Source organism: Protofrankia sp. Cas3 (genome assembly GCF_963555955.1).
Lineage (GTDB): Bacteria > Actinomycetota > Actinomycetes > Frankiales > Frankiaceae > Protofrankia.
The window spans coordinates 1-46,846 of the sequence record NZ_CAUVXP010000027.1 but is presented as its reverse complement, the minus strand read 5'-3'; the positions used below and the strand labels follow the sequence as shown (position 1 = coordinate 46,846).

Below are 46,846 nucleotides of genomic sequence, written 5' to 3'. Positions count from 1 at the left end.
CATCCATTCGGACTAGACAACGGAAACATAGTAACAAACTCTCGATCTCCCTTCGTAATCAGGAGATCGTCGCCTTTACGATAAAAGAAGTAGTCATTCCCTCCCCCTCCTTTCGGATTCCACGCTCCTCGGCGGATCTCATCATACGAGAAACGTACGTCATCCATTCGCATGCGGAACCATTTGCGAGCCTCCGCGTCACCAAAATTGAGGCCGTAGTCCTGGGCGTGCTTCCCCCATTTTCTTCCAAACTGCTCCTCGTTGACAGAGAACTCAGAACCCTCTCTCGGTTGTCGTCGGGGTTGGCGGGTGAGTCGGGGAAGGCGGGGGGCTTACCATCACCGGGTGGGCGGCCCTTGCCACCCGCAGCCGGATCAGGCCCGGGCTCGTCCGGCAGACAGGTGGTCGCCAGCGGCGACGGACCCCCCGCCGAGGCGCAGCTACCATCCGTGCCCTGCCCGGACGCCCCATCCCCCGACGGCAACGAATCCGCACAGACACCCGGCGCACACTCTTCAAGCTCCAACGGCTTCCCCGCCACCGACCAACCATCCGGCGGCGTAATATTCGGCGACCCCGACCACACCGGCCCCGCCGGCGCATGCTGCTTCAACTGCGGCAGCGGCATCGGTGGAATCCGGGGCTTCGGCAGCGGTATGGGCTTCAGCTGCGTACGAGGGTGCACCTGTACAGCACGCCCACCAGAAGTAAACCGGGGCTTCAACGTCGGCTTGACATCAATAGTGCGATCATTTTGCGTAGCCGGCGAATCCTGCGGCCACTCATCATTCGAATCGTCATAATCCACCCAGTGCGATCGCTCAACAGCCGGTACAGGAGCCGGCGACGTCCTCGCCTGGGAATTCCCATAACGATCAAATGCATAGCCGGCGGCTACACCCAAAGCGCCACCAACGACGACCGCCCCCACAATCGGCACCCACCCAGGCGCCGACGCAACCACAGCCGCACCCGCAACCACCTCACCCGCAACCACCTCACCGGCGACCTCCACGACCGGCACCGCTACCTCTTCCACCACCGTGGCCACCGCACCAACCCCGCGGGCACCCACCTTGAGGTCCCGCACACCCTCCCGGAAAAAATCCCCGGGCGAAAAATGCCCCGACGGATCGTTGAACGCCAGCGGATTCGCGTTGCCATACACATACCGGTTCGCCGAGATCCCCGACGTCAACGGCAGACCCACACTGTCCCGAGAGACAAACCCGCCCGTCCCCGGGGTGTACCAGCGCGCCTCCGCCGAAACCTTGGCGGTAGTCGGATCCGGGCTCTCCGCACTTGCCCAGAGATCGTGTTTGATAGCTGACCATCCGTGACCTGTTGTTGTGGCGGAGCGTGACAGGTCTGGGGTCGTGAAAAGGACGTACCCGCCCATCCGGGAAGGTCGCGACTTGTCTAAGGTCCGTGATCGCCAGAAGAACGGGTGCGTCGTTGTTCGAGGGTACGGCTGGTCGTGCGGTGGCGGCGGTGCTGGGGTTGCCGGGGTTCGTGGCCGAGGTGTTGGAGTTCGAGGCGGATGGTTCGGTGGTGCTGCATGTGGTGACGGCGCCGGAGACGGAGTGTCGCTGTCCTGACTGCGGGGCCGTGGCGGTGCGCGTGAAGGAGCGGGTCGGCCACACGGCGCGGCACTTCGTGATGGTGCCGCTGCGGGTGACGCTGTCCGCGCTCGACACGCTCGGGCATCTGGTCGGTGACGGCGTGCTGTCCGTCGACGTGGCCGCGCGGTGGGCGCGGGTGGCCTGGCACACGGCGCACGGCGCGTTCGTCGGGCTCACCGAACGGGCGGGCATCACGGTCAGTGAGCAGGAGGTGGCCAGTGACCTGCTCGCCCCGGTCCTCGCCGACGAGCCGGCCGTCGGCCCGGCCGCGCGCGAGGAGGCTGACGAGGTGCCGGTGCTGGTCACGCACCGGTGCGGCCGGTGCGTCGCCGTTGGTGGACGAGCCCGGGACCGAGCCGCAGGACGAGCAGGAGAACCGGCGCTGGTTGCGGTCAGTGTTCGGCCCGCTGCCCGCGACGGGCGTTCTCGGGCTCGACGACCAGCGCCGCGGGAAACCGCGCTACCGCCGCGGCGACGAGGGCGGGTGGGAACCCGAGGCCGACCGCTGGCAGACCGTGGTGACCGACTCCGCGGGCGGGCACGGCCTGCTCGGCGTGGTCGAGACCCGAACGAAGGCCCCCGTGAGCGCCTGGATCCGTGCCCAGCCGGCGGCCTGGCGCGACGGGATCTGGGCGGTCACGATCGACCTGTCGACCTCCTACCGGGCCGTCGCCCGCGAGGCGCTCCCGCACGCGATCGTCGCAGCTGATCATTTTCACGTGGCCCGGCACATGGGCACGATGTGCGATGACGTGCGACGACGCATCAGCCACCAGCTCCACGGCCGGCGCGGCCGCGCCACCGACATCGAGTACCAGCTCACGAACGCGCTGCGCTACGGGCCCGGCCGGCTCTCGGACCGCGGCCGACGGAAGATCCTCGACGGGCTCGGCGAACTTGTCATGATCGACGGCGACGGCGCCTACGACCTGCGCGTGTCCTGGACCGCGAAGAACCTGCTGCTCAGGGTGCTCGCGCTCTCCCCGTCACGGACCGGCCGGCCGATCACCCGTACCGAGATCGCGCACGCGCTGTTCCGGTTCTTCGACCACGTCGCGACCTTCGGTACCGGCATCCCCGAGCTCGTCACCGCGACCGAGACCATCGACAACTGGCTCGAGGAGATCACGAACGCGGTCTAGCACGGGATCTCCAACGCGGCCGCCGAGGGCGTCAACCGCCTCACGAAGCTGATCTACCGGGTGGCGTTCGGGATGACCAACGTCGCCAACCAGCGACTCCGGGCCCGGTACACCGCCTCCCGTGCCGCCCGCCCGCCGTGGCGACCGACCGTAACCGCATACGCGACCGCCACGTAATCAGACGACTACGACCTCTGGCCAACTGCGAAGAGCCGAATAAGGGGGCGGCGGACTGGCGACCACCGCGACACGGTGCACAGCACCCCGACAACCTGCCCACCAAGCCCCGCCCGGTACCCACCCGGCGGGGCTTCTAGCGCAACCGCGGTAGCGATCAGCGCACACGGGACAGCGAACGCCCGATCACCCAGCTGAACAGCGACCCGACGAGCTGGTCAGTGCGTTCCGCGGAACACAGGAACGCCCCCCATGCCGATCACTGTCGCGTCGAACCCTATTGCGTGAGCGGGGACGGGCCATTCAGTAGTGGTAGCGAACCTGAATAAGGATCAGATCGTCCCCGCGCACATGGTAGACCAGACGGTGTTCGTCCGTGAGTCGTCGCGACCAGTACCCGGATAGATTCTGCGACAGCTGCTCCGGTTTACCGATTCCGGTGGCCGGGTCGCGCGCCGACTCCTCGATCAGGCGGTTTATCCGGCGCAGCGTCGTGCGGTCGTCGGCCCAGGACGTGTAGTCGGCCCAGGCCCGCGACGTGAAAACAACCCTCACGGGCCCAGCAGCTCGTGTTCCTCCACGGCGCCTGCGTCCGCCTCGGCGATGCTGGCCGCCAGGTGTGCGGCATTGGCGGGGGAACGTAGCAGGTAAGCCGTCTCCTGCATGGACCGGAACTGGGCCTCTGACACCAGGTAGGCCGTGCCGCGCTTGGAGAGGATCTCAATCGGTTCCTGGTCGGCGTTGACCTGTTCGATCAGCGGGAACAGGCGCTTGCGTGCTTCGCTGGCGGTGACAGCCACAGCTACCTCACCTCCAAAGTGGTACACGATATCGTACCACCGCGCTGCGCGTGCGGTGAACCCTGGGGCGACCGGGGTCGGTGCTCTCGGTCATAACATGCGAATATGACGCGGCCGGTGCCGCGCGGGGTGACCCGCGCGGGTGGCCGCATGTACGCGGCCGCATGTACCCGGCGGCATGTACGGGGAGCCTGACCCACGGGGGAGCTTTGAGCGAGCGGTTGACCGACCAGGAGATCCGGGCGCTGGCGGGTGCGTTCGCGACGTCGTTGAGCGCCGTCCAGTTACTGGAACGCGCCGGACTGGACCGACTCGGCCAGCCGTCCTGGGCGCCGGCGCAGACGCCGCTGGCGTTCTGGGCGGAGGTGAACAACTTTCTTGACAGCGGAGGGTTACCGGATGGTCGGCAGCGGATCCTCGCCGCCGCCGCGGAGCGCTACCCGGCGAATCCGGTGTTCGCGCAGGCGCGGGCCTCCGCAGACACGTCGGGCTGGTTCACCGCACCCGACGATCTTCCGATGCCCTACACCGTGCTCGCTCTGGACGCCGTGCGGTTCAGCCGGCACGGCACCCTGGTCCAGCTTGCCTGGCGCCGGGGTCTGCGCGAGGTCGTCGATGAGGCCCTTGAGCGGACCGGCATCCCCGCCGACGCCGTCCGGTTGCAGGACCGGGGTGACGGCTTTCTCGGCGTGGTCGCCGCCGGCATCCCCAAGGCGAGGATCGCCGCGGACTTCGTCCGCGAGCTGCGAATTGCGCTACGGGCCTACAACCGGACCCGTAACGACACCGGTCGGGTCCGGTTGCGGGTGGCGTTGCACCACGGCGACGTGATCGTCGATGACACCGGGTTCGCCGGTCAGCCGACCGTTGTGGCGGCCCGGCTGGTGGACGCGCCACCGGTGCGTCAGGTGCTCCAGGACATACCGTCCGAGGAGCTCGCGCTCATCGTCTCCGACGAGCTGTACGCCTCGACTGTTGCCGAGCGGCTTCGTGGGCTCGACCCAGGGGAGTTCCACAAGGTCGATGTCGTGGTTCCGAAGTTCTCCGGTACGGCCTGGCTGCAGGTGCCGGCCGCGGCTCTGAGCGCCGAGACCGAACGAGCCGGCGCGGTCACCGACGACACGCCGTCCGACGCGGCCGGCTGGGACTTCCTCATCTCCGCCGCCGAGCCGGACGAGAGCTGGGCTACCTGGATCGCCTGGGAGCTGGAGGCACATAAGTACCGGGTCCACATCGAAACCTGGGATGTACTGCCCGGTAGTCATGTTGTGGGGCGACTCGACGACGCGATCAAGCATTCCAAGCGGACGCTGGTGGTGCTGTCGGCGAACTATCTGCAGGCGGAGTGGGTGCAGGCCGAATGGCAGGCCGCCTGGCAGGCCGACCCCAACGGGATGCGACGGAAACTGATTCCGGTACGGGTGGCGGAATGCGAGCCCGACGGGCTGCTGCGCGGTATCGTTCATATTGACCTTGTCGGCCTCCCGCAGGAGGCCGCGGCAACCAGACTCGTCGAGCAGCTAAAAAGATCGGTCGCCGGTGGCTACCGGCCATCCGACCCGCCCCGGTTCCCCGGCCCGCAAGGGTGAGCCGGGAGAGGTGACAGGCCTTCGGGCCGGTCGCGGGAAGGCCATGGCCGGGTGGGTCTTTGTGCTGCTCGGCGATGGGCCTGCGACTCTGCCGAACGTCCCACCGGCTTCGGATACTGGATGCCATGCGTGTTCTGGTGTTCGGTGGTGGAGTGATCGGTACCCTACACGCCTGGGCGCTGTCAAGGGCCGGGCACGAGGTCAGCGTGCTGGTCCGCCCGCAGCAGGTGGACCGATGGGTCGACGGGCTCGACCTGAGCATCCTTGACGTCCGGGGCAGACGCCGCAGGGAGGTCACCGAGCGGTTCCGTCCCCGTATCGTCACCGAGCTTCGTCCGATGGACGGTGTCGAGCTGGTTGTGCTTGCCGTCCGGCACACCCAGACCCCGGACGTCCTGCCCGCGCTCGCGCGGAACCTGGGCTCGGCCACCGTGTTGTTCCTGAACCACAACTGGCGCGGCCTGGACTTCATCGATGCCTGTCTGGGTAAGGATCAGTATGTGCTGGGTGCTCCCCGGGCCGGTGGCAGCATCATCGACAACGTGTTGAACGGTGCCCTCGAAGGGGGGATCGTGCTCGGGGCGAGCACGGGTAATACGGCGATCGGTGGAACGATGACGGACCTCGCCGAGCAGAATGTGGGCCGTCTCGCCGCGCTTTTCGCCGAGGCCGGCTTTCGTCCGGAGATCCATCCCAACATGGAACACTGGTTGTGGGTGTATTTTGCCAGTACCACGGCCTGGATATGCGGCGGCGCCCGTGCTCGGGGCTTCGAGCGTTTCACGCGCAGCAACCGTGCCGTTTACGACGCACTGCACGCCGGGCGGGAGGCCATGCAGATCTGCGTCGCACGCGGGGCGGAGGTGCGTTTTGCGCAGGACGCCCGACCGTTCGTGCTTCCACCGTCGACGGTGACGCCTGCCGTCCGGCTCATGCTCCGCGGGGAGCTGCCTCAGCGGATCTCGGTCAATCACGGGCGCTATGCGCCCGCGGAACGGTACGAGATCTATGACGACGTCATCCGGACGGGTGAACGGCTCGACATCCCCATGCCCTGTCTGCTGTCCTACCGCAACGACGTGGAACGGATGGTGGAACTGGCCCCCAGCCTGTGAGCGTATTCACGATAGAATTCACCACAGATTCTCACTCCCGGGACCGGTTGGCGATGACGGCCGCGACCGGCGGGATGATCGCAGCAATGAGCATCATTGCCAGGGCTGCGGGCACCGAGAAGAAGCGGACCACGCTGCCGGCGAGTACGAACAACGCCAGGCAGCAGGCCATCATCGCCAGGTAACGGCGACGGCTCCGCCGCTGCGTATCGCCGGTTGCGGGTTGCGGCGTCGCGGCACCGGTGGTCCGGCCTGGCGGGCCCGGCTGGCGCGGAACGGTCGGCCAGATCGGGCCGGTGGCTGCGGCGGGGCCGGTAGGTGCTGCGGGTCCGGTGGGTCCGCCAGCTGATCGGGAGCGCAGCCGGCGATCGTAGGCGCGGCGCCGCTCGGGATCGCTCAGCACCTGGTATGCGGTGTTGACCAGACGGAACGCGCTCTCGGAGCCGCCTGCGTCGGGATGGGTGCGCCGGGCGGCCTGCCGATAGGCGGTGACGATCTGGGCGGGCGAGGCGCTCGGTTGCACACCCAGCACGTCATAGAGCGATGGTCGGACCACAAATCACCTCCTACCCACCGGCCTAAAGGGCCAAAGGGCCAAAGGCGATGCGATCGTGGTTCTGGCGTATCGCCGGCGGCCGATGTCCCCGGATCGCCGGCGGGTTCACCTGGAGACGTTCATCTGGAGACGATGAGGACGACCGCGACGATCAGTCCGAGGGTCACCACCGTGCCCCGCAGCGCGGCCGCGGGCAGTACCCGGGCGAGGCGTGCGCCAAGGACACCACCCGCGTAGGACGTGACCAGCAGGATCGCCGCGAAGGCCCAGGAGACCTGGGCGCTCACCACGAACACGGTGACGCCGATCGCGTTGATCCCGAACGAGAGCAGCGTCTTCGCGGCATTGGTGCGCTGGATGTCGTCGGGTAGCAGGATTCCCAGTACACCGAGGAGCAGCACCCCCAGTCCGGCACCGAAGTAGGAGCCGTAGACCCCCGCCAGGAACACCCCCGCGCGGGTCGGCCAGGTGACACCGCTGTTGGTGACACCGCTGGTGGTGGGCCTGGCAGCGGACGCGGCGGCACGCCGGCCGGCGACCAGCCGGGCCAGCCACGGCTGGGCGCCGAGCAGCCCGCAGGCCACCACGACCAGGTAGCCGACCACCGCCCGGAAGGCGCCCGCGGGTGTGACCACCAGCACCACCGCCCCGGTCAGCCCGCCGAGCAGCGCGGGGATGGCGAGCGCGCGCAGCCGGGTGGCCTGGCCCGCCAGTTCCCGTCGGTAGCCGAGCGCACCGCCCGCGTATCCGGTCACCAGCCCGACCGAGGATGTGATGTTCGCGGTGAGTGCCGGCATCCCGGTGGTGAGCAGCGCGGGGAAGGCGATCAGGGTGCCGCCGCCGGCAACCGCGTTCACCGCTCCGGCCAGCAGACCGGCGGCCGCCACGAGTCCCCCGTCGGCTGGTCCCACATCGCCCTCCGCGTCCGGTAGAAGTGCAGGTACAGGTCAGTACACCCGCTCCCGGGGAAAAGCGCTGGACCGACCTTGATGTGCCTTGTGGCACAATTTCTTATAAACAGATTACTTATTCTGTTGGATATCCTGCTTGCCGGCGATATTGATTACCGCTACATTCCGTATGATAGCGGCGGGTCCCGGAGTTTCCGGGCGGAGATGGGCGGCTCATGGACGTCGGATTCGGTATGCCGCGCGACGCTCACCGTGTGACCGGGCTTTTGTGACCAACCTGCTCGGATACGCGCCGCTCAGTCTCGGCACCGGCGCGTTGTACGCATTGGTGGCGGCGGGAGTGGTGGTCATCGCCCGCGGCGCCGGTGTGATCAACTTCGCCCACGGTGCGCTGGTGATGTGGGCGGCGTATTTCTTTAGTGCGGCCCAGGAGAACTGGGGCCTGCCGGTCGCGCCGGCGGGTGCCCTGACGGTCGTGGTCACCGCGGCGATCGGCCTCGCCTTCGCGGTCCTGGCGATGGGGCCGCTGCGGGGCTCCTCGCCGTTGACCCGCGCCATGGCGACGCTCGGTTTGCTGATCATCCTGCAGGCGCTGGCAGGTCTGTTCTTCGGGTCCCAGGTGCGGTCGTCCCCGTCGGTGCTGCCGGCCGGAGAGCTGACCATGTTCGGCCGGGTGGTCGGTGTCGACCTGTTCGTCCGGCTCGCCGCGGTGGCGGTCGTCGTCGCCGTTGTGTGGGCGTTCTTTCGCTTCACCACCTTCGGCCTGGCCGCGACGGCTGTGATCGACAACCCGCGGGCGGCGGCCACCGCCGGATGGTCGCCGGACGCGGTCGCGGGCGCGGCCTGGTGTGTGGGCTCGGCCCTCGCCGGTCTCGCCGGAGTGCTGCTGGCGCCGCTGGGCAATCCGCTGTCGTCGACAAGTCTGATCATGCTCGTGGTGCCCGCGCTCGCTGTCGCGCTCATGGCGCGGTTCCACTCGCTGCCGGGGGTGTTGGCCGGGGGTCTCGCGCTCGGACTCGTCGAGCTCCTCACGCAGGTCGGCCTGGTCACCGCGCATCCCGCGTGGACCGGAGCCGATCGCGCCATCCCACTCATCGTGATTGTCTTCTATCTGGTGGTGCGCGGGCGCGGCATTCCCGACCGCGGACACATAGTGGCCCGCCACCCGGAGCTCGGCGGTGGCCGGATCCATCCGCTGGCCCTGGGCATGCTGCTGGCGGTTGCCCTGGCGCTCATCTGGTTCGTGCTACCGAGCGACTGGGTGACTGCCGTCGGCGCCAATGCGCTCTGGGCACTGCTCATGGTGTCGCTGGTGGTCCTGGTCGGGTTCGCCGGCCAGATCTGCCTGGGCCAGCTCGTTCCGGCCGGCGTTGCCGCGCTCATCACCGGCCGCATTGTCGCGATCTGGCACTGGCCGCTGCCCGCGGCGCTGGTCGTGGGTGTCAGCGGCGCTGTCGCGGTGGGGCTGCTGTTCGCACTGCCCGCCCTGCGCACCCGGGGTTTGCAGCTCGCGATCGTCACACTGGGTATGGGTGCTGCCGCCGACGCGATCCTGTTCCAGCGGGGTTATCACTCGCCACCGCCGGCGGGTACGGCCGCGACCATCTTCGGCGGGCTGGGTTCACCCGAGGGCACTGTGGTGGGTACGCAGTCGGTCTTCGGTGTCGAACTTGACAAGATTGACAATCCGGACGGCTTCGCCACGCTCGTGCTGGTCGTGTTCACGCTCGTGGCGCTCGCCGTGGCCAACCTGCGCCGGGGCCGCGCCGGGCGACGGCTGATCGCGATCAGGGCCAACGAACGTGCCGCCGCCGCGCTCGGTATCAGCGTCGTCGGCGCGAAGCTGTACGCGTTCGCGCTGTCAGCCGCGATCGCGGGGCTCGGCGGGGTGCTCTACGTCTTCTACCAGTACGGTGAGGTCGGGAACATCAACTACGGCGCGGGGACGTTCGCGCCGTTCGGTTCGATCATGCTGATCGCCTTCGCCGTGGTCGGCGGGATCGGCTGGGTGAGCGGATCGGTCGCGGGCGCGACGCTGGTGGTCGGCACCCTCGGTACGCGCATCGCGATGGCGGTCGGCGAACGTCTCGGCGGGCCGGGCTGGCTGGTCCATCTCGACCGGTACCTGCCGCTTGCCAGCGGCATCGCGCTGATTATGATCATGAATGGTTCCGGTGGGGGGATGGCGGCGGACAACGTCCGCACCATCCGCCGCGCGCTCGACCGGCTTGGATCGGGCTGGCCGGACCGGCCGGTGCGCGCCGCCGCCCGGCGCCACCGTCGTCTCGCCCGTCTGCTGGCAGCCGGCCGTGGTGCCGGCGGGCAACCCATGCCGGTGGAACCCGTGCCGGTGCGGCCCGCACGCCTCGCGGTTGCCGGCCTGACGGTCACATTCGGCGCGCTGACCGCGGTACGCGGCATCGACCTCGCAGTGGAGCCGGGCGAGGTGGTCGGGCTGATCGGGCCGAACGGGGCCGGGAAGACGAGCCTCATCGACGCCATCAGCGGCCACACTTGTGCGGCAGCCGGGGTGGTGACCCTCGGTGGGACACCGTTGGACCAGCTCGGGGCATCCCGGCGTGCACGCGCCGGGATCGGCCGCTCCTTCCAGCACCTCGAGCTGTTCGATGATCTCACCGTGCTGGAGAACATCCAGGCGGGCAGCGACCCACGGGACTCCAGGGCCTACCTCACCAACCTGCTGGCGGCGCGGGAGCGACCGTTGCCGCCCATAGCCGTGTTCGCGATCGGCGTCTTCAGGCTGCGTGACGATCTGTTCCGCACCGTCTCGGAGCTGCCCTACGGTCGCCGGCGGCTGGTCTCGGTCGCCCGCGCCGTGGCCGCGGCGCCGTCCGTGCTGCTGCTCGACGAACCGTGTGCCGGGCTTGACCAGACCGAGTCCGCGCAGCTGGCCCGGCTGCTGCGTCGCCTCACCGACGACTGGGGACTCGCCATCGTCATCAATGACCACGACATGAGCGTCATCCGGGGTGTCTGCGACCGGGTGGTCGTCGTCGACGTCGGCAGGAAGATCGCCGAGGGTTGGCCGGCCGAGGTGTGCCGCGATCCCCGGGTGCAGGCGGCCTATCTGGGCCGACCGGTCGGTGAATTCGAACGGAAGGGGCTCGCGGGTGCGTAGGGCGCGACTTCGGATGATCGCGGCTGGTCTGGGTGGCGCGCTGGCTCTGGCCGGCATGTCGGCGTGCGCGCACGGTGGCGACGGCGCCGGTTCACCACGACCGGCGGGCAGCTCTGGCGCACCGGTCACGTTGATGATCATCGCGCCGACGGGGACCACCGGCGGGAACTACCCGGAGATGGTGGCGGCTGCCAGGGCCGCAGTCCGGGGCGTCAACGCCCGGGGCGGGATCAAGGGGCATCCGGTCGAACTGGTCCACTGCAACGAGAACAACGACGGGTCCGCAGCGGCGGCCTGCGCGAAACAGGCGGCCGACACCGGCGTCCTCGCGGTCGTGTCGGAGACCAGCGGCACGGGCGGCATCATGGCGACCCTCGCGAAGGCCGGGATCGCCTCGGTCGGTTCGGCCGGAGTGTCCGCGGACGGCTCCGAGCTGCACTCCCCGATCAGTTTTGTGCTCAGCCCGCTGGTCATGTTCCCCGCGGTCTGCCCGTCGCTGCTGAAGAAGATCGGTGCCAGGCATCTCGGTATGGTCGGTTATGATCTTTCCGCCAGCGATCGTCTTCTCACCCTCGGCCAGGTCGGTGCCAGGGCCGTCCAGCTTCCGGCCAGTCCGGTGGTACGGGTGCCCATCACCACGAGCGACTTCACGCCGACCGTGACCCAGCTGACCGCGGCGGGCGCCGACGGCGCGGTCATGGTGGTCACCGAACAGGCCGCTGTCGCGGTGATGCGCGACGGCGGCGAACGGCTCTCCTACTGCCACGCGACCGGCGCGATCTCGGACGTCAGCCTGGAGCAGCTGGGGCCGGTCGCGGGCCGGCTGGTCGAGGCCACCGCCTACCCCGAGCTCGACGAGGCCGACCAGTTCAGCGAACTGCGGCGGATGCGCGCGGAGCTCGACGCCGAGTACAGTACCGGTGACAGGGACGCGTCTGCCGCACTGTGGAAGTCGAGCACGTCGCTGAACGGATGGCTGTCGGTGCAGGTCGTGGAGAAGATCGGTAACCAGGTGTCGGGCGCGCTCACCTCGGCGGCGCTGCTGGCCCAGCTGGGTCGGACCACCAGCCTTGACCTGCAGCTCGTCCCGAGGCTGGATTTCACCAGACCCAATCCCATTCCAGGGGTCGAACGGGTGTTCAATACAACTCTGCGCGGGGCCCGGTGGGACAGCGGTGAACGCCGACATGTCTCGCTCGGCAACGAGACCTACCAGGCCCTCGACATCCTGGCGGCTGGCTCCCGCCCGCTGCGGTGAGGTTTCTCACCGGCCTGCCGCGAGTCGCGGGTGGCACTGCGTGAGCCGGTGGCGTTCGATCGCACCATGGTGAGAACGGGGCATCGGGAGCGACACCGTGGCGAGCGGTCGGGTTGGCTGCGAGCCGCGGTGCTGGGTGCCGACGACGGCCTGGTGTCGACCGCGAGCCTGATGCTGGGTGTCGCCGCGTCGTCGGCGTCGCGGGCCGCCGTGCTGACCGCGGGCCTGGCCGGGCTCGTAGCCGGGGCGACGTCGATGGCCGCCGGCGAATTCGTCTCGGTCAGTTCTCAGCGTGACGTTGAGCTGCGGGACCTCTCGGTGGAGGCGGCGGAGCTCGCGGCCGATCCCGCCGCCGAACTGGAAGAGCTGACCGGCATCTACGTGCGGCGCGGGCTGAACCCGCGACTTGCCCGGGAGGTCGCGGTGGAGTTCAGCCAGGCCGATCCGCTGGCCGCGCACGCCCGCGACGAACTCGGCCAGCTGCCGGCGAACGCTGCGCGTCCGGTACAGGCCGCTGGGGCCTCCGCGCTGAGTTTCGCCGCCGGTGCGCTGCTCCCGTTGCTGGCCACGGTCGTCGCCGGCAGTACCGCCAGGATCGTGCTGCTGATCGGCGTGACGTTGGTGGGGCTGGCCCTGCTCGGCACGGTCGGCGCCGCGCTCGGCGGCGCGAACCGGCGACGGGCGGCCGCCCGTGTCGTCATCGGCGGGTGCCTCGCCATGGCTGTGACGGCCGCTGTCGGCGCCGTGGCCGGGACCGCCATCCACTGATCCTGTCGATTGATCCCGTCGATCATCCGTAAAGCTAACATCCATGTTACTAACATTGATGTCAGTAACATGGATGTTAGCCTGGACCTCATGGGGCAGACACCGTTCGCGGTGGGCCGCACGACGTGTACCGCGACCGGCGTGGCCTTCTATGATCCGCAGCGGCTTATGTCTGCCTGGTAACCGTGCTTCCGACCGCACGGCCAACGTTTTCAGCCGCCCGCAGGACGATTTGCACCGCTCGGCCGCTGTTGTCGACGACCCCCTGCGCCGTCTTGACCACGTCCTGGGGAATCCTCCGGAAAAAGCTTGGCATGGGCCAGGGCGTCGGGTCGCCTGCCGGTAGTATCAGCTGGTCGTCACCGAACTCGCTGATGAGCGTGCCGGGTGGGGTCAGCCTTTCGACGTAGTGCTGCGGAAAGTGATCGGAAAGCAAGGAGCCGACGGGTACCCGGCGCAGGATCGGATTCTGTTCGGCCACAAATGCGAGGGCCGCCTGGCCGAGACCCAGGATGTCCCTCATCTGCCGCGCCGGATCGGCGCTGGTCTCCTTCCATTCTTTGCCGTCGTGGTGCCATTCCCGGCCGAAGTGCGCGAAGCCACCGGTCTGACGCGGCGGTAGATGGGGCACCGGGTCCCTGCGGTAGACGTAGCGGAGGACCGGGGCGCTGTTCTCGATTTTCTCGTACGCGTCGGCGAGCGCCTGCGGCCCGATCATCGGCTGGCCGAAGGTGTAAACAGCCCGCAGGTTGTTACCGATACTGTCCTTGTACTGGGGGTCGGTCATCAGCATGATCCCCATGATGGCGGCCATCGCACCACCCAGGCTGTGCCCGGTGATGTAAAGGGCGGGAGTAATGTGCCGACTCCCGTTCAGATCGCCCTCGCCGGGCCCGCTCTCGGCCGCCAGGATGGACTGCCCGGCCATCGCACGCTTCAGGGCGCGCAGCACCTCGTAGCGCGTCGCCCGGACGTTCCGGTAAAAACCCGCATGCAGATCGACGGCACCGCTGTCACCCGTCCGTGGGTTCGACACACGAAACTTCGCCGCATCACGTGAGTAGATCTCGACATCGGTCAGCCAGCTCATGATATTCGACGGTTCCGTGCCCCGGTAGGCCAGGATGACGACCTTTTTGTCGCTGCTCTGCACGATGGCGGCGGTGGACGAGATGAGCATCGCGTCGACAGACTCCGAGACAATGCGGCAGTTGTTCTCCTCGAGCCCCATACGGGCCATCATGGTGGCGAGCGTGTCGGTGCTCTCCGTCCCGGGCGGGTCGACCTTCGCGTACGCATATGCCGCGCAGGTCGCCAGCACATGGCGCACCACGTCATCGGGATGGTCCTTTGCATCCGCGAGGTAGCTGCTCAGCCCCTCGTAGACGGGAAACCCGGGGAATTTTCCGAGATTCCCCGGGGCGTCCGGATTCTTGAAAGGTCGTAGGGTCTCATAGCTCGGGGCCTTGGTATCACGGACCAGCATCGAGTCGCCTCCCGGTCGTCGCCGCGCGGTGCTGACTCCCATTCAACGCCTCTGGTTCCCACCGCGCAGCACGAGTTGTCGGTGCTGATTTCTCGATGCGCCTATGGTTGGATCCAGAACAGTCTCGGCTTTTCCGTCAGGGCCAGTCGATGCCGTCTATCAGCGCCGTCGCCGTGATGCCCAGCAGGTCGCTGTGCCCGGTTTCGTCGTATTTGCCGTCCACGAGTTGCCAGATCCGTACCGTCCGGCGTGCCGGATCAGCGACGATCAGTTCATCCACCTCGTGCGCGGCATAAAAATCAATCTTCGCGTAGGTCTCGTCGTCCGGTGACACGACCTCGATGACCACGGCGGCGGTGGGCAGATACACGCCGCTGGGGCGTCCGCGGTGCAACCCACCGTCGGGTACCCGGTAGTCGTCGCGGCGGCCGAGGTTGAACGGGCCGGTGCCCACGAGCCCGGCGGCCCGCGCACGCGGTAGCAACAGCGCGCTGAGCTCATAGTCAACACGGCCGTGTTCTGCTGATGGACCCGGCGCCATATGGTATTCCCCGTTCCAGATCTCGTCGAAGGTGTCCTGCCCGAGCGATTCGCGTCGGGCAATGAACTCCTCGAGAACCCGGGGACGCTCGCCGAGAACTACGGTGCGCATGCCGAACCGCCTCCCTGCGACCTCGTGGTCACACCAGATTATAGATCGATACCTGGCTATTCGGGTCCGACTGTGGTCCGGCGGCGGTAGGCCGGGTCGGTCAGGGACGGTGGTTCGTAGCCCCCGTCCGCGGTGTTGATGGTCGTGCCCGGTGGCACGATTTCGTCGATCCGGTCGAGCACGTCCGGCGAGAGCGTCACCTTGGCCGCGTCGAGCTGGGACTCGAGCTGCTCCATGGTCCGCGGGCCGATGATCGCCGAGGTGACGGCGGGGTGCTCAAGGACGAACGCGATGGCCAGGTGGACCAGGGAGAGCCCGGCCTCCTCGGCCAGGAGGGCCAGCTGCTCGACCGCTTCGAGCTTGGCGACGTTTGCCGGGAGGGTCAGGTCGAAGCGTCCAGGCGTGCGCTGGCTGCGGCCGGAGACGGGCAGCTCGACTCCCTTGCGGTACCGCCCGGTCAACCACCCGCCGGCCAGCGGGCTCCACGGGATCACGGCCAGTCCGTAACGCTGCGCGACCGGCAGGACTTCCCGCTCGATGCCGCGGGCGAGGAGGGAATACGGCGGCTGCTCGGAGACGACGCGTTCACGGCCACGACGCTGCGCGATCCACTGGCCTTCCACGATGGCCGACGGTTCAAAGGTCGACGTCCCGATATAGCGGATTTTGCCCTGGTGGACGAGGTCGCTCAGCGCCCCGAGGGTGTCGTCGAAGTCGGTGCCGGGCTCGGGCCGGTGTACCTGGTAGAGGTCGATCCAGTCGGTCCGCAGCCGTAGCAGGCTGTTCTCGACCTCACGGATGATCCACCGGCGGGAGTTGCCGCGGTGGTTGAGGTTGTCGTCCATGGGCGCGTGGAACTTCGTCGCGAGCACCACCTCGTCCCGCAGGCCCCCGGCGAGCGCTTTGCCGACGATCTCCTCGGACTCGCCCCGCGAGTACATGTCCGCGGTATCGATGATGTTGATGCCCGCATCCAGGGCGCGGTGAATGATCCGGATGCTGTCGTCATGGTCGGGATTTCCCCAGGCGCCGAACATCATCGCCCCGAGCGTCAGCGGACTGACCCTGACTCCGGTCCGTCCGAAAGCGCGAAGTGTCACTGCCCCTGGTCTCCTTTGATCGCTGTGATCGGTTCGGTCGCTGTGATCGGTTCGGTCAGAGCGTGAGCTGGTCCATCGCCCGGAAGATCCGTTCCATCGAGACCGGGTACGGCGTCCGCAGGGTCTGCGCGAAGTAACTGACCCGAAGCTCTTCTATCATCCAGCGGATTCGCGTCAGCTCCTCGCCCGGTGAGCTACCCGGCGCGAGCCTGGCGACCAGTTCGTCGTACTCCCGCGTCACCTGCTCGACCTGCCGGGTGCGTTCCCGGTCGCGGTTGGGGTCGCCCGGCAGTTTCTCCAGGCGCAGCGCGATCGCGGCGAGGTAGCGGGCGACGTCGGGTAGTCGCGCCCAGCCGGCGTTGCTGACGAAACCCCGGTACACCAGGCCCGAGAGCTGGGAGCGCACGTCGCGCAGCGCCGGCACCAACGCGAGGCTCGTCGTCGCCTTGAGCTGCCGTTCAATGGTGTGCGCGGTTGCCAGGACACGCTCCACCTTTGTCACCACGTCGATCGCGGTCGCGGTCAGGTCGGCCTGGACGATTTCCGCCAGCTTGGTGAAACCGTCGGAGTCCCAGGCCGGACCGCCGCATTCCGCGATCAGTTTGTCTACGGCGCAGGCAATGCAGTCATCGAGCAGTTCGGTGACGGTGCGATATGGATGATGGCTGAGCGTCAGTTTAGCCTGATTTGTCAGCTGTGCGTTGATGGCGCGAATCGGTGACGGCGCGTTGAGCAACAGCAGGCGTCGGGTGCCCGCCCACATGGCCTGGCGGGCCTCGGCCTCGGTGGCGAACACCGCGATGGCCACGCTGTCGGTCTCGTCGACCAGCGCGGGATAGGCCCGGACCGGCTGACCGGCACGGCGTTGTTCGACCAGCTGCGGGATCGGGCCGAAGTCCCAGGTCCGCAGGCCCCGGCGCTCGACGCCGTCCGCCGCGGCGTTGACCGCAGCCCGCAACGTCGGCGCCAGTGCCCGGGTGAGCGCGGCGAGGTCCTTGCCCTCGGCGAGGGTGCGCTGAGCCTCGTCCACCACTCGAAATGTGATCTTCAGATGGTCGGGTACGCGGTCGAGTTGCCAGGCGTGCCGGGGCACATCCACGCCGCTGAGGTGACCGAGTTCGCGTTCCACAACGGCGAGCAGCGGCCCGTCGGCCGGTGTCACCGACGCCAGTACCCGTCTGGCGTAGTCCGGCGCCGGGACGAAGGTGCGTCGTATCTGTTTGGGCAGCGATCGCAGCAGCGCTGTCACCAGTTCCTCGCGCAGGCCCGGTACCTGCCAGTCGAAGCCGTCGGCGCCCACCTGGTTGAGCACGGGCAGCGGGATGCGCACGGTCACGCCGTCCGCCTCCGTGCCAGGTTCGAACTGGTAGGACAGCGCCAGGCTGAGGTCGTCATACTGCCAGGTATCGGGGTAGTCGCGCTCGTCGACTCCGGCCGCGTCAGCCTTGATCAGCATGGCCGTGGAGAAGGCGAGCAGGTCGGGTTCGGCCTGCCGGGCCTTCTTCCACCAGCTGTCGAAGTGGCGGCCGGAGACCACATCGGCGGGGATCCGCTGGTCGTAGAAGTCGAACAGCGCCTCGTCGTCGACCAGGATGTCGCGGCGCCGCGCCCGGTGTTCCAGCTCCTCGACGTCGTCGAGCAGTTCCCGGTTGGCGTGGAAGAACCCGTGGTGGGTCTGCCAGTCGCCCTCGACCAGGGCATGGCGGATGAACAGGTCCCGGCACAGCGCCGGGTCGACCGCGCTGTAGGTCACCGGGCGGGACGCGACCAGGGGCACCCCGTAGAGCGTCACCTTCTCGAACGCCATCACCGCGCCCCGGCTCTTCTCCCAGTGCGGTTCGCTGTAGGTGCGGGTGACCAGGTGGGGCGCGAGCGCCTCCGCCCACTCCGGCTCGATGCGTGCGAGCGTGCGTCCCCACAGCCGGGACGTCTCGACGAGCTCGGCGGCCATCACCCAGCGCGGTGGCTTCTTGAACAACGCCGAACCGGGGAAGACGGCGAACCGGGCGCCACGCGCACCCTGATAGTCCGGCTTCTCGGGGTCGGCGAGACCGATGTGTGACAGCAGGCCGGCCAGCAGCGAGAGGTGGATCTGCCGGGGGTCGGCCGGTGCGGTGCTCACCGACATTCCGAGGCTTTTTGTGACCTGACGTAGCTGAGCGTATATATCCTGCCATTCACGGACCCGCAGGTAGTTCAGGAACTCGGCCCGGCACAGCCGGCGGAACTGGTTTCCGGACAGTTCCTCCTGCTGTTCCCGCAGGTACTCCCACAGGTTGAGATAGGCGATGAAGTCCGACTGCTTGTCGGTGAAGCGGGCGTGTTTCTCCGCCGCCGCCTGCTGGGCGTCGACGGGACGTTCACGCGGATCCTGGATGGACAGCGCGGCGGCGATGACCATGACTTCCCGCACACAACCGTTGTCCTCGGCCGCCAGCACCATGCGGGCCAGTCGTGGGTCCAGGGGCAGCTGGGCGAGTTTGCGTCCCAACGGGGTCAGCCGGCGGCGCCCGGCGGCGGTCGCGGCCCCACCTGCTTTGTTGGATTTCCCCGTGCCTTCCATCTCGACGGCGCCGAGCTCGACGAGCAGCAGCACTCCGTCGGCCACACTGCGTGCGTCCGGAGCGTCGATAAAGGGAAAAGCCGCGATGTCGCCCAGGCCCAGTGCGGTCATCGCCAGGATGACGGAGGCGAGGTTCGTGCGCAGGATTTCCGGATCGGTGAACGCCGGGCGGGCGGTGAAGTCCTCCGCCGAATACAGCCGGATGCAGATACCGTCGGCCACCCGGCCGCAACGCCCCTTACGCTGGTTCGCCGACGCCTGTGAGACGGCTTCGATCGGTAGGCGTTGCACCTTCGTCCGGTTGCTGTACCGGGAAATACGCGCCGTTCCCGGATCGATCACGTACCTGATGCCCGGGACCGTCAGCGAGGTCTCCGCGACGTTGGTGGCGAGCACTATCCGGCGCCCGGTGTGCGGCTGGAACACCCGGTGCTGTTCCGCGGCGGACAGCCGCGCGTACAACGGCACGATCTCGGTATCGCGCAGCGCCCGCTTTGTCAGGGCGTCGGCGGTGTCCCGGATCTCGCGTTCACCGCTGAGGAACACCAGGATGTCGCCGGGGCCCGCCGCGCACAGTTCGTCCACCGCGGCTGTTATCGCCTCTGTCTGGTCGCGTTCGACCGCCTTGACGGTGGTGGCCCGGCCGCTCCTGCCAGCGGTTGGCGCCACGATCGCGGTCGGCGGCGCGGCCGGGTCGGTCTCCACCACCAGCGGTCGGTAGCGGACCTCCACCGGAAAGGTCCGGCCGGTGACCTCGATCACGGGCGCGTCGCCGAAGTGGCGGGAGAAGCGCTGCGGGTCGATGGTCGCCGACGTGATGATCACTTTGAGGTCGGGTCGGCGTGGCAGGAGCTGCTTCAGGTAGCCGAGGATGAAGTCGATGTTGAGGCTGCGTTCGTGGGCTTCATCGATGATCAGTGTGTCGTACTGGTACAGCGACCGATCTGTCTGGATCTCGGCCAGCAGGATGCCGTCGGTCATCAGTTTGATCAGACTGTCCCCGCCGACCTGGTCGGTGAACCGCACCTTGTAGCCGACGATCCCGCCCGGCTGCCCGTCGGGTTCGCCCAGCTCCGTCGCGATCCGCTCCGCCACCGCGCGCGCAGCCAGCCGGCGCGGCTGGGTGTGACCGATCAGGCCGCGTACGCCTCGTCCCAGCTCAAGGCATATTTTCGGCAGCTGTGTGGTCTTTCCGGAGCCGGTCTCACCGGCGAGGATCACAACCTGATGGTCGCGGATCGCGGCGAGGATGTCGTCTTTTTTCCGGCTGACCGGTAGCGCCGGGGGATAGGTGATCGTCGGTACCCGGGCGCGTCGGCGTTGCACGCGCAGCGCCGCCGCCTCGATGTCGGCGGCGATCTCGGCGACCACGGCCTGGTGGGCTTCGGGGCCGCGGATCCGGCGCGCGCCGTCGACACGGCGTTGCAGGCGGTGCTGGTCGCGCACCATGAGGTCGGGTAGTCGGTCGGCCAGGGCTGCGAGCGGAGGCATCAGGAAGCAGCGTCCAACGAAGTACGGAGAGCGGGCAAGGGGGCACGGGCACCGAACCGGTTGGTCAAGCGTCCGCCGGCGCACGGGCGGTCCCGGCGCCGTCACCCACTAAATCAGGACCAGGGCCGGTCGTGCCCGTGCGCGATGTCACTCGTGTCGGCGTCACCTGGTGGCCACGGATTCTGGCTGGCAATCATGGGCGGGCTTCTGGTTACGGGCGCCGCCGGCGGGAACAGATAAAGCCGGGTGGCGTGGGTAGGAACTCTGATGATGGATACACTTGAGACAACGGTCCCGTATATGTGGGACGATCCGTTCGCGCTGCCACCGCTCGCGACGGTAGTGCTCGACAGGTGGGGCACGGTCACCAGTTGGAGCCCGGCGGCGCAGCGGTTGCTCGGCTACACACCGGAGCAGGTGTTGGGCCGACCTGCCATGTTCTTCCTCCACCAGCCGGTGGATGTCGTGGCGGTCTACGCGGCGGTCGATCGGTGCCAAGCCGATGGTGACTGGGGCGGTCTGCTGCCAGCCCGGCACGCCGACGGCCACCGGGTGGACGTCGGTCTGCGGGTCTGTTCCCTGATCGATTCACCCGACGGTCGCAGCTGGCTGCTGCTCGCCTCCGACGTGGCACAGACGCGCTGGTGGGGGGCGGACCTGTCGGTGCTGGACGGCCTGCTGTCCCGTGCGCCGATCGCCATGGCCGTACTGGACACCGATCTACGCGAGGTGTGGCTGAACGACGCGCTGGAGCAACGGGGCGGGATCTCCCGGGCCAGGCGGCTGGGGCGGCGGCCGACCGAGCTGATGGCGAGTCCGTCCCTTGAGCGCATCGAGGCGCAGATGCGCCAGGTGCTGAAGACCGGCGTACCCCTGTTGGACGTGGGGTATCAGGGCCGGACGAGCGGGGATTCCGATCGGGAACTGGCCACCTCCACGTCGATCTTCCGGTTGGCCGACTCGGCCGGGTGCGTCCTCGGTCTGTGCTACGTGTCCGTGGATGTCACCGACCGCTGGCGCGCGCAGCAGCGGTTGGCCCTGCTCACCGAGGCCAGCACCCGGATCGGCACCAGCCTTGATGTCGGGCTGACCGCACAGGATTTGGCCGACGTGGCCGTGCCGCGCCTGGCCGACTTCGTGGCCGTGGACCTCCTGGATTCGGTACTGCGCAGTGAGGAACCGACCGTGCGTTCGACGGTCGGGCGGACCCCGATGCGTCGCGCGGGGCAGCAGTCGCTGCGTGCGGGTTGTCCGGAGTCAGTCGCGAAGATCGGGGACCTGGTCGTCCTGGCAGCGCCCGCAGCCCGCTGCCTGGTCGAGGGCGAGGCCGTCCTGGAACCGGTGCTGGATCCCGACCGGAGCGTGTGGGTCGTCGACGATCCCGTGCGGGCCGCCAAGATCCACGAGTTCGGTCTCCACTCGCTGATGCTGGTCCCGATCCGGGCACGCGGTGTCGTCACGGGTGTGGCCTCGTTCGTCCGATGGGCGCGTCCTGATCCGTTCGAGGCGGACGATCTGCTCCTTGCCCAGGAGTTCGTGGCCCGGGCGGCGCTGTGCATCGACAACGCCCGCCGCTACACCCGGGAGCACACCGCTGCGCTGGCCCTGCAGCGCAGCCTGTTGCCACACCGGCTACCCGGGCAGACCGCCGTGGAGGTGGCCTGGCACTACCTGCCTGCGGACGAGAGTGCGGGCGTCGGCGGGGACTGGTTCGATGTCATCCCGCTGTCGGGCGCCCGGGTGGCACTGGTCGTCGGGGACGTGGTCGGCCATGGGCTGCACGCGGCGGCGACCATGGGACGGCTGCGCACCGCCGTGCACACCCTCGCCGGGCTGGACCTGCCCCCCGACGAGTTGCTCGCCCGCCTTGACGACCTTGTCATCCGGCTCACCGACGAGGAGGACACGGCCGCGGCGACCGCCGGCCCCGCCGTGCTGGGGGCCACCTGTCTGTACGCGGTGTACGACCCGGTCAGCCGGATCTGCTCGTTGGCCAGGGCAGGTCATCCCCCGCCCGCGATCGTCCACCCCGACGGCACCGTGGCCTTCCCCGACCTACCGGCCGGTCCGCCGCTGGGCCTCGGTGGCCTGCCGTTCGAGGCGGGTGAGATCGAGCTGCCCGAAGGCAGCCTGATAGCCCTTTACACCAACGGCCTGGTCGAGGCGCGTGACCACGACGTCGACGCCGGGCTGGGCCGGTTGCGCACGGCACTGGGGCGCGCGGAGGAGTCCTTGGAGGCCATCCGGGAAGGTGTGATCGAAGCCCTGCTGCCGGACCGGCCAGACGACGACGTGGCCCTTCTCCTGGCGCGCACCCGTACGCTCACCGCGGACCAGGTCGCATCCTGGGACCTGCCCGCGGACTTTGCCGTCGTGGCCCTCGCCCGCGCCCACACCGCGCGACAGCTGGCCCTCTGGGGCTTCGACGAAGCGGCGTTCATCACCGAACTGCTCGTCAGTGAGCTGGTCACCAACGCGATCCGGTACGCGGCCGCGCCGATCCGCCTGCGTCTCATCCGGGACCGCACCCTCATCTGCGAGGTTTCCGACGGCAGCAGCACATCCCCACGCCTGCGACATGCCCGTGCCAGCGATGAAGGCGGCCGGGGGCTGTTCCTGGTCGCGCAGTTCACCCAGCGCTGGGGCGCCAGGTACACCGCCGGGGGTAAGACCATCTGGGCCGAGCAGTCCCTGTTTCCCAGCGAAGCAGAACTCGTCCTGAACCACCCCTTGGAAGACACCATGGCCGGTGCCCTGGGCGGCGTGTGGGACGCCTTCTAGCGACGACAGCTGAGACGGGGGACGACAGCTGAGACGGGAACCGCGGCCACCTGCTGCGCGTGGCCGCGGTTCCCGTCTCAGATCTCAGATCTCAGCGAAGCTCAACTTTCACGGCGAACGACCCGGCGGGCGGTTCGTCGGCCTGTCCGTCGTCCGGTGCGTCGAGCGACCCGGCGAGAGCGTCCGAGCATCGTCATCCCTCCTTCTTCTGGCGTCCTGTGCGTTGTGCGTTGTGCGTTGTGTTGTGGGGGACGGTCAGATCGCGGCCCGTTCCGCCGTGGCCAGCTCTTCGGCCTCGCGGGCTCCCACCAGGCCCAGCGATACGAGGTCGAGCGGGCTGATGAACTCCGAAGCGAGCCGGAACCCGCCCGCGCGCGCGATCGAGTCCCGCAGCGGGATGGCCCACCGGTGCTCAAGCAGGATCAGCGCGGCCGCGGTGTCCTCGGGGATCTCAGCGAGCACATCCCAGGCTTCCTCCTCGTTGATCATCCCGCCCCGCTCGGCCGCAGCCTGCGCACCGCGTTCGGCACCTGCCTGCATGCCGGCCTCACCGCCTGCGCCCAGACCGATGAGCGCACCCACCATGGCGCCGAGCTCGACCTGCTCCTTGTCGGTCAGCTGGCTGCCGCGCACGGCCGCGACATTGCCCGCGGTGTCCTTCTGGACGACGAGGGCATCGATCACCCGCACGAGGTCGTTGTCCCGGAGCCGTTGCAGCTCGTCCTGGACTTCACCGCGGAAATCAGGCTGTTTGAAACCGAGTACCAGCAGCTGGACAGGTCCGATCGTCATGTGTGTTCCTTCCTCGCCCACGGTTGTCAGCGTTCGTGTGCACGGTGGGCTCCCTACCCCGTCGCGGCGCTCCTACCCGGTCGCGACCCTCACCCCGGCCGGGTGAGTCGCCGTCCGGCCACGCGGTATCTCCTCAGGCTTGCGGGTCGTACCATCGCTGGCCCGCTGGGAGCAGACCGTCTGCTTCGGCGGGGCCCCAGCTTCCGCGCGGGTACCGGTGTACCGGCACGGCGTCGCCGAGTACGGGGTCGATGATCCGCCAGGCGGCCTCGACGACGTCCTCGCGGGCGAACAGGATCCGCATGCCGCTGAGTGCGGCGCCGATGAGCCGGTCATACGGTCGCATGTCCGCTCCGGGCTGTTCGTTGAAGGCCAGTTCGTTCATTTGCGGACGTGCTCCGAACCCCGGTTTCTTGCCGGCCAGCGTCATCGTGATCCGCGTTTCCGGCCAGATACGGAAACGCAGTGTGTTCATGCTGCCGAACGGCTCGGCGCCGAATACGTTCTGGGGTGCCGGCCGGAATCGGATGGTGATCTCGGTGGCGGTGACGGGCATGCATTTGCCCACCCGGATGAGGATCGGCACGTCCGCCCACCGCCAGCTGTCAGCCCGCAGTCGCACCGCGGCGAATGTCTCGACCGTCGAGGTCGAGGAGACGCCTACCACATGGCGGTAGCCGTCGTACTGACCGCGGACCACCTGGTCCACTGACAGCGGTACGAGTGACTTGACCGCGTTCGCCGTGACGTCGACGAGATAGTCGAACGCGGTGCCCGGGGGAGGCTCGGTCAGCACGACGGCGAGTATCTGGAGCATGTGGTTCTGCAGCACGTCGCGGATGGCACCGGTGCGGTCGTAGAAGTGCCCACGGTCGGCCACGTCAAAGGCCTCCGCCATCGTGATCTGGATGCTTTCGACATAGGTCCGGTTGAGCACCGGCTCAAGGACGGTGTTGGCGAAACGCGTCGCCAGGACCTGCGCCACCGGATCGAGACCGAGCCAGTGGTCGACGCGGTAGATGGCGTCCTCCGGGAAGGTCTCGTGCATGGTGGCGTTGAGTTCCCGCGCGCTGCGCAGGTCGCTACCGAACGGTTTCTCCACCATCACCCGGGCACCGGCGGCCAGCCCGGCACGTCGGATTCCCTGGGCGATCGTCGCGAACAACGACGGCGGAACCTCGAGGTAGAACAGCACGCCCGCGTCCCTGGGGAGCATGGCGGCCAGTTGCTGGAAGGTCGCGTCGTCGGTGAGATCACCGTCGATGTACAGCAGGAGGTCCAGCATTCTTTTCCCCGGGTCCCCGTCCGGGTCGATGTTGTTGTGCCGCAGCGACGCGACCGCGTAGGCGCGGAACTGCTCAAGGTTCCACCCGCTCTTCGCGACGCCGATGACGGGTACCTCCAGCACACCGCGTTCAACCAGACCGACCAGCGCCGGGAACGTTTCCAGCTTCGCCAGGTCCCCGGTCGCGCCGAATATCACCAGGGCGTTCATTCGGGCGCTTTTCGGGTGTGTCATGTCGCCTCCTGCTGGGAATCGGAATTACCGGTGGCCGCCGGCGGGCCGGTGGCGCTCGCCTGCGTCCGCCGGGCGGGGGTGACGACATCCGCGCGGGAGATCCGACGCCGGAAGACGTGGTAGGTCCAACCCTGGTAGAGCAGCACCACGGGAAACAGGACCGCCGCGACGACCGTCATCACCCGCAGCGAATAGGACGACGACGAGGTGTCGGTGACGGTGAGGTCGGTTGCCGAACCCAGCGTGGAGACCATGACCCGCGGGTAGAGGTTGACGAAGATCGATGACACCGCCGCCGCCATCGTCAGCGACGTGGCCGCGAACGCCGCGCCGTCCCTGCCCTGACGGATCAGCCAGCCGGCCGCGGCAACCGCGGTGACCGTGACGGCCGCCGGGATCGCAGCCGCGCCGCCGTGCCCGGTCGACACCTGCGTCCAGACGGCGAAGGCGACGACCGCGCCGGCGACCACCGGGCTGATCCGGCTGGCGAGGCCGACAGCGCGCTCACGGACGTCACCGACGGTTTTCAGCGCGAGGAAGGCGGCCCCGTGCAGCAGGCAGAGCGCCACAACCGTGATACCGGTGAACAGCGCGTACGGGCTCAACAGGTCAGTGAGATTGCCGGCGTACTCTTGGTCGGCGCCGATCGGTACTCCATGCAGGAGATCACCCAGAGTTACACCGACGAGAAAGGGTGCGATCAGACTGCCGCCGGTCAGCGCAACATCCCAGCTGCGGTGCCAGCGGGCCGTGTCATGTTTGCCGCGGAACTCCAACGACAGCCCGCGGCCGATGAGCGCGACCAGCAACAGCACGAATGCGGGGTAGAAACCGGAGAACATCGTCGCGTACCAGGAGGGAAAGGCGGCGAACATGCCGGCTGCCGCGACGATCAGCCAGACCTCGTTGGCATCCCAGACCGGCCCGATGGTGGCGAGCGCGACCCGTCGACCGGTGTCATCCCGGCCGGCCTTGTTCCGGTCTGCCTTGTTCCGGCCGACGATGCCGGCGAGCATGCCGACGCCGAAGTCGAAGCCCTCCAGCACGAGAAAACCGGTCCACAGTACCGCGATAACGATGAACCAGAAGGCGGTCAACGTCATGATGGCCTCAGTATCCGACGCGGGCCGTGGCCGGACCGCCGCCGGTCGCGGGCGCGGGCGCGGGTGGGAGTTCCAGTTCTCGGCGTGCGTACCGAAGCATCAGGATCGCGTCGACGACCCCGAGAACGGCGTACAGAAGGACGAACACGCTGAGGCTGGCGACGATCGTCGCTGTACCCACCGACGGCGACCGGGCATCGCTTGTCAGCGCCAGACCCTGGACGATCCACGGCTGGCGTCCGTTCTCGGTCAGCAGCCAGCCGGCGGTGTTCATGAGGAATGGCAGCACCGCTGACCACACGGCCAGCCGGAGAAACCATCGAGAGTGTTCCAGTCGCTGTTTGCGCAGCAGCCACGCGCCCCATACCGACAGCAGGAGGACAGCGCCACCGAGATAGGCCATCACCCGCATCGACCAGTACTGGACGAAGACGTTGGGTATGTAGTAGCCGGGACCGTAGCGCTGTTCATACTGCGTCTGCAGCTCGTTGAGGCCGATGACTTTTCCGTTCCAGCTGCTGGTCGCCAGGACCGACAGCAGATGCGGGACCTGGATGATTTTCGACGGGTTCTGGTCGTTGTTTCCGCCGCCGGTCTGGAACAGCGAGAACGAGCACGGCTGGCAGGTGTACCATTGTGCCTCGGCCGCGGCTATCTTCATCGGCTGGAAGTCCGCCTCGACGATACCGAGGTGGCTGCCGACCATGATGGCGAGCAGGGAACCGGGGACGAGAACGACGATTGCGAGCCGGGCCGACCGGTGGAACACCGCCGGGCTCGACCCGTTGCGCAGGTGCCAGGCGGACACGGCGAGCATCACCACGGCCGCGGTCACCAGCGACGCCAGCACAACGTGGAGAAAGCCCCACACGAACACGGTGTTGGTCAGGACCGCCCAGATGTCGGTGAGCTGCGCGCGGCCGGTGGCCCTGTTGACCGTGTACCCGACCGGGCGCTGCATCCACGAGTTCGCCGCCATGATGAACGCGGCCGAGGCGACGCCGCCGACGGCCACTGCCCAGATGGTGGCCAGATGGACCCGGGCGGGCAGCCGGTCCCAGCCGAACAGCCACAGGCCGAGAAAGGTCGACTCCAGGAAGAAGGCCGCGAGCCCCTCCATCGCCAGTGGCGCCCCGAAGACGTCGCCGACAAATCTCGAGTAGATCGACCAGTTCATGCCGAACTGGAACTCCTGGACGAGCCCGGTGACCACTCCGATTGCGATGTTGATGACGAGAAGCGTCCCGAAGAAGTGCGTCAGTCGTAGATATTCCGGGCGACGGCTCCGGTACCAGGCCGTCTGCAACAACGCGGTGAGAAAACCCAGTCCTATCGTCAGCGGCACAAATAGGAAGTGATAGATCGATGTGGTGGCGAACTGCAACCGTGCCAGGTCAGTCGTTGACACATCCACATCCCGATCCAGATCCAGGCGCGCGGGGCTGACGTCCCGGCACAGGCAACTGGATACTGTATGGCGTCGCCTCGCCTACCCTGGGTGATGGCGGGCGCGAGTGCGGCTCAGGTGCGGCTCAGGATCTGGCGAGCCGCTGGGCCAGCGATTGTTCCGCGGGGCGCAGCGCGGCCACAGCTTCCGCGCGGACCGACCAGCGGCTGGAACCGGTCGGACCATCCAGCCGGCCTCTGCCCAGGGCCTGGGTAATTCGTTGCCGAACAGCCTGTTCCTCGGCCGCATCACAGGCGAAGAGCGTGCGTATCGTGACTGACTGGCCGGAATGTTCCGGGATGGCGGTGTGATGTGGCCATCGGCAGCTGCCCAGGTGCTCCCAGTGGCCACACAGCTCAACGGTCACAGCCGCGCCCGGCGCCTGCTCATCGGCATCTGCCACCAGCTCCAGGGCAGCCTCATGAACGAATGTCTGGCGCACACCGGCAGGATACGGCCTGGGTCCATCGGCGTTGACAATTGTGGCTACACAACTACTAGATGTTCACCCGGTCGCTGCCGGTTGTCTGCGGTCGATCGGAACAATATGTTGATGGCAGAGCCGCCAGTAGTCATCTTTGGTCCCGGTAGGCACAGCGACAGTTGGTGGGCGCTCCTGCCCTCCACTGAAGTGCTCCGTTCCCCGCATTTTAACGATCTGCTTGCCCTTGTGGAGCGTGCGATGGCGAAAGAGGAGCCAGGCCGCCCGTTCACCCTGACACTCGACCATCGCGGCATACGCGAACCAGGCGCGAGACCTCAGGCATCGCACCACGGTGGTGCAGCTCAGCACGTCAGCTCTGTGTGTGTGCGAACTGCCACTGACCAGGACTGACCAGGACTGACGTGGACGGGGCTGCCAAAACCCCGTCCACGTCAGCTGGTCAGCTGGTCAGGCGAGGCTACCGACGGCAGTGCGCGCTTCGATGATGGGCAGCGGTCCGGTGTACACGTCGGCGTAGTGGGACTCTTTCCGGACTTCGTAGACCCAGCTCTTGCTCACCGTGATGCCGCGGGCTGCGAGGAACGCCAGAGCCTGGCTGGCGGAGCCGTTGGTCTGTTCCAGGGCATGCACGATCGCCTCCCGCTTGTCGGCGATATCCAGCGTTGGGGACGGCGGAACCCCGTCGAATCCGCCGACATCCCCGCTGTCCAGGTCGCCACCGACCAGGGACGTCATCGCGGCATGGGACGCGAAGATCGGCACGAGATCGCCGACGGGGCGCTGGGCGTCGCCGTGGACAGCGTGCTGGGCCTCGCGGTAGGTCTCGCGGTGGGCCTCACGCAGGCGCGGAACGCCCAGCGTGTTGCCGGCTGCATCGGCCGCAATGCCGGCCCCAATGCCGGCCGCAATGCCGGCCCCAATGCCGGCCCCAATGCCGGCCCCACGGTCGGCCGCGATGTCTGCGGTGAAGTCGTCACGCAGGTGGCGGGCCGAGGGCGCGTGGCTCGCGGCAAGGCGCCTGCCGACGACCCGGATCTGGCGCATGAGCAGTTCATAGGAGCCGAGCAGCGCCAACGCCGGCCAGCCCGCGATGACACGGGCGGTCAGATTGGGTTCGGCGTGCAGCACGTTGGCGGCGAGGGACGCGAAGGCCCCCATGGTCAACAGGAGGTAGGACAGCCAGGACCGGCTCCGGCCGGCACGGCGGTCCGCCAGCATCGTCATGGATGCGGCCAGCATGAGGCCGTCCACACTGAACGGAATGACCGCCGCGGCGGTGGAGTCCTCGCCGTGGTCCAGTGCGACACCGCGCATGTGCCGGTAGGAGACGAACGCCGCCACCGCGGCGACGGTGACCACCGCCACGACCGTGGCCGCGCTGATCGCGCGATCCATCCAGCCTGACCCTGTGTCGGTCTCCGCTCCCGGTCGGCCGTCCTCCGCTGGCAGGAACACAGGATCCCCTCCCACTGTTGAGGCTTTACTCGTTGACACAACGTCCCGCGTGACTACGTCGATAGCCTGCCACCTCCTCGCATCCACACCACACCAGGGCGCCCTTCGGCGTCACACCTATACGCTCTGCTCATGTCCTGTCATGCCGGGTCCATCGGTCGCGGCGTCGCCAACGGGCCGGACCTGCTGCGTGCCTTGTTCGCCTACGTGGACGGGGTCATCGGCGATGAGCCGGTGCTCACTGTCGACCCAGCTGTTGCGATCCGTGCGGACCGGGACGAGCGCGACGCCCGCGATGCCCGCCGTGCTGAGGGAGTCACCGAAGGTGTTGGGTGGTGACCGACGGAGCCGGGGTACCCGTGCCTCGCGCAGCGATGGACGGGGAGCGATGTGGCGAGGTGCGTGCCCCAGCCTCGCGACGCCGCGTCCCCTATTGCCGGTCGCTCTTACTGCCGAGGATCTGGGAACTCCGTGACAGCCTGACCGCCTATGACGCGGCGTACCTCGCGGCCGCGGAACACTGCGACGCGCCGTTGGTCACCCGGGACAAGGAGCTGCTCGCCCATGCCGGGCGGGCGCGGTGCCCGATCCACGCGATCGGCCCTGTTGCGTAGCCGAAGAGCAGCTCGTACTTCGCCCGCAGCGCAGTGTTCATCCTGACCATCGTCAGTCTCCCACCGGGTAGCCGTATTCACGCAGTCGGTTACGGGCGATGGCGCGCTCCCGATTGGCGTTGGCCGTCGCGGGCCGGCTGCGTCGGCGACGTCTGGAAACCGGGTTAAACCCAAACGTGGTCACGATCGGGGCGAGGCCTTCGTCGGGTGAGGTGCCGGACGGCCTGGCCCTTGTTGCCCATCCGGTTCAGGTGTATGAGTCCGACGGCTGGTATGGACGTGCAGTATGGGAAGTCATGCTCGCCAAGCAGTATGACGAGTGGTCACATCACTGTTCCAGACCTGAGCTGGGTCGGCTGCGCTGAACATCGGCCCGGCTTCGCGGGAGACTGTCCGGGGAAACTCATGGCTTCGGGCTTTCCTGCCGCCTCCGGCATACCATGCCGGATATGCCCCCCTGTGGCGCTGTCGGGCGGTCGACGGACATGTGCCCCGGCGTCGGCGCAGCGCGAAAGGGATGGTGTCGATCCCATCGGATGGCCTCGTGGAGGTCCGGACGACCCCCCGAGTCGCCCGGACCGGGATCAACATCGGGTCAGCCCTGCCGGGAGAATTAGGAGTCAACTGATAATGGGGGGCGGGTTCAAACGGTAGTCGCCGACCCTGAGCCGGAGCACACCCGAAGGCTCGCCGACGAGTGCCCGCACCCCAGGGGACGGGGATCATCCGCCAGCCGTGTCACCGCCATCAACACCCGGCGAGCCGTAACACCGTCCAGCTTGCGCAGCTCACGCAGGGCCCGTGTCGTCCACTCGATCTCGTACGCCACCGTCAGGTCAGGCCGAACTCGGCCATCACATCCCGGTGCGGCACGCGGGCCTCGCCGGACGCGAGCGCAGCCCGTGCAGCGGTCAGATCGGCCTCGTCCTCAGCCGCTTCCAGCTCCCGCAGATCCTCGATCGAGATCACCGCGGCCACCGCACGGCCATGGCGGGTGAGCAAGATCCGCTCATGTGCATGTTCAGCCTTGGACACGATCTCACCGAGATGATCCCGCGCTTCACTGATCGGCATCTCGCTCACACCCCACCTTGTACAAACTGGGGGATCAAGAGGCACTCGTACCCGTCAGCGACCCGGGACGTCACGGGCCGGGAGCCTGCAGCGGCTCGGCAGAACCGTGCCAGCGTAAGGGACCGGTAGTCCCGAAACTGTCGGACACGTCCGGTACAACAACTGTGCCGCCGGCGTCCGGCAGGTGGCGGGTTGATGGACGAGCCGATCGTGGGGGATGTCGTGGGCACGCGTCAGGACGACGTCAGGGCACGGTCGCTGCGTCTGCTGGACTACCTCGCGGCTCTCTCCCAGGAGCTGTCGGCGAAGCCGAAGCGGCGCCTGGCCGACTACGAGCCGCCGCCGATCCGGCCGGCCGACGTCCCGGCGCACCCTGGGGTAGTTCTGGGCCCGGGTCCTGACCGGGATGCGTGGCTTGCGGTGGGGAAGGTGGAGGAGCCGGTCGCGCCGGTGCTGCCGCGGTCGCTGGCAGGTCATGTGTCCTCCGCCACGATCACGTTGTCCGGGCCGCCGCTGCTGCCGGTCGACTTCGACGAGTCCGCGGAGCGCGAGGGCGAGGATCCGGGCCCGGTGCGGGCGGGCCCGGTGCGGGCGGAGCTGGTGCGGGCCGAGCTGGCACGGTGGGTCGCCGGGTACTGGCAGCCCTGGGCGGAGCGGGCCCGGCCGGCACGCCACGCCAGGGCGCTGTACCAGCGCCTCTACGACCTGCGACTGCGCCTGCAGCGGGACAGCGCGACCCACGAGTTGATGTGGGGCCACGGCGTGCTGTCGTGGTCGGTGCAGGGCGAGGCCGTCAACCATCCACTGCTTCTCACGCCGGTGACCATCGGGATGGACCCTGAGACCGGGGTTCTGTCGGTCGTGCCGGACGGGCTGCCGGCGGTGGAGACCGACCCGTTGCAGGGGCTGGGGCTCGCCGCGCTCGCGGAGCTGGCCGAACTGCGGGAACGGGTGCGGGCGAGCCCGCCGGATCCGTGGTCCGAAGGTGGCCTGGCCGAGGTGTACGCCCAGGCCGTCGCGCCGCTCGGCCTCGACGCGCACGTGGCACCCGGCCCAGCGGTGCCCGTCCCGGCCGCGGCAGCGGTGCTGGTCGACACGTGGGTGCTGTTCGTCCGGCCGCGCCCGGCGCAGCACCGGCGTTTCTACACCGAGCTGCGCCAGGTGCTCGCCGAGGCCGACACCTTCGCGGAGGCGTTCGCCGCGATCGTGGCGGAGGAAGACAACGGAACGGCGGCGGGCGGTGACGGTGACCGCGAGAACGGGGGCGCGGGCGACGACGGTTGGGATGCGATCGGGGAGCGGCTGCTCATGCCGTTGCCCACGAACGACGAGCAGGAACGCATCGCCGTCAGGCTCGCCCGTTCCCGCGGTGTCACGGTGCAGGGGCCGCCCGGCACGGGTAAGAGCCACACGATCGCGAACCTGGTCAGCCATCTGGTTGCCCACGGCAGGCGGGTGCTGGTCACCGCGCACAACGAGCAGGCGCTCGCGGTACTCCGCGAGAAGATCCCGGCGGAGCTGCGCGACTTCTCCATCGCGGTGCTGGGCTCCAATCAGGCCGCGCTCGGAGAGCTGCGCGCCTCCGTCCAGACCATCATGGACGCGGTCTCGGGCATCGAACCGGTCGCGGAGACCGTCATGCTTGAGGCGCTCGGGCGCGACCTCGACGCGGCCCGGACCCGCGAGCGCAACCTCCAGTTGCGCCTGGTGGAGCTGCTCCGCGACGAGGCCGCGGAGTTTGCGCTCCCCGAGGGGCCGGCGAAGGCCGCACAGGTCGGCGCCTGGCTCGCCCGCCACGAGCCGGAGTGGGGCCGCATCCCGGACCGGCTTTCGGTTGATCAGCGTCCACCACTGAGTGCCGCCGAATTCACCGACCTGATGCACCTTGCGGGCGCGACGGATGCGGCCGACGCGGCTGCCGCCCGCTGTGTGCTTCCGGATCTCACGGCAATCCCGTCCGCCGGGGATCTCATCACGCAACACCGTGCCCTCGACCGCCTCCGGGACGAACTCGCGGATCTTGAAGAGCGGGGTGTCGTGCTGCCCGCCGTCGACACGCTCGGCGGACCGGCGCTCGCAGCCCTGGTCGGCGACGTCGCGCAGGCGGCTGCCCTGATCGCCGAGCTCGAGGAGCCGTGGTTGTCCAGCCTGCGCGGCCAGGTCGCCCAGTCCGCGAGGCTGGCCGGGTTCTGGTCGGAGCAGGCCGGGGCGCTCGCCGAATGCGCCGGCACGCTCGTGGACGCGCGGCGCCGGACGTCCGGTAGAGAGATCGTCGTTCCGGACGGTGACCCCCGTCTGCAGGAGGGTTTTCTCGACGAGTTGGAATCCCGTTTCGCCGGGGGTAGGGGCATCCCGCGCTTCGGTAACAAGGGCCTGAAGGAGTTCCACGCCACCGCCCGGGTCGACGGTTTCGAACTGCGGACCCCCGCCGACGTCGACGCCGTCCGGGCGGCGGTCCGCGAGCGGGTAACCCGGGCGAGCGCGGGTCGCCGGTACGGCGAACTGGTCAGCCACCTGCACGCGCCACCGCTGTCCGCCGATGGTCCGGCTTTCCTCCCCGGGCTCGAACATGCCGTCAACCTGCTGCGTAGCGCGATCAGCTGGGAGACCACGGGCGCACCGGCGCTGGTGGCCCGGCTGCGCACAGTGCTACCCGATGCCCCGGCACGGCCTACCGGCGCGCAGCTGCGAGAGATCGCCGACGTGCTCGCGGCGGCCGCGAAGCGGGGTGATGAACAGGCGCTGACGGCGCGGCTCGACGAGCTCGGAACGGCCCTCGAGGCCGGGCAGGGGCAGCCGGGCGCGAGCCCGCTGTGGGGCGTGCTGCGCGACACCCTTGCCCGCCGTGACTTCGCTGCCTGGCAGGCGACCTGCGAGGAGATCGCCCGCTTGACCGGCCTGGGGCCCGCTCTGACTCGCCGGGACCTACTGGCCGGGCTACTCGCCGTCGCCGCGCCGGTCTGGGCCGGCCGCGTCATCGACTCCGGGGGAGACACCGCCGTCTGCGGCCGGCCGCAGGACCTTGCCCGGCTGTGGCTGTGGCGCCACGCCCAGACCTGGCTGGAGGTTCTACTCGGTCGGGGTGACGCTGAAGCGCTCCAGCGGCAGATCACCGATGCCGGGGCACAGGTGCGCCGGCTGGTGCTGGAGTCGGCCGCCCGCGGGGCACGGCTCGGCATGCACCGCAGCCTGCGGGATGATCAGCGGCGCGCGCTTGAAGGGTGGCTCCAGGCGCTGGCGAGGATCGGCAAGGGCACCGGCAAGTTCGCCGGAAAGTGGGAGGCCGAGGCCCGCGCCCAGATGCCGGCGGCGATGGGGGCCGTCCCCGTCTGGATCATGCCGATCCACCGGGTGCTGGCGAGCTTCGACCCTCGCCGCACCGATCTGTTCGACGTGGTCATCGTCGACGAGTCCAGCCAGTGCGATGTGCTGTCCCTCGGTGTTCTCGCGCTCGGACGCAAGGTCGTCATCGTGGGTGACGACAAGCAGATCAGCCCGGCGGCTGTCGGTGTGAACCGGGAGCGCGTCTTCGAGCTGATCGATTCCCATCTGCCCGACCTGCCGCAGCGCTCCCTGCTCGACGTGGAGGCCAGCCTCTACGACACCGCGAGCCGGGTGTTTCCGGGAAAGGTGCTGCTGCGCGAGCATTTTCGGTGCGTACCGGACATCATCGAGTTCTCCAACCGCTTCTACGACGGGAAGATTCTGCCGCTGCGGGAGGCGACCGATCTCGGCATCGGCATCGGCCTCGGCCTCGGCATCGGCGCGCCGGTCCGGCCGGTCCGGGTGCCCGACGGGGCACGCACCCGCGGCCAGTACGGCGACGTCAACGAACCCGAGGCGCTCGCTCTCGTCCAGCAGATCCTCGACTGTTGCGACGATCCGGCGTACGACGGCATGACCTTCGGGGTCGTCACCCTGCTGGGGACCGGGCAGGGACGCCTGATCGAGCAGACGCTCGTGGACAAGCTCGGCGCCGAGGAGTATGAGCGCCGGCGGATCCGGGTCGGTGACCCCTACAACTTCCAGGGTGACGAGCGGGACGTCATCTTCGTGTCGGTCGTCGCCGACGACAACCGCTCCGCCGCGACCCGCAAGGCCGACCAGCAGCGCATCAACGTCGCGGCCAGTCGTGCCCGCGACCAACTGTGGATTTTCCACACCGTGGATCACGCCGTGCTGCATCCCGATGACGTCCGTGGGCAGCTGCTCGCCTACGCCTACGGCGTCAACACACCGCGGGCGCGGGCCGAAGCCCTCGAGGACCGGTGCGAAAGCGACTTCGAGCGTGCCGTTCTGCGGGATCTTCTGCGCCGCGGCTACCGGGTGTCCCCGCAGCACCACGTCGGTCATTGCCGTATCGACCTGGTCGTAGAGGGCGCCCGTGACCGGCTCGCGATCGAATGCGACGGTGACACGTTCCACGGTCCGCAGCAGTGGGAAACCGATCTTCGACGTCAGCGGGTGCTTGAGCGGCAGGGTTGGAAATTCTGGCGGGTCCGGGGTTCGGCGTATTTCCGCGATCCGGTCGCCGCGCTCGCGTCACTGTGGAAGCGACTCGACGAGCTGGACATCCATCCCACAATCGTCAGCTCGGGACGCTGACGACGAGTCGCGGCACGCTGACACGGCCACCGCCTGTGCATGGAGACGACCGGATCAGATCCGGGTAATGATCGGGGTCGAGTCGGGTTCGGCGCTGGGCCGAGCCGACGTCTGTGGATGCCGAAGCCCGGGATCACTGATGGCTGGCGGGCTGCTCCTGGCCCACCTGCCGGGCGTAGAGGCGGGCGTAGGCGCCCCCTGCTGCCAGCAGTTCGCCGTGCGTGCCCTGTTCGACAACCGTGCCCGCGTCCAGGACGTGGATGGCGTCGGCGTCGACGATCGTCGACAGCCGGTGCGCGATCACCACCCGGGTGCGTCCGGTGCCCAGCCGGGACAGCGCCTCCTGCACGACGTTCTCGGTCAGCGAGTCCAGCTGCGAGGTGGCCTCGTCCAGGACGAGCACGGGCGGGTCGGCGAGCAGGACCCGGGCAAGGGCGAGCCGTTGACGTTCCCCGCCGGAGAGCTGGTAGCCGCGGGCCCCGACCATCGTCTCGACACCCCGCGGCAGCTTGTCCAGCAGCGGGCGCAGGCCGGCGTCGACCGCGGCGGTGGCCACATCCTCGTCGCTGGCCTCGAGCCGTCCGTAGCGGATGTTCGTGGCAATCGTTTCGTGGAAGAGGTACGGATCCTGGGGGACGACGCCGACGAGCGCCCGCAGTTCCTCCCAGTCCATCACGGCGAGGTCGACGCCGCCGCACAGGATCCGGCCGCGGTCGGGTTGATAGATGCCGGCGAGCAGGGAGCCCAGGGTGCTCTTGCCCGCACCGCTGGACCCGACGACCGCGGTCTTCTCCCCGGACCGGACGTCCAGGGTGAGGTCGCGCAGATTCCACCGTTGCATGTCGTCCCTGGCCGGGTCCCCGCGACCACCGTGCAGCGTCGCAGGGTCCTCGTCGGGGTCACCCACATACCACCAGCGGCGCCGTGGATCGCGTCCCGCGGCGGACCAGGCGTCCTGCCGGCCCTGTCGGTAGCGGAACCAGACGCGGTCGATGAGCAGGTCCGGGGCGGCCCTGGTAGCGGCCGGTGCGCAACGCTGACCGGGTACCGGTTCGCGGACGGCCGTTCCGGCGCGCTGACCAGCGATGTCGGCGCGGTGACCAGTCGTGCTGGTCGTGGTGCTCGCCGTGGCCCTGGTGGTCGTGGTGGTCGTGGTGGTCGTGGTGGGCAGGTTGCGGGGATCGGGCGGGATGTCGAGCAGGCCGAAGATCCGCTCGACGCCGACGCCGGCCTCCAGCAGGTCCGAGCGGCTCTCCGCCAGACTCGTGACCGGCCGGTAGGCGTACAGCAACGCGGACGCGAAGGCGATCAGCGTGCCGATCGAGGTGCGTCCGCTGCTCACCAGCCAGCCCCCGAACCCCATCACCGCGACGACCGCGACGGCGGCGCCGGCCGAGGACATCAGCCCGGCGACCGCGGAAACTCGGGTGCGCCGCACAGCGATCCGCTCCAGGTCGTCGGCAACGGTCGCGAACCGTGCCGATTCGTGGTCGGTACGGCCGAACAGCCGGACGTGCAGCGCACCGGCGACGCCGCTGGTGTCGGCGAGCTGGGCGAAGTGCGCGGACCGCAGCTTTATGTGCTGCCGGGTCAGTTCGCGGCCACGGCGCCGGCCGAGGGTCGTCAGCGCGAACACGCCGGGGGCCAGCAGCACCGCCAGCAGGCTCAGCCGCCACTCCAGGACGAAGACGGTGGCCGTGCCGACCATGGCGGTGACCGCGGCGGTGATCGCGTGCGGCATGGAGACGGAGACGGCGGCGCGGACCTCGTGCACGTCGTTGCCGAACAGCGACAGCAGCTCGCCCTGGCGCTGACCCGGGAAGAAGCCGAACGGCAGCCGCAGCAGATGGTCGTGGACGGTGACGGTGACGCGCCTGGTCACCGTCTCACCGAGCCGCGAGCCGATCACCCTGGACGCCGCGCCGGTCACGGCGTCGAACACGAACACCACCAGCAGCAGTGCCACCTGGGGGAGCAGCGCGGACGTGCCCGGCACGGCCAGGCCGTGGTCGATCAGGTGCCGCAGGATGAACGGGGTCGCGGTGAAGGACAGGGCGCCGACCAGGTTCAGCGCGATGATGGCGAGGACGCGGCCGCCCTGGTCGTCGAAGAACCGGACGCAGCGGGCGGCCGTCGGGCTTGCGGTGAGCCGGGCGAGCACGGTGGCGGCGAGCCGTGGGATGAGGGGCGGCGGCAGGGTCGGGCCGTCCGGTGGGGTTGGGCCGTCCCGTGCGGTGGAAGCAGCGGACACGCATCCCCCTTCAGCCAGGCCCGCGCAGCCCGCTTCCCGCGGCCCGCCCTCGGGTACCTCCGGCGCCCGCGCGTAAGCATGCTGGATGCGTGACCGCTCGGACACCGCATCCATCATCGCCGGACCGGCCGACGGCGTGCACCGGTTTTCCGCAACCGGTCGTGGTCCTTATCCGGTCGTGGTCCTTATCCGGCCGCGGCCACCGTGGCCATGGCGGCGACCGCGGCCGGCTGGTCGAACTGCGTCCGGTACAGCTCCTCGTACCGTCCGCCGGTGGCGAGCAGCTCGGTATGGGTGCCGCGTTCCACGACCCGTCCGTCCTCGATGACGAGGATGAGGTCCGCGGAGCGGATGGTGGACAGCCGGTGGGCGATCACCACCGCGGTCCGTCCGGTGAGTGCCTCGGCCAGGGCCGCCTGTACCGCGGCCTCGGAGGTGGAGTCCAGGTGTGCGGTGGCCTCGTCGAGGATCACTACCCGTGGCCGTGCCAGCAGGAGCCGGGCGATGGTCAGGCGCTGGCGTTCGCCGCCGGACAGCCGGTAGCCGCGTTCGCCGACGACGGTCTCCAACCCGTCGGGCAGACTCTTGACGAGGTCGGCGAGCCTGGCGCGGCGCAGCGCATCCCACAGGTCGTCCTCGGTAGCCTCCGGGCGTGCCAGCAGGAGGTTCGCGCGGATCGACTCGTGGAACAGGTGCCCGTCCTGGGTGACCATCCCGAGCGTCGCGCGGATGGACTCGGCGGTCAGCTCGCGGACGTCGATCCCGGCCAGGCGCACCGCGCCGGTGTCGACGTCGTAGAGCCGGGCCGTCAGCTGCGCGATCGTGGACTTCCCGGCGCCCGACGAGCCCACCAGCGCCACCAGCTGCCCGGGTTCAACCCGGAACGACACGTTATGGAGAATCTCGACACCGCCACGGGCGTCGAGCACGGCGACCTCCTCCAGCGATGCGAGCGAGACCTTGTCCGCGGGCGGGTAGCTGAAACTGACGTCGTCGAATTCCACCGCCACCCCTCCTTCTGGCACCCGTTGCGCGTCCGGGCTGTCTGCGATCAGCGGTTCGAGGTCCAGCACCTCGAACACCCGTTCGAAGCTTACCAGAGCGCTCATGACTTCCACCCGGGCGCTGGCCAGCGAGGTCAGCGGGGCGTAAAGGCGGGTGAGCAGCAGCGCGAGCGCGACGACGGCACCGGGTTCCAGCTGCCCACGCAGCGCGTAGAAACCACCGAGCCCGTAGACGAGGGCAAGCGCCAGCGCCGAGACCAGGGTCAGCGCGGTGATGAACACCCACTGCACCATCGCCGAGCGTATTCCGATGTCACGGACCCGCCGTGCCCGTAGGGCGAACGCGGCGGACTCGTGCGCGGGCCGGCCGAACAGTTTCACCAGCGTCGCGCCGGGCGCGGAGAAACGCTCGGTCATCTGCGTGCTCATCACCGCGTTGTGGTTGGCCGCCTCGCGTTCGAGCCGGGCCAGTCGGCTGCCCATCCGCCGAGCGGGAAGGACGAAGACCGGTAGCAGCAGCAGCGCGAGCACGGTGATCTGCCAGGAAATTCTGATCATCACGACGAGGGTGAGCAGGAGCGCGACGATGTTGCTGACCACGCCGGAGAGCGTGTTACTGAAGGCCCGCTGCGCGCCGATGACGTCGTTGTTCAACCGGCTGACCAGCGCGCCGGTACGGGTGCGGGTGAAGAAGGCGACGGGCATCCGCTGGACGTGGTCGAACACGGTGGTGCGCAGGTCGAGGATCAGGCCCTCGCCGATGGTTGCCGACAGCCACCGGGACACCAGCCCGATGCCGGACTCGGCCACCGCGATGACGGCGATGAGCACCGCGAGCCCGACCACGACGTGGACGGCCTCGCCGCGCACGATCGCGTCGACGACCCGGCCCGCGAGGACCGGTGTGGCGACCGCGAGGACCGCCGTCACGACGCTGAGCAGCAGAAACCAGGTCAGCTGCCGGCGGCGCGGCCGGGCGAACCCACCGATGCGCCGCAGGGTGGCCTTGGAGAAGGGGCGCCGTTCGTCCTGCGTGTTCATCGCGCTGTGCATCGACCGCCACGCGGTGACGTCCATGCTCATGGGGTACCTCTGCTCATGGGTTACCTCTCGGTGGCGCCGGGTCGCTACCGGCGTGCAGCGCCGGCCGTCCAGGGAAGGCTAGAGGTTCAAGCGAACTTCAGGTCAAGCGCGCCCGGACCTGTCCTGCCACCTGCCCGCGCCCACCGCCGGTCCGGCCGGCCACCTCGGCAGATCATGACGGTGGTGGGGGTGGGTACAGTCGGGGCGTGGCGCGTGCGGTCCTGCGAGAGCTCCGGTTGACGGCCTTCAAGTCGTTTGCCGGGGCGACGCTGCCGCTCGCTCCGCTCACCGTCCTGACGGGCCGCAACAGCAGCGGGAAATCCAACGCTCTGGACGGGATCGAGGTCCTGGCCCGACTGGCCGGTGGGGAGGATCTCGCCGACGCGCTGGACGGCAGGCGGCGTGAGGGCGGTCCTGTCCGCGGCGGTTCACGGGGATGCGCTCCGCACGGGACCACGTCATTCCAGCTTGGTTGCACGGTGGCGGTGGACGGCGAGGAAATCGTCTTCGATGTCGAAGTACAGGTCGAACCCGAGCTGCGGGTCCTTTTCGAGAGCCTCGCCGGCCCGGCCCCGTCGGAAGCGTCCCCGGCAATTGAGCGCAGGATTCTCCTGGAGGGCCACGCATCTCCCGACGGCTCGGCGGCCGTCGATGCAGCCGTTTACAACGGAAAGCGTGGGCGGAACCCCCGCTATTCTTTCCGTGACTCACGGCTCCTCATCACCCAGCTGCCCGCCCGTCTCGTTCCGCAGAACACAGCGGACCGGGCGGTGATCGCTGCTGCGGCGGCCGTGACCGGAGCACTTCGTGGAACGTTCCATCTCGATCCCGTGCCGCACCTGATGCGGGACTATGTGCCGGGGCGGGACACCGAACTGCGGCGGACCGGCGCCAATCTGTCGGCGTCGCTCGGCCGCCTGCGGCAGGACGACCTCGGGACTTTCAACCGGCTCGTTGCCCTCGTCCGCGAAGTGGCCGATGCGCAGGTTCGGGAATTGATTGTCACGGAGTCCGGACTCGGTGACGTGATGCTTGCGATCCGAGAGGGCAAGGACCGGCAGGATGTGACGCCTGCGCGGGAGATGAGCGACGGGCTGCTTCGCTTCATCGCCATTGCCACCGCACTGCTCACCTCAAACCGAGGCCTCGATATCGACCAGGGCCTGCTGGCTCCGGGCGGGCCGCCGGCCGGCGTGCTGCTTGTGATCGAAGAATTGGAGAACGGCCTGCATCCTTCGCAGGCCGTCCGTGTCATGCGGTTGATCCAGGAGACAATCAGGGAACTGGACAATCAGGTGATTTTTACGACCCATAGCCCCGCGCTGCTCAACGCGCTACCGGGAAGCGCGAACGACGATGTGATCGTCTGCTATCGGGACGTCGATGATGGCTACAGCCATCTTGACCGCCTGACCGACCTCCCTGGTTACGCCGAAGCCATGGCCGCTGGTCGGCTCGGTGATCTCATGTCGAGTGGCCGCCTGGTGCGACCGGAGGAACGTCGGACCGACTTCGCGGAGTTCAACCGGTTGTTGGGCATCGAATGAGACGACCGGTCTGGTTCGTTGACACCTCCATCTTCCTGAACCTGTTAGACATTCCGGGGTTTTCGCAGGACCGGGAACGTGTGGTCGATGATTTCCGGGCGAAACAGAAGTCGGGAAGTCTCATTCTTCCGGTCGCCGCGGTCATCGAAACCGGGAACCATGTCGCCCAGTTGAAGAACGGTCTCGCGCGGCGCGAGGCAGCCCGGAAGTTCGGCGACGCACTGCTGCTGGTATCGGACGGCCGTGCTCCCTGGGAGTTGAACAGCTCGAAATGGGACGACGACTTCCTCCACCGGCTCGTCTCCGGCGGAATGACTGGTCTGACCCTGGTCGAACACGCGATCCGCGGAGTCGGGTGCGGGGATCTGTCGATCCTGGTTGAACGTGAGATCTACCGGGAACGCACCGGACTCTCGGACGTCCGGATCTGGACGCTGGACGCGAAGCTGGCGGCGCACAGCTGACCTCGTCCGATTCGGCCGGCGGCGGCAGGGTTGCCTTCCGACGGCATCGTCGTCCAGCGCGACGATGCCCACGACTGCCGCACTATGCGGGAACTGGGAGCCAACCCTTGTCGCTGAGGGTGCCCCATGTCACCTCGAGCTGCTCTTCGGAGAAACGTCGCTTACGGGCGCTCCACGCGTAGGTACGCTCCATCGCGGTTTGGAGAGTCGTAGCGCCCTCCTGGGCCGCGACCCAGTGCAGGGTGGCGAGGAGCTCGAGGCCGAAGGGTGTCTCGAACCCTTGGACGAGGTCTGCGACGCGGTCGAACCGGGCACGCGTCGCGGACTGGCCGGCGAGGAAGGACTCTGCGTCGGTGACTGCGCCTGGTAGCAGCGCGAGCTCATTGTCTGGTACATCGCCGCTGTCGGCGTAGCCGGAGATGAGATGGCCTTCGACGGCATGCAGTACATGTCGCAGGTTCTCGGCATAGGGGCCGTAGAAAGCCTTGGCGTAACGCAGTCGCAGTGGTTCACCAGCTTCCTGCATGAAGTACATGAGTTTGTGGACTTCAAGGAGCGTGACGAAGGGATCCATCAGCCCGTCAAGATAGCGAGAGACCAGGGCGACGAGCGCGGCGCGGCCCGGCGTCATGATCGGCACCTCGGGTCGTGCGGATACAACTGGTTCCGCCACGCTGCCACGTGGATCAAAGAGAATCACACGTACATTGTCGATGATCGCGGGCGGACAGTCTACGTGGACGATGTGGTCGAGTGTGGGCTGAACGTCGCAACTGCCGATTGACCGTACGCCGCTCATCCGACACGATCGTCGGCCCGCTGGTGGATGCCGGTTCCAGCCGACCGTTTCCTGGGTGCTGCGCGGGGCAGCTACTCGGAGGCGTTGTCCATTCCCCCGGCATGCGGTGTCGCACAGGCTACGGCAACAGGGTGAAGTAATCTATTCCCCGTGGTCGGACAGCGCGGAAGTGGGCGTCGATCGATGCGATATCCCGAATCCGAAGGCGTTCGGCGATAGCAATGATGAGCAGAACAGGTACTCGTCGACCCGCTCATTCAGATCGTCGGGGCCGTCGAACACAGGCAGAGACCGCAGGCGGACGCGTGGAACGTCGTCCTCGACAAGCCGGAGGAGCGCGCGCCGCGCCTCGACCGCCGCCCGGCCGAGCACTGCCACCGGATCATGGTCGTCGGCCCTGCTGCGCAGACGCTCGGCGACGTTGTTCAGTTCCGCAGCGATGCCAGGCGGCGCCGGGTAGACGCCAATGGTGTCGCGTACCCACGCCAGCGCCGCTGCATGGGCGTTCAGCACCGCAACAGCCCGCTCGGCAAACTGATCGGACTCGCCCAGCAGGTCGCCGACCAGCGCATGTGCGCGGCTCCGGTCGTCGACTGTGCTCATGAATCTAGATCTTACCTTCTGCGGTGGGTCAGTGGCGGCGGAAGGGGCCGCCCTTGCGAGGGGGACGCGGGCCGGGCGAGGCCGGCCGGGGTGGGTCGTCTGCCGCAGGCTGGGGTGAGGTGGACGGGATCGCCCTCGGTGGGACGGGGTGCCAGCCGGCGGGCAGGGTCAGCGGCGCGTCCGCCGGGATGCGCCGGACGGCCGGGTCGTAGCCGTCCAACTCGCCAGGCTCGAAACGGACGTTCTTGATCACCCACCAGAAGGAGCCGTCCGGATCACCGACCAACTTGTACGAACCGTCCGGTAGCAGGAGTGCCCACCCACCTCGGCCCCCGATCATAATCGCGATCTGTCGGCCGGCCGCGGTATCCCACAGCCGCATCGAGCCATCCTCACCCCCGGAAACGATCATGGTGGCGTCCGGGGAGAACCCCACCGACCGCACCCTGCCGGTGTGGCCGGTCAGGGTGCGTAGTTCACGGCCGGTCGCGGTATCCCACAGCCGCACCGAGCCATCCCCACCCCCCGAGGCGATCATGGTGGCGTCCGGGGAGAACCCCACCGACAACACCCTGCCGGTGTGGCCGGTCAGGGTGCGCAGTTCACGGCCGGTCGCGGTGTCCCACAGCCGCACCGAGCCATCCCCACCCCCAGAAGTGATCATGGTGGCGTCTGGGGAGAACCCCACCGACCACACCCCGCCGCTGTGGCCGGTCAGGGTGCGTAGTTCACGGCCGGTCGCGGTGTCCCACAGCCGCACCGAGCCATCCCCACTCCCAGAGGCGATCATGGTGGCGTCCGGGGAGAACCCCACCGACAACACCGGGCCGGTGTGGCCGGTCAGGGTGCGTAGTTCGCGGCCGGTCGCGGTGTCCCACAGCCGCACCGAGCCATCGTCACCCCCGGAAGCGATCATGGTGCCGTCTGGGGAGAACCCCACCGACAACACCGAGTCGGTGTGGCCGGTCAGGGTGCGTAGTTCGCGGCCGGTCGCGGTGTCCCACAGCCGCATCGAGTTATCCCTACCCCCGGAAACGATCATGGTGCTGTCCGGGGAGAACCCCACCGACCACACCCGGTCGGTGTGGCCGGTCAGGGAACGCAGCTGTCGGCCGGTCGCGGTATCCCACAGCCGCACCGAGCCATCCCCACACCCGGAAACGATCATGGTGCTGTCCGGGGAGAACCCCACCGACCACACCCGGTCGGTGTGGCCGGTCAGGGAACGCAGTTCACGGCCGGTCGCGGTATCCCACAGCCGCACCGACCCATCCCCACCCCCCGAGGCGATCATGCTGGCGTCCGGGGAGAACCCCACCGACCGCACCCAGCCGGTGTGGCCGGTCAGGGTACGCAGTTCACGGCCGGTCGCGGTGTCCCACAGCCGCACCGACCTATCGTCACCCCCGGAAGCGATCATGGTGCTGTCCGGGGAGAACCCCACCGACTCCACCCGGCTGGTGTGGCCGGTCAGGGTGCGTAGTTCGCGGCCGGTCGCGGTGTCCCACAGCCGCACCGAGCGATCCCCACCCCCCGAGGCGATCATGGTGCTGTCCGGGGAGAACCCCACCGACCACACCCCGCCGCTGTGGCCGGTCAGGGTGCGTAGTTCGCGGCCGGTCGCGGTGTCCCACAGCCGCACCGAGCGACCCCCACCCCCCGAGGCGATCATGGTGGCGTCCGGGGAGAACCCCACCGACAACACCTGGTTGGTGTGGCCGGTCAGGGTGCGTAGTTCGCGGCCGGTCGCGGTGTCCCACAGCCGCACCGAGTTATCGTCACCCCCGGAAGCGATCATGGTGCTGTCCGGGGAGAACCCCACCGACCACACCCCGCCGCTGTGGCCGGTCAGGGTGCGTAGTTCGCGGCCGGTCGCGGTGTCCCACAGTCGCACCGAGCCATCAACACCCCCGGAGGCGATCATGGTGCTGTCCGGGGAGAACCCCACCGACCGCACCGAGTCGGTGTGGCCGGTCAGGGTGCGTAGCTGTCGGCCGGTCGCGGTGTCCCACAGCCGCACCGAGCCATCCTCACCCCCGGAGGCGATCATGGTGGCGTCCGGGGAGAACCCCACCGCGTACTGCGGTGAGGCTGGTGACCGCAGCATCACCTGCGCGGGATCCCGCCCGGCGACCGCCGCCGCGGCCAGCTCCGGCGCGCCCACGGCCGGGTCGAGCTGGCCACCGAGAATCGCTGCCCGCGACCATCGGCTACCCGTCAGCACCGCGCCGGTCAGGTCCGTGTCGATGACGCGTGCACCCGTGAGATCCGCGCCGCGGGCGACCAGCCGGTCCGCGCTGACACCGCGGACCGTCGCCCCAGCCAGCCTCGCTCCGGACAGATCCGCACCAGACAGCACGGTCGCGTCTAGAAAGGCGCCGGCAAGCACCGCGTCGCGCAGATCAGCACTCCGCAGGTCGGCGCGGTCGAGCCGGGCGTCGGTCAGGTTCGCCCGCCGCAGGTCAGCGCCGCGCAGGTCCCGGCCGGAGAGGTCCTGGCCGGCGAGATCGGCATCGGCGAACTTCGCCTCCGGCCGCAGCTCGATACCCAGTCGCCGTGCGACGACCACCGCGTTCGCCTTCGCCACCCCGGGCGCGTCCGCGTCGTCGACGGTGTCCTGCGCCCACCGAGCCGCCGCAACCCGGCCGGCCAGATCGGCGAAGAAATCCGCCATCAGCTCCGACATGCTCTGCGCCGCGAGCAGATCACCGGCTTCGCCGGCCAGCGCACTCCGTTCCGTGAGCTGGCGGGCGATCTTGGCTGCGACCAGATACTCCATCACCGACCAGTGAATGAAGGAGAACCGGCCGTCGGCGTCCCGGCGCAGCGCCGTACCCGAACCGAGCAGATGCGCGGTCTCGTCCGGGGTGAGGCCCCGCGGATCACGCATT

Annotated in this window: 32 protein-coding genes and 1 pseudogene; 12 read left to right on the top strand and 21 right to left on the bottom strand. The window is 68.6% G+C overall.

Annotated features, from left to right (window positions below):
* Positions 1-58: 58 nt before the first annotated feature.
* The gene (locus U9983_RS27780) at positions 59-1,399 is read right to left on the bottom strand and encodes an RHS repeat-associated core domain-containing protein (protein WP_416211302.1); all 1,341 of its coding nucleotides are present in this window, start codon (positions 1,397-1,399) and stop codon (positions 59-61) included.
* A 315-nt stretch (positions 1,400-1,714) separates the two neighbouring features.
* On the opposite strand from U9983_RS27780, the pseudogene U9983_RS07875 reads away from it, so the two are divergent.
* Positions 1,715-2,941: pseudogene (locus tag U9983_RS07875) on the top strand (ISL3 family transposase).
* Between the two features lie 303 nt (positions 2,942-3,244).
* Here U9983_RS07875 and U9983_RS07870 read toward each other — a convergent pair.
* Entirely contained in the window at positions 3,245-3,496 is a 252-nt protein-coding gene (locus U9983_RS07870) for a Txe/YoeB family addiction module toxin (RefSeq protein WP_322753387.1), read from the bottom strand.
* On the bottom strand, positions 3,493-3,741 hold the full coding sequence (locus tag U9983_RS07865; protein WP_322749410.1) for a type II toxin-antitoxin system Phd/YefM family antitoxin: 249 nt from the start codon (positions 3,739-3,741) through the stop codon (positions 3,493-3,495). Before U9983_RS07865 ends, U9983_RS07870 begins: the two co-directional genes overlap by 4 nt.
* 209 nt (positions 3,742-3,950) lie before the next feature.
* Between U9983_RS07865 and U9983_RS07860 the strand changes: the two genes are divergently transcribed.
* Entirely contained in the window at positions 3,951-5,330 is a 1,380-nt protein-coding gene (locus U9983_RS07860; protein WP_322753386.1) for a TIR domain-containing protein, read from the top strand.
* A gap of 125 nt (positions 5,331-5,455) precedes the next feature.
* Positions 5,456-6,445: a ketopantoate reductase family protein gene (locus U9983_RS07855; protein WP_322749408.1), complete on the top strand. Its 990-nt coding sequence runs from the start codon at positions 5,456-5,458 to the stop codon at positions 6,443-6,445.
* Between the two features lie 31 nt (positions 6,446-6,476).
* Here the strand turns inward: U9983_RS07855 and U9983_RS07850 are convergent, their stop codons facing one another.
* Together U9983_RS07850 and U9983_RS07845 are read right to left on the bottom strand one after the other, a co-directional pair.
* Positions 6,477-7,001: a DnaJ domain-containing protein gene (locus U9983_RS07850; RefSeq protein WP_322753385.1), complete on the bottom strand. Its 525-nt coding sequence runs from the start codon at positions 6,999-7,001 to the stop codon at positions 6,477-6,479.
* Between the two features lie 119 nt (positions 7,002-7,120).
* Entirely contained in the window at positions 7,121-7,912 is a 792-nt protein-coding gene (locus U9983_RS07845; protein WP_322753384.1) for a sulfite exporter TauE/SafE family protein, read from the bottom strand.
* A 268-nt stretch (positions 7,913-8,180) separates the two neighbouring features.
* Here U9983_RS07845 and U9983_RS07840 point away from each other — a divergent pair, with 268 nt between their 5' ends.
* From U9983_RS07840 to U9983_RS07830, 3 genes are all read left to right on the top strand, one after another.
* Positions 8,181-11,051, top strand: coding sequence for an ABC transporter permease subunit (locus tag U9983_RS07840; RefSeq protein ID WP_322753383.1), 2,871 nt, complete (start codon positions 8,181-8,183; stop codon positions 11,049-11,051).
* The gene (locus tag U9983_RS07835) at positions 11,044-12,309 is read left to right on the top strand and encodes an ABC transporter substrate-binding protein (protein ID WP_322753382.1); all 1,266 of its coding nucleotides are present in this window, start codon (positions 11,044-11,046) and stop codon (positions 12,307-12,309) included. Before U9983_RS07840 ends, U9983_RS07835 begins: the two co-directional genes overlap by 8 nt.
* A 66-nt stretch (positions 12,310-12,375) precedes the next feature.
* Entirely contained in the window at positions 12,376-13,077 is a 702-nt protein-coding gene (locus U9983_RS07830) for a VIT1/CCC1 transporter family protein (RefSeq protein ID WP_416211304.1), read from the top strand.
* A gap of 166 nt (positions 13,078-13,243) precedes the next feature.
* On the opposite strand, the gene U9983_RS07825 is transcribed toward U9983_RS07830, so the two are convergent.
* From U9983_RS07825 to hrpA, 4 genes are all read right to left on the bottom strand, one after another.
* Positions 13,244-14,563, bottom strand: coding sequence for a lipase family protein (locus U9983_RS07825; RefSeq protein WP_322753380.1), 1,320 nt, complete (start codon positions 14,561-14,563; stop codon positions 13,244-13,246).
* A 136-nt stretch (positions 14,564-14,699) separates the two neighbouring features.
* Positions 14,700-15,215, bottom strand: a complete 516-nt coding sequence (locus U9983_RS07820) for a Uma2 family endonuclease (RefSeq protein ID WP_322753379.1) — start codon at positions 15,213-15,215, stop codon at positions 14,700-14,702.
* Positions 15,216-15,271: 56 nt separating this feature from the next.
* On the bottom strand, positions 15,272-16,315 hold the full coding sequence (locus U9983_RS07815; RefSeq protein WP_322753378.1) for an aldo/keto reductase: 1,044 nt from the start codon (positions 16,313-16,315) through the stop codon (positions 15,272-15,274).
* A gap of 55 nt (positions 16,316-16,370) precedes the next feature.
* Positions 16,371-20,369: an ATP-dependent RNA helicase HrpA gene (hrpA, locus tag U9983_RS07810; RefSeq protein WP_322753377.1), complete on the bottom strand. Its 3,999-nt coding sequence runs from the start codon at positions 20,367-20,369 to the stop codon at positions 16,371-16,373.
* 270 nt (positions 20,370-20,639) lie between these two features.
* Between hrpA and U9983_RS07805 the strand changes: the two genes are divergently transcribed.
* Complete coding sequence (locus U9983_RS07805) at positions 20,640-23,150, top strand: SpoIIE family protein phosphatase (RefSeq protein WP_416211303.1); 2,511 nt, start codon at positions 20,640-20,642, stop codon at positions 23,148-23,150.
* A gap of 255 nt (positions 23,151-23,405) precedes the next feature.
* On the opposite strand, the gene U9983_RS07800 is transcribed toward U9983_RS07805, so the two are convergent.
* From U9983_RS07800 to U9983_RS07775, 6 genes are all read right to left on the bottom strand, one after another.
* Positions 23,406-23,942, bottom strand: coding sequence for a hypothetical protein (locus U9983_RS07800; protein WP_322750995.1), 537 nt, complete (start codon positions 23,940-23,942; stop codon positions 23,406-23,408).
* Between the two features lie 133 nt (positions 23,943-24,075).
* Positions 24,076-25,461 (bottom strand): glucose-6-phosphate dehydrogenase, encoded by a 1,386-nt coding sequence (gene zwf / locus U9983_RS07795; protein ID WP_322753375.1) that lies wholly within the window; start codon positions 25,459-25,461, stop codon positions 24,076-24,078.
* The gene (gene cydB, locus U9983_RS07790; RefSeq protein WP_322753374.1) at positions 25,458-26,564 is read right to left on the bottom strand and encodes a cytochrome d ubiquinol oxidase subunit II; all 1,107 of its coding nucleotides are present in this window, start codon (positions 26,562-26,564) and stop codon (positions 25,458-25,460) included. The genes zwf and cydB overlap by 4 nt, the downstream gene beginning before the upstream one ends.
* A 7-nt stretch (positions 26,565-26,571) precedes the next feature.
* Positions 26,572-27,972, bottom strand: a complete 1,401-nt coding sequence (locus U9983_RS07785; protein WP_322753373.1) for a cytochrome ubiquinol oxidase subunit I — start codon at positions 27,970-27,972, stop codon at positions 26,572-26,574.
* Positions 27,973-28,096: 124 nt separating this feature from the next.
* A complete protein-coding gene (locus U9983_RS07780; RefSeq protein WP_322750999.1) occupies positions 28,097-28,453 on the bottom strand; it encodes a hypothetical protein in 357 nt (118 codons plus the stop codon).
* Positions 28,454-28,903: 450 nt separating this feature from the next.
* Entirely contained in the window at positions 28,904-29,851 is a 948-nt protein-coding gene (locus U9983_RS07775) for a DUF2637 domain-containing protein (protein ID WP_322753372.1), read from the bottom strand.
* Positions 29,852-30,043: 192 nt separating this feature from the next.
* Here U9983_RS07775 and U9983_RS07770 point away from each other — a divergent pair, with 192 nt between their 5' ends.
* Together U9983_RS07770 and U9983_RS07765 are read left to right on the top strand one after the other, a co-directional pair.
* Complete coding sequence (locus U9983_RS07770; RefSeq protein ID WP_322753371.1) at positions 30,044-30,250, top strand: hypothetical protein; 207 nt, start codon at positions 30,044-30,046, stop codon at positions 30,248-30,250.
* Complete coding sequence (locus U9983_RS07765) at positions 30,247-30,525, top strand: hypothetical protein (RefSeq protein ID WP_322753370.1); 279 nt, start codon at positions 30,247-30,249, stop codon at positions 30,523-30,525. Before U9983_RS07770 ends, U9983_RS07765 begins: the two co-directional genes overlap by 4 nt.
* 831 nt (positions 30,526-31,356) lie before the next feature.
* On the opposite strand, the gene U9983_RS07760 is transcribed toward U9983_RS07765, so the two are convergent.
* Positions 31,357-31,599: a type II toxin-antitoxin system Phd/YefM family antitoxin gene (locus tag U9983_RS07760; protein ID WP_322753388.1), complete on the bottom strand. Its 243-nt coding sequence runs from the start codon at positions 31,597-31,599 to the stop codon at positions 31,357-31,359.
* Positions 31,600-31,794: 195 nt separating this feature from the next.
* Here U9983_RS07760 and U9983_RS07755 point away from each other — a divergent pair, with 195 nt between their 5' ends.
* Complete coding sequence (locus tag U9983_RS07755) at positions 31,795-36,204, top strand: AAA domain-containing protein (RefSeq protein ID WP_322753369.1); 4,410 nt, start codon at positions 31,795-31,797, stop codon at positions 36,202-36,204.
* A gap of 133 nt (positions 36,205-36,337) precedes the next feature.
* Here the strand turns inward: U9983_RS07755 and U9983_RS07750 are convergent, their stop codons facing one another.
* Together U9983_RS07750 and U9983_RS07745 are read right to left on the bottom strand one after the other, a co-directional pair.
* Positions 36,338-38,455 carry an ABC transporter ATP-binding protein gene (locus U9983_RS07750; RefSeq protein WP_322753368.1) on the bottom strand — a complete coding sequence of 706 codons (2,118 nt, stop codon included), beginning with the start codon at positions 38,453-38,455 and terminating at the stop codon, positions 36,338-36,340.
* A 185-nt stretch (positions 38,456-38,640) separates the two neighbouring features.
* The gene (locus U9983_RS07745) at positions 38,641-40,542 is read right to left on the bottom strand and encodes an ABC transporter ATP-binding protein (protein ID WP_322753367.1); all 1,902 of its coding nucleotides are present in this window, start codon (positions 40,540-40,542) and stop codon (positions 38,641-38,643) included.
* Positions 40,543-40,748: 206 nt separating this feature from the next.
* Here U9983_RS07745 and U9983_RS07740 point away from each other — a divergent pair, with 206 nt between their 5' ends.
* Positions 40,749-42,089 carry an AAA family ATPase gene (locus U9983_RS07740; RefSeq protein ID WP_322753366.1) on the top strand — a complete coding sequence of 447 codons (1,341 nt, stop codon included), beginning with the start codon at positions 40,749-40,751 and terminating at the stop codon, positions 42,087-42,089.
* Positions 42,086-42,553 carry a hypothetical protein gene (locus U9983_RS07735; protein ID WP_322753365.1) on the top strand — a complete coding sequence of 156 codons (468 nt, stop codon included), beginning with the start codon at positions 42,086-42,088 and terminating at the stop codon, positions 42,551-42,553. The genes U9983_RS07740 and U9983_RS07735 overlap by 4 nt, the downstream gene beginning before the upstream one ends.
* 82 nt (positions 42,554-42,635) lie before the next feature.
* On the opposite strand, the gene U9983_RS07730 is transcribed toward U9983_RS07735, so the two are convergent.
* The 3 genes from U9983_RS07730 to U9983_RS07720 all read right to left on the bottom strand — a co-directional run.
* Positions 42,636-43,184, bottom strand: coding sequence for a hypothetical protein (locus U9983_RS07730; RefSeq protein ID WP_322753364.1), 549 nt, complete (start codon positions 43,182-43,184; stop codon positions 42,636-42,638).
* A gap of 309 nt (positions 43,185-43,493) precedes the next feature.
* Positions 43,494-43,955 carry a hypothetical protein gene (locus U9983_RS07725; protein ID WP_322753363.1) on the bottom strand — a complete coding sequence of 154 codons (462 nt, stop codon included), beginning with the start codon at positions 43,953-43,955 and terminating at the stop codon, positions 43,494-43,496.
* Positions 43,956-43,983: 28 nt separating this feature from the next.
* A partial coding sequence (locus U9983_RS07720; RefSeq protein WP_322753362.1) for a pentapeptide repeat-containing protein occupies positions 43,984-46,846 on the bottom strand: 2,863 nt, incomplete at its 5' end.

Coding starts and splice junctions, on each gene's coding strand:
- U9983_RS27780 (WP_416211302.1), bottom strand. CDS start 1,399: ATGGGCGGGTACGTCCTTTTCACGACCCCAGACCTGTCACGCTCCGCC.
- U9983_RS07855 (WP_322749408.1), top strand. CDS start 5,456: ATGCGTGTTCTGGTGTTCGGTGGTGGAGTGATCGGTACCCTACACGCC.
- U9983_RS07830 (WP_416211304.1), top strand. CDS start 12,376: ATGGTGAGAACGGGGCATCGGGAGCGACACCGTGGCGAGCGGTCGGGT.
- U9983_RS07825 (WP_322753380.1), bottom strand. CDS start 14,563: ATGCTGGTCCGTGATACCAAGGCCCCGAGCTATGAGACCCTACGACCT.
- U9983_RS07820 (WP_322753379.1), bottom strand. CDS start 15,215: ATGCGCACCGTAGTTCTCGGCGAGCGTCCCCGGGTTCTCGAGGAGTTC.
- hrpA (WP_322753377.1), bottom strand. CDS start 20,369: ATGCCTCCGCTCGCAGCCCTGGCCGACCGACTACCCGACCTCATGGTG.
- U9983_RS07805 (WP_416211303.1), top strand. CDS start 20,640: ATGGATACACTTGAGACAACGGTCCCGTATATGTGGGACGATCCGTTC.
- U9983_RS07800 (WP_322750995.1), bottom strand. CDS start 23,942: ATGACGATCGGACCTGTCCAGCTGCTGGTACTCGGTTTCAAACAGCCT.
- zwf (WP_322753375.1), bottom strand. CDS start 25,461: ATGACACACCCGAAAAGCGCCCGAATGAACGCCCTGGTGATATTCGGC.
- cydB (WP_322753374.1), bottom strand. CDS start 26,564: ATGACGTTGACCGCCTTCTGGTTCATCGTTATCGCGGTACTGTGGACC.
- U9983_RS07775 (WP_322753372.1), bottom strand. CDS start 29,851: ATGGATCGCGCGATCAGCGCGGCCACGGTCGTGGCGGTGGTCACCGTC.
- U9983_RS07770 (WP_322753371.1), top strand. CDS start 30,044: ATGTCCTGTCATGCCGGGTCCATCGGTCGCGGCGTCGCCAACGGGCCG.
- U9983_RS07760 (WP_322753388.1), bottom strand. CDS start 31,599: ATGCCGATCAGTGAAGCGCGGGATCATCTCGGTGAGATCGTGTCCAAG.
- U9983_RS07755 (WP_322753369.1), top strand. CDS start 31,795: ATGGACGAGCCGATCGTGGGGGATGTCGTGGGCACGCGTCAGGACGAC.
- U9983_RS07745 (WP_322753367.1), bottom strand. CDS start 40,542: ATGAGCATGGACGTCACCGCGTGGCGGTCGATGCACAGCGCGATGAAC.
- U9983_RS07735 (WP_322753365.1), top strand. CDS start 42,086: ATGAGACGACCGGTCTGGTTCGTTGACACCTCCATCTTCCTGAACCTG.
- U9983_RS07730 (WP_322753364.1), bottom strand. CDS start 43,184: ATGACGCCGGGCCGCGCCGCGCTCGTCGCCCTGGTCTCTCGCTATCTT.
- U9983_RS07725 (WP_322753363.1), bottom strand. CDS start 43,955: ATGAGCACAGTCGACGACCGGAGCCGCGCACATGCGCTGGTCGGCGAC.